The 57671-nt window shown below is 71.1% G+C and carries 41 protein-coding genes (1 of these 41 running past the window's edge); 25 read left to right on the top strand and 16 right to left on the bottom strand.

The genetic code is table 11. From position 1 onward, the window contains the following. Both ADK64_RS28545 and ADK64_RS28540 read left to right on the top strand, forming a co-directional pair. Window positions 1–172, top strand: partial view of an amino acid ABC transporter permease gene (locus tag ADK64_RS28545; protein WP_053663486.1) — the end only. It extends 473 nt beyond the left edge of the window; the window shows 172 of its 645 coding nt (coding positions 474–645); its start codon lies off the left edge, out of view; it ends in the stop codon at window positions 170–172. Next, on the top strand, window positions 169–1047 hold the full coding sequence (locus ADK64_RS28540; RefSeq protein WP_053663484.1) for an amino acid ABC transporter permease: 879 nt from the start codon (window positions 169–171) through the stop codon (window positions 1045–1047). The genes ADK64_RS28545 and ADK64_RS28540 overlap by 4 nt, the downstream gene beginning before the upstream one ends. Window positions 1048–1096: 49 nt before the next feature. Here ADK64_RS28540 and ADK64_RS28535 read toward each other — a convergent pair whose 3' ends face one another. After that, complete coding sequence (locus tag ADK64_RS28535) at window positions 1097–2665, bottom strand: CocE/NonD family hydrolase (RefSeq protein ID WP_053663482.1); 1569 nt, start codon at window positions 2663–2665, stop codon at window positions 1097–1099. Window positions 2666–2773: 108 nt separating this feature from the next. Beyond that, a complete protein-coding gene (locus ADK64_RS28530; RefSeq protein ID WP_053663480.1) occupies window positions 2774–3514 on the bottom strand; it encodes a hypothetical protein in 741 nt (246 codons plus the stop codon). Between the two features lie 102 nt (window positions 3515–3616). Between ADK64_RS28530 and ggt the strand changes: the two genes are divergently transcribed. Further along, window positions 3617–5458 (top strand): gamma-glutamyltransferase, encoded by a 1842-nt coding sequence (ggt, locus tag ADK64_RS28525; protein ID WP_053663478.1) that lies wholly within the window; start codon window positions 3617–3619, stop codon window positions 5456–5458. Between the two features lie 69 nt (window positions 5459–5527). Here the strand turns inward: ggt and ADK64_RS28520 are convergent, their stop codons facing one another. Beyond that, window positions 5528–8062, bottom strand: a complete 2535-nt coding sequence (locus tag ADK64_RS28520) for an ATP-dependent Clp protease ATP-binding subunit (RefSeq protein ID WP_053663476.1) — start codon at window positions 8060–8062, stop codon at window positions 5528–5530. Between the two features lie 91 nt (window positions 8063–8153). Continuing rightward, entirely contained in the window at window positions 8154–8924 is a 771-nt protein-coding gene (map, locus tag ADK64_RS28515; protein ID WP_053663474.1) for a type I methionyl aminopeptidase, read from the bottom strand. A 63-nt stretch (window positions 8925–8987) separates the two neighbouring features. On the opposite strand from map, the gene ADK64_RS28510 reads away from it, so the two are divergent. The 9 genes from ADK64_RS28510 to ADK64_RS28470 all read left to right on the top strand — a co-directional run bounded on the left by ADK64_RS28510 (window position 8988) and on the right by ADK64_RS28470 (window position 19834). Further along, window positions 8988–9239, top strand: coding sequence for a helix-turn-helix domain-containing protein (locus tag ADK64_RS28510; protein WP_053663546.1), 252 nt, complete (start codon window positions 8988–8990; stop codon window positions 9237–9239). A gap of 104 nt (window positions 9240–9343) precedes the next feature. After that, window positions 9344–10819 carry a hypothetical protein gene (locus ADK64_RS28505; protein ID WP_053663472.1) on the top strand — a complete coding sequence of 492 codons (1476 nt, stop codon included), beginning with the start codon at window positions 9344–9346 and terminating at the stop codon, window positions 10817–10819. A gap of 206 nt (window positions 10820–11025) precedes the next feature. Beyond that, window positions 11026–11868, top strand: a complete 843-nt coding sequence (locus ADK64_RS28500; protein ID WP_053663470.1) for a nitrilase-related carbon-nitrogen hydrolase — start codon at window positions 11026–11028, stop codon at window positions 11866–11868. Beyond that, window positions 11865–13148 carry an aspartate aminotransferase family protein gene (locus ADK64_RS28495; RefSeq protein WP_053663468.1) on the top strand — a complete coding sequence of 428 codons (1284 nt, stop codon included), beginning with the start codon at window positions 11865–11867 and terminating at the stop codon, window positions 13146–13148. Before ADK64_RS28500 ends, ADK64_RS28495 begins: the two co-directional genes overlap by 4 nt. Window positions 13149–13189: 41 nt before the next feature. Beyond that, window positions 13190–14755 carry a PucR family transcriptional regulator gene (locus tag ADK64_RS28490; RefSeq protein WP_053663466.1) on the top strand — a complete coding sequence of 522 codons (1566 nt, stop codon included), beginning with the start codon at window positions 13190–13192 and terminating at the stop codon, window positions 14753–14755. Between the two features lie 155 nt (window positions 14756–14910). After that, the gene (locus ADK64_RS28485) at window positions 14911–15753 is read left to right on the top strand and encodes a nitrilase-related carbon-nitrogen hydrolase (protein WP_053663465.1); all 843 of its coding nucleotides are present in this window, start codon (window positions 14911–14913) and stop codon (window positions 15751–15753) included. Window positions 15754–15780: 27 nt separating this feature from the next. Further along, complete coding sequence (hydA, locus tag ADK64_RS28480) at window positions 15781–17184, top strand: dihydropyrimidinase (RefSeq protein WP_053663462.1); 1404 nt, start codon at window positions 15781–15783, stop codon at window positions 17182–17184. An 11-nt stretch (window positions 17185–17195) separates the two neighbouring features. Beyond that, on the top strand, window positions 17196–18215 hold the full coding sequence (locus ADK64_RS28475) for a TIGR03842 family LLM class F420-dependent oxidoreductase (RefSeq protein ID WP_053663460.1): 1020 nt from the start codon (window positions 17196–17198) through the stop codon (window positions 18213–18215). 98 nt (window positions 18216–18313) lie between these two features. Next, window positions 18314–19834 carry an NCS1 family nucleobase:cation symporter-1 gene (locus ADK64_RS28470; protein ID WP_053663458.1) on the top strand — a complete coding sequence of 507 codons (1521 nt, stop codon included), beginning with the start codon at window positions 18314–18316 and terminating at the stop codon, window positions 19832–19834. 48 nt (window positions 19835–19882) lie between these two features. Here ADK64_RS28470 and ADK64_RS28465 read toward each other — a convergent pair whose 3' ends face one another. From ADK64_RS28465 to ADK64_RS28440, 6 genes are all read right to left on the bottom strand, one after another. Next, window positions 19883–20563 carry a hypothetical protein gene (locus ADK64_RS28465; protein ID WP_053663456.1) on the bottom strand — a complete coding sequence of 227 codons (681 nt, stop codon included), beginning with the start codon at window positions 20561–20563 and terminating at the stop codon, window positions 19883–19885. Window positions 20564–20692: 129 nt separating this feature from the next. Beyond that, on the bottom strand, window positions 20693–21238 hold the full coding sequence (locus ADK64_RS28460; RefSeq protein ID WP_053663454.1) for a hypothetical protein: 546 nt from the start codon (window positions 21236–21238) through the stop codon (window positions 20693–20695). After that, window positions 21216–22502 (bottom strand): WXG100 family type VII secretion target, encoded by a 1287-nt coding sequence (locus ADK64_RS28455; protein WP_053663452.1) that lies wholly within the window; start codon window positions 22500–22502, stop codon window positions 21216–21218. The genes ADK64_RS28460 and ADK64_RS28455 overlap by 23 nt, the downstream gene beginning before the upstream one ends. Continuing rightward, window positions 22502–22804: a DUF6317 family protein gene (locus ADK64_RS28450; RefSeq protein ID WP_053663450.1), complete on the bottom strand. Its 303-nt coding sequence runs from the start codon at window positions 22802–22804 to the stop codon at window positions 22502–22504. Before ADK64_RS28450 ends, ADK64_RS28455 begins: the two co-directional genes overlap by 1 nt. Then, the gene (locus tag ADK64_RS47590) at window positions 22801–23307 is read right to left on the bottom strand and encodes an SAV_915 family protein (RefSeq protein ID WP_234384729.1); all 507 of its coding nucleotides are present in this window, start codon (window positions 23305–23307) and stop codon (window positions 22801–22803) included. The genes ADK64_RS28450 and ADK64_RS47590 overlap by 4 nt, the downstream gene beginning before the upstream one ends. Before the next feature lie 188 nt (window positions 23308–23495). After that, window positions 23496–24560 carry a lipoate--protein ligase family protein gene (locus ADK64_RS28440; protein WP_053663448.1) on the bottom strand — a complete coding sequence of 355 codons (1065 nt, stop codon included), beginning with the start codon at window positions 24558–24560 and terminating at the stop codon, window positions 23496–23498. A 324-nt stretch (window positions 24561–24884) separates the two neighbouring features. Here ADK64_RS28440 and ADK64_RS28435 point away from each other — a divergent pair, with 324 nt between their 5' ends. From ADK64_RS28435 to ADK64_RS28420, 4 genes are all read left to right on the top strand, one after another. Next, window positions 24885–26765: a gamma-glutamyltransferase family protein gene (locus ADK64_RS28435; RefSeq protein ID WP_053663446.1), complete on the top strand. Its 1881-nt coding sequence runs from the start codon at window positions 24885–24887 to the stop codon at window positions 26763–26765. 133 nt (window positions 26766–26898) lie between these two features. Continuing rightward, a complete protein-coding gene (locus ADK64_RS28430) occupies window positions 26899–27744 on the top strand; it encodes an inositol monophosphatase family protein (RefSeq protein ID WP_053663444.1) in 846 nt (281 codons plus the stop codon). Window positions 27745–28272: 528 nt separating this feature from the next. Then, a complete protein-coding gene (locus ADK64_RS28425; RefSeq protein ID WP_199829729.1) occupies window positions 28273–29691 on the top strand; it encodes a phytoene desaturase family protein in 1419 nt (472 codons plus the stop codon). Continuing rightward, entirely contained in the window at window positions 29688–30206 is a 519-nt protein-coding gene (locus ADK64_RS28420; RefSeq protein WP_053663440.1) for an O-acetyl-ADP-ribose deacetylase, read from the top strand. The genes ADK64_RS28425 and ADK64_RS28420 overlap by 4 nt, the downstream gene beginning before the upstream one ends. 245 nt (window positions 30207–30451) lie before the next feature. Here ADK64_RS28420 and ADK64_RS28415 read toward each other — a convergent pair whose 3' ends face one another. Both ADK64_RS28415 and ADK64_RS28410 read right to left on the bottom strand, forming a co-directional pair. Then, complete coding sequence (locus ADK64_RS28415; protein WP_267888572.1) at window positions 30452–33343, bottom strand: helix-turn-helix transcriptional regulator; 2892 nt, start codon at window positions 33341–33343, stop codon at window positions 30452–30454. A gap of 967 nt (window positions 33344–34310) precedes the next feature. Continuing rightward, entirely contained in the window at window positions 34311–35954 is a 1644-nt protein-coding gene (locus ADK64_RS28410; RefSeq protein WP_234384728.1) for an FAD-dependent monooxygenase, read from the bottom strand. A gap of 706 nt (window positions 35955–36660) precedes the next feature. Between ADK64_RS28410 and ADK64_RS28405 the strand changes: the two genes are divergently transcribed. Beyond that, the gene (locus ADK64_RS28405; protein WP_053663435.1) at window positions 36661–37608 is read left to right on the top strand and encodes a phytanoyl-CoA dioxygenase family protein; all 948 of its coding nucleotides are present in this window, start codon (window positions 36661–36663) and stop codon (window positions 37606–37608) included. Window positions 37609–37744: 136 nt separating this feature from the next. On the opposite strand, the gene ADK64_RS28400 is transcribed toward ADK64_RS28405, so the two are convergent. After that, the gene (locus ADK64_RS28400; protein ID WP_053663433.1) at window positions 37745–39217 is read right to left on the bottom strand and encodes a DHA2 family efflux MFS transporter permease subunit; all 1473 of its coding nucleotides are present in this window, start codon (window positions 39215–39217) and stop codon (window positions 37745–37747) included. Window positions 39218–39294: 77 nt separating this feature from the next. Here ADK64_RS28400 and ADK64_RS28395 point away from each other — a divergent pair, with 77 nt between their 5' ends. Further along, entirely contained in the window at window positions 39295–39972 is a 678-nt protein-coding gene (locus ADK64_RS28395) for a TetR/AcrR family transcriptional regulator (RefSeq protein WP_199829728.1), read from the top strand. 16 nt (window positions 39973–39988) lie between these two features. Here ADK64_RS28395 and ADK64_RS28390 read toward each other — a convergent pair whose 3' ends face one another. After that, window positions 39989–42814 carry a helix-turn-helix transcriptional regulator gene (locus ADK64_RS28390; RefSeq protein WP_063789965.1) on the bottom strand — a complete coding sequence of 942 codons (2826 nt, stop codon included), beginning with the start codon at window positions 42812–42814 and terminating at the stop codon, window positions 39989–39991. A 1170-nt stretch (window positions 42815–43984) separates the two neighbouring features. On the opposite strand from ADK64_RS28390, the gene ADK64_RS28385 reads away from it, so the two are divergent. After that, a complete protein-coding gene (locus ADK64_RS28385) occupies window positions 43985–44842 on the top strand; it encodes an FG-GAP repeat domain-containing protein (protein ID WP_053663429.1) in 858 nt (285 codons plus the stop codon). 186 nt (window positions 44843–45028) lie between these two features. On the opposite strand, the gene ADK64_RS28380 is transcribed toward ADK64_RS28385, so the two are convergent. Continuing rightward, entirely contained in the window at window positions 45029–46609 is a 1581-nt protein-coding gene (locus ADK64_RS28380) for an FAD-dependent monooxygenase (RefSeq protein WP_053663427.1), read from the bottom strand. A 284-nt stretch (window positions 46610–46893) separates the two neighbouring features. Between ADK64_RS28380 and ADK64_RS28375 the strand changes: the two genes are divergently transcribed. The 5 genes from ADK64_RS28375 to ADK64_RS28355 all read left to right on the top strand — a co-directional run bounded on the left by ADK64_RS28375 (window position 46894) and on the right by ADK64_RS28355 (window position 54714). Further along, the gene (locus ADK64_RS28375; RefSeq protein WP_053663425.1) at window positions 46894–48453 is read left to right on the top strand and encodes an FAD-dependent monooxygenase; all 1560 of its coding nucleotides are present in this window, start codon (window positions 46894–46896) and stop codon (window positions 48451–48453) included. 174 nt (window positions 48454–48627) lie between these two features. Next, on the top strand, window positions 48628–49221 hold the full coding sequence (locus ADK64_RS28370) for a hypothetical protein (protein ID WP_053663423.1): 594 nt from the start codon (window positions 48628–48630) through the stop codon (window positions 49219–49221). 139 nt (window positions 49222–49360) lie between these two features. After that, window positions 49361–50173, top strand: coding sequence for a hypothetical protein (locus ADK64_RS28365; protein ID WP_159046348.1), 813 nt, complete (start codon window positions 49361–49363; stop codon window positions 50171–50173). 58 nt (window positions 50174–50231) lie between these two features. Next, on the top strand, window positions 50232–53399 hold the full coding sequence (locus ADK64_RS28360) for a non-ribosomal peptide synthetase (protein ID WP_053663419.1): 3168 nt from the start codon (window positions 50232–50234) through the stop codon (window positions 53397–53399). Window positions 53400–53499: 100 nt separating this feature from the next. Beyond that, on the top strand, window positions 53500–54714 hold the full coding sequence (locus tag ADK64_RS28355) for a cytochrome P450 (protein WP_053663417.1): 1215 nt from the start codon (window positions 53500–53502) through the stop codon (window positions 54712–54714). A gap of 115 nt (window positions 54715–54829) precedes the next feature. Here ADK64_RS28355 and ADK64_RS28350 read toward each other — a convergent pair whose 3' ends face one another. Beyond that, a complete protein-coding gene (locus ADK64_RS28350; protein WP_053663415.1) occupies window positions 54830–55711 on the bottom strand; it encodes an LLM class F420-dependent oxidoreductase in 882 nt (293 codons plus the stop codon). Between the two features lie 238 nt (window positions 55712–55949). Between ADK64_RS28350 and ADK64_RS28345 the strand changes: the two genes are divergently transcribed. After that, window positions 55950–57671: type I polyketide synthase (locus ADK64_RS28345; protein ID WP_267888568.1), on the top strand; the 1722-nt coding region annotated here is incomplete at its 3' end.

Genomic DNA, 57671 nt, shown 5'->3' with positions numbered 1-57671 from the left:
CGCGGGCGCGTTCAGCGTCACGGAACTGCTCGGCACGTACAAGACGCTGAGCGAACTCGGCTACAACATCGTCTGGACCTTCGTCTGGATCGCCCTTGGCTACCTGATCATCACGCTCGCCATCAGCGCGCTGTTCAACGTGCTGGAGCGGACCCGGGGAGTCGCCCGATGACCGGCACCACCGCCCTCTACGACGTCCCGGGCCCGCGCACCCGGCAACGGCATCGCCTCTACGGCGTGGTGTCCACCGCCGTGATCCTCGGCCTCATCGCCTGGATCCTGTATCTGCTGTTCGACACCGGCCAGTTCACGTACACCAAGTGGATGCCCTTCGAGTACAAGGGCATCCAGGAACTGCTGCTGCGCGGTCTCGGCAACACCCTGAGGGCCTTCGTGATCGCGGTCGTCCTCTCCCTCGCCCTCGGAGGGGTGCTCGCCACCGGGCGGCTCTCCGACCACCGGCCGGTGCGCCTGCTGGCCACGCTCGTCGTGGAGTTCTTCCGCGCCATGCCCGTCCTGGTGATGATCTTCTTCATCTTCGTGGCGCTCAAGGTGCAGCCGCTGCCCGCGCTGGTCGCCGGCCTCACCCTCTACAACGGCTCGGTCCTCGCCGAGGTCTTCCGTTCCGGCGTGAACGCGGTCGAACGCGGCCAGCGGGAGGCCGCGTTCGCGCTCGGCATGCGCAAGACGCTCGTCATGACGCATGTCCTGGTGCCCCAGGCCGTCCGGGCCATGCTGCCCGCCATCATCAGCCAGTTGGTGGTCGCCCTGAAGGACACCTCCCTCGGCTATCTCATCACCTACGAGGAGTTCCTCCATGCCGGGAAACTGATCGCCTCCAACCTCGACTACGATTTGCCGTTCATCCCCGTGGTGATGGTGATCTCGCCGATCTACATCGGGATGTGCATGCTGCTCTCGTGGTTCGCCGGCTGGGTGTCCCGCCGTGAGCAGCGCAGTCCCAAGACCGAGGCCGTGGCGGTAGCCGCGGCCGAGCCTGGGACGCTGCTGCCGGGTGGGGAGCCCCCCACGGCCCCGAGACCGTAAGGGGGGTGGCAGTTCATACGGGCCAGGCTCGTCCGGCGGCAGCCGGAGATCACTGCTCGCGCACGGGGACGGACACGTACGACGGGTCGTCCGGGGGCGAGGAGAAGGTCAGCTGCGCGCCGGACGGGTTGTGCTCGATGTACAGCGGGTCGACCGTGTCGACCACCAGGGCGAGACGGTGTCCGGCGGGGACGTCGTAGGCCGTGGAGAACAGATCCAGGTTGACGTCGAACGGCTTGCCGGGCGTTTGCCCGTGCCAGGTGTACGGCGCGTGCGTGACCAGCTTGCCGAGACCGAGCGGCCCCACGTCGTAGAGATAGGCGACGAGGGTGCCGCTCTCCGCGGTCGGGGTGAGGGTGGTGTGCAGGGTGGCCGTACCGCGCACCTGCTGAGTGGCGCCGTACCGCTGCGACTGCCACACGGCCGCCCAGCGGCGCGGCAGCAGCGGCATGGAGGCCATGGGCGGCAGCCGGGCGATCTGGTCGAGGATGCTGGAGAGGAAGACGATCCCGCCGTCGGCGCCGGAGTCGACGTTGGCATGGATGGTGGTGGAGCCCGCGAGTGCGATCTTCCTCCTGGTCGCGCCGACCGCCTTCCAGTCCGGGTAGCCCTCGTATCCCCCCGCGCTACGGGACTCGATCTGGACCGGCTGCTCACGGTCGATGCCGTTGTCGGCGCCCTTGAGGTAGTGGTCCAACCAGCGCTCGGTGTCCGTCCAGACGTCGTTGGGCAGCCCGAACAGGCCGGTCAGCTCGGCGGTCGCGTGGTCGCCGGGGCGCAGCTCCAGCCGCTTGGGCACGGTCAGCTTCTGGTAGAAGTCGGCGTACTGGTTGGGCGAGAAGACGGTGTCGCCCCAGGCGTTGGCGAGCATGACCGCGGCGCCGTTCCTGTTCAGCTGGTCGACATAGGTCGCGGGGGAGCGCTTGCGCCCCCAGGCGATCATCTCCTGTTCCTTCGCCAGGTTGGAGGAGTACAGGTTGTCGAACATCTCGCGCAGCTCGGGGCTCTCGCGGCCGGTGAGGGTGGCCGAGCCGTCCAGCACGCCGAGTGCCTGGACGTGCTGGGTGCGGCCCGAGTAGATCGAGGCGACCAGGTCCGCCCAGCCGCTGAGCGCCGCCACCGCCTTGACGCGCCTGTCGTGGGCGGCGGCGAGCAGGCTGATCCCGGCGCCGTACGACACCCCCGCCATGCCGACGTGCGCCGGATCGGACGGGGTGTGGGCGAGGGCCCAGTCGATGACCTTGGAGGCGTCCGCGACGTCGGGCGGACCGGCCACTTCTATCTGCCCGCCGGACTGCCAGAACCCGCGCACGTTGTAGGTGAGGACCACATAGCCGGCGTCGGCGAGCTTCTGCGCCTGCGCCAGATACTCCACCTGGGGCAGGGACCAGCTCGTGGGCAGCACGACGAGCGGGTAGCGGTGCGAGCCGTTCGCGTTCGCGGGCGTGACGACGTTGGCCTTCAGTACGGTGCCGCCGTCGCCGGCGATGTCGACGAAGCGGATGGCGGGGGCGGCGGCCTGGGCGGCCGGGGCCAGCCCGACGACGCCACCGGCGACGAGCGCCGCCGAGACGGCTCCGGCGGCGGCGGTGCGCACAGCGGTGCGACCGTGTCCCATGGGTCACTCCTTCACTCGTGTCAGTGCAAAGTGACCCGACGGTAACCGGCGCCCCTTACCGCAAGTAACCCGCTGGTAAGTTACGTGCCGGTAAAGATTGTTGAACCCTCACGTGGTCCCGGGCGGCGCCGTCTCCGGCAGCGGCGTGCGCGCCGCCCGGGTGACGTCCGCGACCAGTTCGACCACGTCGGGGCCGTACGCCTGCGAGTTGAGCACCTTCAGGAGCAGCACGAACGAGCCGGCGCCGTGCTTGCGGTGCAGCCGCTCGTGGTGGCGGGCCAGATAGCGGGTCGCCGCCTGGTTGGTGATCGCGCTCTGGCCGCAGAAGAGGAACACCGGCCGGGCCTGGCCGCCCGCGGTGACCCGGGCGAGCAGCACGTACTCGGCGACGCCCCGCTCCATCGGGTAGTGCTCGCCGCCGATCCGGAAGGCGCCCCGCTCGGGCCCCGGCTCCGGATCGGTGTTGACCCACAGGCCGGGCAGCATCGCCGTCATATGGGCGGCCATCCGTCGGTTGGAGGACGGCCCGCCCACACAGAACTCGGTCCGCTCGCCGAAGCCCTGCTGGACCGCGTCCTGGGTGACCACCTGGGCGTTCGCACCACAGTCCTTGATGAGGGCGGAGAGCTCCAGCAGCGCGAACACGTCGAAGCGGTGCACCGCCGGTTCGGCGGCCGCCGGGTCGCGGTTGACGACGAGCAGCGACTCCGCGTTCTCCGGCAGTCCGAAGAACGCCTGCTTGCGCCGCAGCTTGCGCCGCCACAGGGAGGTCCGGGCGATCCAGCCCAGCGAGGCGGACATGCCGGTCGCCACCAGGCCCAGGACGATGTTGCGCAGGTCGTCGTTCATGGCCGCGCATGCTAGCGGCCCCGAGCGTCCGATTGCGTACCGGTGTTCGATGTGTGACGTTCGTGTGGCGGCCGGAAGAGGCCCCCTGTCGGTGCCCCGGCAATCTGGCTACGCTGCGCGGACCGGTCCCGACGGGGGGGTCGCTGGGGGGGACGGAAGCGGGGGGTCCGGGCGGTTTCGGGCGCGGGGGGGGGGGGGGGGGGGGCGGCGCCGCCCGCCGCGACCGGCGCGAAGGTCACCAGGGTCACCAAGGTTCCGGTGGCCGTCGGTTACGGCGGCGCCGTCGCGAGTGTCGACGCGGACGCCTCCGCCGCCGGCATCGAGGTCCTCAGGCGCGGCGGCAACGCGGTCGACGCGGCCGTCGCCACCGCCGCCGCGCTCGGCGTCACCGAGCCCTACTCCTCCGGCGTCGGGGGAGGCGGCTACTTCGTGTACTACGACGCCAAGTCCCGTACGGTGCACACCATCGACGGCCGCGAGACCGCGCCGCTGACCGCCGACTCCCACCTCTTCGTGGAGAACGGCAAGCCGCTCGCCTTCGCCGACGCCGTCACCAGCGGCCTGAGCGTCGGCACCCCGGGCACTCCCGCCACCTGGCAGACGGCGCTGGACGAGTGGGGCACCAGGGGGCTCGGCACGGTCCTGAAGCCCGCCGAGCGGATCGCCCGTGACGGCTTCACCGTCGACGACACCTTCCGCTCGCAGACGGCGGACAACGAGACCCGGTTCCGCTACTTCCCCGACACCGCCAAGCTGTTCCTGCCGAACGGCAGGCTCCCGGTCGTCGGATCCACCTTCAAGAACCCCGACCTGGCCCGCACCTACGAGGAGCTGGCGCGCAAGGGCGTCGGCGCGATCTACCACGGCGACCTCGGCCGGGACATCGTCAAGACGGTGAACAAGCCGCCGGTGGCCGCCGGTTCGGGCTACGACGCCCGCCCGGGCAAGCTGTCCGCGAAGGACCTCGCCCACTACGGGGCCAAGCTGCAGAAGCCGACGCACACCACGTACCGGGGCCTGAAGGTGTACTCCATCGCACCTTCCTCCTCGGGCGGCACCACGGTCGGCGAGGCGCTCAACATCCTGGAGAAGACGGACCTTTCGAAGGCGAGCGAGGTGCAGTACCTGCACCACTTCATCGAGGCCAGCCGGATCGCCTTCGCGGACCGGGGGCGCTGGGTCGGCGACCCCGCCTTCGAGGACGTCCCGACCAAGCAGCTGCTGTCCCAGAAGTTCGCCGACTCGCGCGCCTGCCTGATCACGGACGACGCGGTCCTCACCAGCCCGCTCGCCCCGGGCGACCCGCGCCATCCGGCGGCCTGCGGCAAGGGCGGTACGGCCGCGCCGACGACGTACGAGGGCGAGAACACCACGCACCTGACCGTGGCCGACAAGTGGGGCAACGTCGTCTCCTACACGCTCACCATCGAGCAGACCGGCGGCAGCGCCATCACCGTGCCGGGCCGGGGCTTCCTGCTCAACAACGAGCTGACCGACTTCTCCTTCACCCCGGCCAACCCGGCGGTGCACGACCCGAACCTGCCGGGCCCGGGCAAGCGGCCCCGCTCGTCGATCTCCCCGACGATCGTGCTGGACCGGTACGACAGGCCCGTGGTGGCGCTCGGTTCGCCCGGCGGCGCGACCATCATCACGACCGTGCTGCAGACCCTGACCGAGTTCCTCGACCGCCACCTCCCGCTGGTCGACGCCATCGCCGCACCCCGCGCCAGCCAGCGCAACGCGGCCCGGACCGAACTCGAACCAGCCCTCTACAACAGCGACTTGAGGGGCAAGCTGCAGGCGATCGGCCACTCCTTCTCGCTCAACCCCGAGATCGGCGCGGCGACCGGCGTGCAGCGCCTGCCGGACGGCAAGTGGCTGGCCGCCGCCGAGAAGGTACGCCGGGGAGGCGGCTCGGCGATGGTGGTGGACCCGACACCGTAGCGGACGTGACGCGCACGGCGCCGGCCCTTCACCGGGGGGCGGCGCCGAGTGCCGTACCACGCGAGGGCCTCACGGTTCCGGCGGGGACCCGTGGGCGGGGTGGAACGTCAAGCGGTCGTCCTGCGCGTCCACCGTCACCCGGCCGCCCTCGGAGATCGTGCCCTTCAGCAGGAGCCGGGACAGCTGGTTGTCCACCTCCCGCTGAATGGTGCGGCGCAGCGGGCGGGCGCCGTACTCGGGCTGGTAGCCGTGCTCGGCGAGCCAGTCGACGGCCGCGTCGGTGAACCGGACCGTGACGCCCTGGCCGTCCAGCAGCCTGCGGGTGCCCTCCAGCAACAGGTCGGTGATCTGCCGCAGTTGCGCGCCGGTCAGCTGCCGGAAGACGACGATCTCGTCGATGCGGTTGAGGAACTCCGGCCGGAAGTGCTCCCGCAGTGGCCTGAGGATCTGCTCGCGCCGCGCCTCCTCGGCCGCGTCCGCCCCGCCCGGCCCGAACCCGATTCCGGCACCGCGCCGGGTGATCGCGTCGGAGCCGAGGTTGCTGGTCATCACGATGACTGTGTTGGTGAAGTCCACCGTCCGGCCCTGGGAGTCGGTCAGCCGGCCGTCGTCCAGAACCTGGAGCAGGATGTTGAACACGTCCGGGTGGGCCTTCTCCACCTCGTCCAGCAGGAGCAGCGAGTACGGGTGCCGCCGGACCACCTCGGTGAGCTGCCCGGCCTCCTCGTGGCCGACGTACCCGGGCGGTGCGCCGACCAGCCGGGAGACGGTGTGCCGCTCCTGGTACTCGCTCATGTCGAGGCGGACCATGCGGTCCTCGCTGCCGAACAGCGCCTCGGCGAGTGCCCGGGCCAGCTCGGTCTTGCCGACGCCGGTCGGACCGAGGAACAGGAAGCTGCCGATCGGCCGGTGCGGGCTCGCGAGGCCCGCGCGGGAGCGCAGCACGGCCTCCGAGACCACGGCGACGGCCTCCTCCTGGCCGACGACCCGCTGGTGCAGGTGCTCCTCCAGGCCGAGCAGCCGCTCCTTCTCCTCCTCGGTGAGCCGGCTGACCGGGATGCCGGTCTGCCGGGACACCACCTCGGCGATGGCCTCCGCCGTCACCTCCAGGTCCAGCCCCTCGTCGGCCTTGTCGCCGCCGCTCGCCTCCTCGATGTGCCGCTTCAGCTCGCCGATCCGGTCCCGAAGTTCCTTCGCCTTGTCGTAGTCCTCGTCCGCGACCGCCTGGTCCTTGTCCCGTACCAGTTGCTCGACCTCGCGCTCCTTCGCGCGCACGTCCGTCCCCTTGGTGCGGGCGCCGAGCCGTACCCGCGCGCCCGCCTGGTCGATCAGATCGATGGCCTTGTCCGGCAGCCGCCGGTCGGTGAGGTACCGGTCCGACAGCTGTACGGCGGCCACCAGCGCCTCGTCGGTGTAGCGGATCTGGTGGTGTGCCTCGTACCGGTCGCGCAGCCCGCGCAGGATCTCGATGGTGTCCGCGACCGTCGGTTCGGGTACCAGGACCGGCTGGAACCGGCGGGCCAGCGCCGCGTCCTTCTCGATCCGCCGGAACTCCTCCAGCGTGGTCGCGCCGACGATGTGCAGCTCGCCCCGGGCGAGCGCGGGTTTGAGGATGTTCCCGGCGTCCATGGTGCCGCCCTCGCCGCCGGAGCCCGCGCCCACGACGGTGTGCAGCTCGTCGATGAACACGACCAGCTGGTCGGAGTGCGCGCGGATCTCCTCCACGATGTTGTTCAGGCGCTCCTCGAAGTCGCCCCGGTAGCGGGTGCCTGCCACCACCCCGGTCAGGTCCAGGGCGACCACCCGCCGCCCGGCCAGCCCGTCCGGTACGTCCCCGTCGGCGATGCGCTCCGCGAGCCCCTCCACGATGGCCGTCTTGCCGACACCGGCGTCCCCGATCAGGACGGGGTTGTTCTTGCCGCGCCGGGAGAGCACCTCGATGGTCTGCTCGATCTCCGTGTCCCGGCCGATGACCGGGTCGATGCGGCCCCGCCGGGCCAGGTCGGTCAGATCGCGGCCGTACTTGTCCAGGGTCGGCGTGCCGGTGGGCCGCTGCCGCTCCGGGCGGATCTGGGTGCTCTCCGGGGCCTCGGGCGGCAGGGCACCGCCCGGGAACCGGGCCGCGTTCAGGATGTGCCCGGCCGCCGAGTCCGGGTTCGAGGCCAGCGCGCTCAGCACGTGCTCCGGGCCGATGTACCCGGCGCCGCTCGCCCGGGCCATGTCGTGCGCGTCCAGCAGGGCACGTTTGACGGCCGGGGTCAGCGCCAGCGAGGTCGGCGGCGGCACCTCGCCCGGCGGGTGCTGCACCGGGCCCGCACGGTCGTCGATCTCCGTCGCGAGCGAGTCGGGGTCCGTGCCCGCCCGGCTCAGCAGGCTCCGGGTGGGCTCGGCCGACACGGCCGCGCGCAGCAGGTGCTGGGTGTCCAGGTCCCGGCTGCCGTGCTCGGCGGCGTACTGGGCGGCCCCTCTGACCAGCTCCCGGGCCGGCTGGCTGAGCAGGCGGCCGATGTCGATGTGGCGCGGGCCCTGCGCACCGCCGGTGGCTCCGCTGAAGAAGCGGCCCAGGAAATCACCGAAGGGGTCGGGAGGGTAGCCGTTGGTCATGACGGTCCGTTCCTTTGGTGCCTGTTCATAACACCTTGGCACGGATGGCCTGCGACGGCATGGCGGGGCGCCCAGGGGGGAGGGCCGCCCCCTATCGCCTCTCGGTGAGCACCCGGGGACCAGCCTCCGTGATCGCCACCGTGTGTTCCGCGTGGGCTGCTCGGGAGCCGTCGGAGGTGCGCAGGGTCCAGCCGTCGTCGGCCTCGTAGTAGGTGTCCTGGCCGCTCGCGATCAGCATGGGTTCGATGGCGAGGACCATGCCGGGGCGCAACGGAAGACCCCGGCCGGGGCGTCCCTCGTTCGGGACCTCGGGGTCCTCGTGCATCCTGCGTCCCACGCCGTGGCCGCCGAAGCCCTGCGGGATGCCGTATCCGGCCGTACGGCAGACCGTGCCGACGGCGTGGGCGATGTCGCCGATGCGGTTGCCCACGACGGCCGCAGCGACGCCCGCCGCCAGGGCCCGCTCGGCCGCGTCGATCAGCCGCACGTCCGCCGGGCGCGGACGGCCCACCACGAGGCTCAGCGCCGAGTCGCCGGCCCAGCCGTCCAGTACGGCGCCGCAGTCGACCGAGAGCAGGTCGCCGTCGCGCAGCCGGTAGCGGGTCGGGATGCCGTGCACGATCGCGTCGTTCACGGAGGCGCAGATCACCGCCGGGAAGGGGGTCGGGGCGAAGGAGGGGCGGTAACCGAGGAACGGCGAGGACGCCCCGGCCTCGCGGAGCACCTCCCGCGCCACCTCGTCCAGTTCCAGCAGCGAGACGCCGACGTCCGCGGTCTGCCGTACGGCCGTCAGGGCCCGCGCGACGACCTGGCCCGCCGCGTGCATCGCGTCGATCGACGTGTTCGTCTTCAGTTCCATCATGCCAATTACTATACCGGTATTTAAATGGGCCTCATGGAGGTGGCCGGTATTAGAATGGGTGACATGGTGCGCACCCCCCTCACCCCCGAAGAGCGCGAACGCGGCGAACGGCTCGGCCGGATGCTGCGTGAGGCGCGCGGCGACCGGAGCATGCCCGAGGTCGCTGCCGCGGCGGGTGTCTCGGCCGAGACGCTCCGCAAGATCGAGACGGGTCGGGCGCCGACCCCGGCGTTCTTCACCGTGGCCGCGCTCGCCGGAGTCCTCGGGCTGTCGATGGACGAGTTGGTCGCGCGGTGCGCGCTGGTCGTCGCGTGACGTGAGGGGGCCGCGCACTGCCGGAAAACCGCGCGTAGCAGAGCCGTAACACGACTGGTGTTGCCTGGCGGCCGAAGTGCTGGCGGTCGGGCGGGGGCTGGGCGATGGTGGTGGATCAACTCCCAAGTCGGGTACGGGAGTTTGCGGGCTACCTGGACGGTCTGCTGGCGCGCCTGGATCCGCGGGAGGGCTGGAGCGGAGTCTTCTGGCAGCGCGACCCCGACGGCATGCGGGCCTGCCTCGACGGACGCGAGGTGCCACCGTGGGACGTGGTGGACGCACTGCTGCAGGACCTCGCGGCGGTGTACGGCAGCGCTGCCGCGGACGCCGAGCGGGAGCGCGCCCGAGCCCTGTACCGGGCCGCACTCGACGCGTACGACGCCCGTCCCGGCGCGCGCGAGACCCTGGCCGACCGCCTCGACGTCATGCTCCGCGAACAGCGCTACGCCGCGGACCGCCAGGCCGAACTGGCCCGCCTGCTCTCCGCGGACGCCTCCGGCGCGGACTCCGACGCCCACCGCCTCGACCTCGCCTGGGCCCGCGACGACCACGCCCGCGCTTCGGCCAGGTGCGCCGAACTCCGGGCACGGTTGGCGGAGTTGGACCGGCGGGTGGTGGCGGGCGAGCAGGCGGCGGGTGCGCGGGGGTGGCCGACCGCGGGACGGGGCCACGTGGCCGCCGGGCCCGGTACGGGCGGCGAGTCCGGTCCTGTGCGCGAGCCCGTGCCCGCCGAGCCGGGACCGGCGCGATCCGCCGCACCCCCCACCCTGGACACCCCGCACACCCCACCCGTCCCCACCGCCGCAGTCCCGGCGTCACCTCCCACGTCACCCACTCCGGAACCGTCCCCCGCCCCAGTCACCCCCGCCACCCCCGCCGGCGCCCGCAAACGCCGCCGCGGCAGTGCCCGTTTCGCCGGGATGGCCGAGGACGTCGGCGCGCCCGTCGCCGTACCGCGGGCCGCGGTACGGCCGCCGCGCGGGGCCCGGTTCGCCAGGGGGGCGGACGAGGCCGTCGAGGCGCCGCCGGTGCGGGGCGAGGAGGCGGACGGGGGTGCCGGCGTGGCCGTCGCCGGTGCCGTCGAGCGGCTTGCGCGGCTGCGCGCCGATGGCCGTACCGGCGAGGCGCACGTGCTGCTGGTCGAGGTCGCCCGGTGGGCCCCCGCCCGTTTTCCCCTCCTCGCCGACGCCCTGCGCCGAGCCGGGCTCGGGGCCGACTGGGCGACGCTGCTGTGGGAGGCCGCCTCCCTGCCCGTCGAACGGCTCGTCGGTGTCGCCGATGCGCTGGCCGCCGCCGGACGGGACGCCGACGGGCGGCAACTGCTGCGGCAGGGTGTGGCCCGGCCGGCGGAGCAGGTCGGTGTGGCCGTGCTGCGGCTGGCGGACGAGGGGCGGCGACGGGAGGCCGGGGCGCTGCTGGACGCCTGTGTACGGGTGCGGACGGCGGAGGAGGCCGCCCGGGCCGTCGGGCCCGAGCCGCGCCGCCTCGTGCCCCTGCTGCTGGCGGCCGCCCGCGCCGTCTCCGAGGAGCGCTACTGGGACGTCGTACACGCCCTGCGCGTCGTCGGGCACACCCCGTGACCGATGCCCCTCGTCTTCATCCCGGTCTGCACCGCTTCACCCCGGCCGACCGGCTCAGCGGCTCACCCACCGGAGTGTGAAACATGATCGACTCCGCGGGTTGACGACGATGGTCTTGGCAAGGGCCTCCAGGAGGCTTACTTTCGTCCCTCTACGGTCTGTTCTACGGGCGTAGAGGCTCTGACGTCCCGTCGAAGGAGCAGCTCATGGCCAACGTCGTACGCGCCGCACTGGTCCAGGCCACCTGGACCGGCGACACCGACTCCATGGTGGCGAAGCACGAGGAGCACGCCCGTGCGGCGGCTCGGCAGGGTGCCAAGGTCATCGGGTTCCAGGAAGTCTTCAACGCGCCCTACTTCTGCCAGGTCCAGGAGCCGGAGCACTACCGCTGGGCGGAGCCGGTGCCCGACGGGCCGACGGTGCGTCGTATGCGGGACCTCGCCCGCGAGACCGGCATGGTGATCGTCGTGCCGGTCTTCGAGGTCGAGCAGTCCGGCTTCTACTACAACACCGCCGCCGTGATCGACGCCGACGGCAGCTACCTCGGCAAGTACCGCAAGCACCACATCCCGCAGGTCAAGGGCTTCTGGGAGAAGTACTACTTCAAACCCGGCAATCTCGGGTGGCCCGTCTTCGACACCGCCGTGGGGCGGATCGGCGTCTATATCTGCTACGACCGGCACTTCCCGGAAGGCTGGCGGCAACTCGGGCTCAACGGGGCCCAGTTGGTCTACAACCCGTCGGCCACCCACCGCGGGCTGTCCGCCTACCTGTGGCAGCTGGAGCAGCCCGCCGCGGCCGTCGCCAACGAGTACTTCGTCGCCGCCATCAACCGGGTGGGCCAGGAGGAGTACGGCGACAACGACTTCTACGGGACCAGTTACTTCGTCGATCCACGCGGGCAGTTCGTCGGCGAGGCCGCGAGCGACAAGTCCGAGGAACTCCTCGTCCGCGACCTCGACTTCGGCCTGATCGACGAAGTGCGGCAGCAGTGGGCCTTCTACCGCGACCGCCGCCCCGACGCCTACGAAGGACTGGTGCAGCCGTGAACGACCTCTACTCCCGTCACCGCCAGGTCCTGCCCGACTGGCTCGCCCTCTACTACGACGAGCCGATCGAGATCACCCACGGCGAGGGCCGCCACGTCTGGGACTCCGCCGGCAACAAGTACCTGGACTTCTTCGGCGGCATCCTGACCACGATGACCGCCCACGCGCTGCCCGAGGTCACCAAGGCCGTCAGTGAGCAGGCCGGACGGATCATCCACTCGTCCACGCTCTACCTCAACCGGCCGATGGTCGACCTCGCCGAGCGCATCGCCCAGGTGAGCGGCATCCCGGACGCCCGCGTCTTCTTCACCACCTCCGGCACCGAGGCCAACGACACCGCTCTGCTGCTCGCCACCGCCCACCGGCGCAGCAACACCGTCCTGGCGATGCGCAACAGCTACCACGGACGCTCCTTCAGCGCGGTCGGCATCACCGGCAACCGGAGCTGGTCCCCGACCTCGCTGTCCCCGCTGCAGACCCTGTACGTGCACGGCGGGGTACGCACCCGGGGGCCGTTCGCCGAGCTGGACGACCGCGCGTTCACGGACGCGTGCGTGGCCGACCTGCGCGACCTGCTCGGGCACACCCGGCCGCCCGCCGCCCTGATCGCCGAACCCATCCAGGGCGTCGGCGGTTTCACCTCCCCGCCCGACGGCCTCTACGCCGCCTTCCGCGAGGTCCTGCAGGAACACGGGATCCTGTGGATCGCCGACGAGGTGCAGACCGGCTGGGGCCGCACTGGCGAGCACTTCTGGGGCTGGCAGGCGCACGCCCGCAGCGGTCCGCCGGACATCGTCACCTTCGCCAAGGGCATCGGCAACGGCATGTCCATCGGCGGGGTGATCGCCCGCGCCGAGATCATGAACTGCCTGGACGCCAACAGCATCTCGACGTTCGGCGGCACCCAGATCACCATGGCGGCCGGTCTCGCCAACCTCACCTACCTCCTGGAGCACGACCTGCAGGGCAACGCCCGCCGGGTCGGCGGGCTGCTCATCGAGCGGCTGCGGGCCGTCGCCGCCCAGCTGCCCGGCGTGCGCGAGGTGCGCGGCCGGGGACTGATGATCGGCGTCGAGCTGGTCAGGCCCGGTACGGACGAGGCCGATCCACGGGCGGCCTCGGCCGTCCTGGAGGCGGCCCGCGAAGGCGGCCTGCTCATCGGCAAGGGCGGCGGCCACGACACCAGCGCCCTGCGCATCGCCCCGCCGCTGTCGCTGACCGTCGCGGAGGCCGAGGAGGGCGCGGCGATCCTCGAACGCGCGCTGCGGAGCACGTTCTAGAGCCGCCCGGGGAGTACGGACGAGAGAGCAGGGGTACGGCCATGACCATCACCTCGGAGACCCGGTACGGCTGGGAACCCGTGCTCTCCGTCCGCCAGGTGCTGTCCCTGGAACGGGTCCTGGCCGGGGAGCCCGAGGTGGTGGCCGGTGCCGGCCAGCTCGACCGGCCGGTGCGCTGGGTGCACGTCGCCGAGGCGGCCGACGTCGGGGTGATGCTCAGCGGCGGCGAGATGGTGCTGACCACCGGCGTGCTCCTGGCCGGTGACGAGGCCAAGCAGGCCGAGTACGTCCAGTCGCTGCACCGGGCCGAGGCCGCCGCCGTCGTCCTCGGTCTCGGGCGGGCCTTTCCCGCGCCGCCCGAGGTGATGCGGCGGGCCGCCGAGCGGTGCGGGCTGCCCATGGTGGTTCTGCACCGGCCCTCCCCGTTCGCCGAGCTGACCGAGGAGGTCCAGTCCCGGCTGGTGCGGCGGAAGTTCGCCGCCGTCAGCCTCTCGGAGGCCGTCCGCACCGCGCTGACCGCGCTGATCACCGCAGGCGCACCGCTCGGCCGGCTGCTCGACGAGGTCGCCCGGCACAGCGGCTGCCCGGTCGTCGTCACCAACCTCGCCCATCGCGTCCTCGCCACGGCGGGGGAGCGCTCCGCGGTGGACGACGTGCTGCGCGACTGGGAGCGGATCGCCCGGCAGGCCGGCGGCACGGGCGGCGACGGCTGGATCAGCGCCGAACTGGGCGGGCGCGGGGAGCGCTGGGGCCGGCTGCTGCTGTGCGGCTACCGGGGCGACGCGGCCAGCGGACGGCTGCTCGCCGACCGGGCCGCCGAGGCACTCGTCCTGCACCGCATGCTCGGCGGCGGCTCCGCGCGGACCTGGGAGGAGCAGTCCGCGCAGAGCCTGCTGACCGACCTCGTCTCCGGCGTCGTACCGGCCCGCAACCTGCTGCCCAGGGCCCGCGCGGCCGGACTGCCGGTCAACCGCCGCACCTTCGTGCCGCTCGTCGTCCTCGACCGCACTCCCGGGCAACTCGATCGCGTACTGCGCCTGTTGGGGCTGTCCGGGCTCGTCGCCGAACTCGCCGACGGGGCGGCCGCCGTGCTGCTCAGCCTCGCCCGGGACCAGGACGCCGAGGCCCTCACCGGCCACTTCGCGGCCCGGCTGCGCGTCGGAACGCCGGCCGTGGTGGCCGCCGCCGATGCCCGTACCGCGTGGGACGACGTACCCGCCGGGCTGCGCGAGGCCCGCCATGTCGCCGACGCCGTCGCCGGCTGCGCCCACGCCCTCGACCTGCCGGCCGTGGTCCGGCTCAGGGACGTCCATCTGCGCGGACTGGTCCGGCTGCTGCGCGACGACCCGCAGGTGCAGTCCTTCGCCGAACGCGAGCTGGACGGGCTGCTGTGCGCGGCCGACCCGGAGCTGCTGAACGTGCTGCGGACCTACCTCGCGACCGGCCGCAACAAGTCCCGCACCGCCCAGCTCCACCACGTCTCCCGGCCCGCCCTCTACCGCCGCCTGGAGGCGATACAGGTCCGCCTCGGCGTCGACCTGGACGATTTCGAGGCGGCGGCCTCCGTACACATCGCGCTCCTCGCGCACGATGCGCAACAGCGGTGAAACACTCGACGACCTGGGAAAACGGTGGTGAAACATGGGCCTGCGAACGCGTGACACGGTGGCACGCCCACGGCCCGCAGACGTGACACGCTGCCACTCAAACGCTCCCTCGGGGCTTTCTAGGCTCACGGCACACCGAGCTACCGGAGGTCCCGATGAGCCGAGTGATCCGCGCCGCCCTGTTCCAGACCGCCTGGACCGGCGACAAGGAATCCATGATCCAGGTCCACGAGCAGGCCGCCCGCGACGCCGCCGCACAGGGCGCCCGAGTCCTCTGCTTCCAGGAGCTGTTCTACGGCCCCTACTTCTGCCAGGTCCAGGACAAGGCCTTCTACGAGTACGCCGAGCGGATCCCCGAGGGTCCGACCGTCCAGCGCTTCCAGAGCCTCGCCCGCGAGCTGGGCATCGTCCTCGTCCTGCCGATGTACGAGGAGGAGCAGCCTGGCGTGCTGTACAACACCGCCGCCGTGATCGACGCGGACGGCTCCTACCTCGGCAAGTACCGCAAGACCCACATCCCCCAGGTGCAGGGGTTCTGGGAGAAGTTCTACTTCCGCCCCGGCAACAGCGGCTGGCCCGTCTTCGACACGGCCGTCGGGAGGATCGGCGTCTACATCTGCTACGACCGCCACTTCCCGGAGGGCTGGCGGGCGCTCGGCCTCGCCGGCGCCGAGATCGTCTTCAACCCCTCGGCCACCTCGCGCGGCCTGTCCCGCTACCTCTGGCAGCTGGAACAGCCGGCGGCGGCCGTCGCCAACGAGTACTTCGTCGGCGCGATCAACCGGGTCGGCGTGGAGGACCTCGGCGACAACGACTTCTACGGCACCACGTACTTCGTGGACCCCGAGGCCCGGTTCGTCGGCGAGCCGGCGAGCGACAAGGAGACCGAACTCGTCGTCCGCGACCTGGACCTGGCCACACTCCGCGAGGTCCGCGACCGCTGGCAGTTCTACCGCGACCGGACGCCGGGGGCGTACACACCGCTGACCGCGCCCTGACCGCAGCCGAGTGACCGAGGGAGCAGCATGAGCAGCCGTACCGTCATCCGTGGTGGTCTCGTCATCACCGCGTCGGACGAGATCCACGCCGACGTCCTGATCGAGGACGGCCGCATCGCCGCCCTCGCCGCCTCCGGCACGACCGCCGCCACGGCGTTCACCGCCGAGAGGGTCATCGACGCCACCGGGAAGTACGTCATCCCGGGCGGCGTCGACGCGCACACCCACATGGAGCTGCCGTTCGGCGGGACCTTCGCCTCCGACACCTTCGAGACCGGCACCCGGGCCGCCGCCTGGGGCGGTACGACGACGATCGTCGACTTCGCGGTGCAGAGCGTCGGCCACACCCTGCGCGAGGGCCTGGACACCTGGCACGCCAAGGCCGAGGGCAACTGCGCGATCGACTACGCCTTCCACATGATCGTCTCCGATGTCAACGACGAGACGCTGAAGGAGATGGACCTGCTGGTGGAGGAGGGGGTGACCTCCTTCAAGCAGTTCATGGCGTATCCGGGCGTGTTCTACAGCGACGACGGACAGATCCTGCGCGCCATGCAGCGCTCCGCCGAGAACGGCGGACTGATCATGATGCACGCCGAGAACGGCATCGCGATCGATGTGCTGGTCGCACAGGCGCTGGCCCGGGGCGAGACCGATCCCCGCTACCACGGCGAGGTCCGCAAGGCCCTGCTGGAGGCCGAGGCCACCCACCGGGCCATCCGGCTCGCCCAGGTCGCGGGCGCGCCCCTGTACGTCGTGCACGTCTCGGCGACGGAGGCGGTGGCCGAGCTGGCCCGCGCCCGCGACGAGGGGCTGCCCGTCTTCGGCGAGACGTGTCCGCAGTATTTGTTCCTGTCCACCGACAACCTCGCCGAGCCGGACTTCGAGGGCGCGAAGTACGTGTGCAGCACGCCCCTGCGGCCCAAGGAGCATCAGGCCGCGCTCTGGAAGGGCCTGCGCACCAACGACCTCCAGGTGGTCTCCACCGACCACTGCCCGTTCTGCTTCGTGGGCCAGAAGGAGCTGGGCCGCGGCGACTTCTCGAAGATCCCCAACGGTCTGCCGGGCGTCGAGAACCGTATGGACCTGCTGCACCAGGCCGTCCTCGACGGACACCTCACCCGCCGCCGCTGGATCGAGATCGCCTGCGCCACTCCGGCCCGGATGTTCGGCCTGTACCCGAAGAAGGGCACCATCGCCCCGGGCGCCGACGCCGACGTAGTCATCTACGACCCGCACGCCGAACAGGTCATGTCGGCGGCCACCCACCACATGAACGTCGACTACTCGGCCTACGAGGGCAGGCGGACCACCGGCCGGGTCGAGACCGTGCTCTCGCGCGGTGTGCCCGTCATCACCGAGCGGGAGTACACCGGACACGCCGGCCACGGTGTCTACACCCCGCGCTCCACCTGTCAGTACCTCAACTAGGAGTGGCGCCCATGGACTTCGGACTCGTCCTGCAGACCGACCCGCCGGCCTCCCGCGTCGTCAGTCTGATGAAACGTGCCGAGCGCAACGGCTTCCGGTACGGCTGGACCTTCGACTCCGCCGTGCTGTGGCAGGAACCGTTCGTGATCTACAGCCAGATCCTCGCCAACACGCAGAGACTGACGGTCGGCCCGATGGTCACCAACCCGGGCACCCGCACCTGGGAGGTCACCGCCTCCACCTTCGCCACCCTCAACGACATGTTCGGCAACCGCACCGTGTGCGGCATCGGCCGCGGCGACTCCGCGATGCGCGTCGCGGGCCGCAAACCGAACACCCTGGCCCGCATCAGCGAGGCGATGAAGGTCATCCGCGCCCTCGGCCGGGGCGAGGAGGCCGACCTCGGCGGCACGAAGATCCGTTTCCCGTGGATCAAGCCCGGCGCCCAACTCCCGGTGTGGATGGCCGCGTACGGCCCCAAGGCGCTGCAGATGACCGGTGAGGAGGCCGACGGCTTCATCCTCCAGCTCTCCGACCCGTACCTGACCCAGTACATGGTCAAGGCGGTCAAGGACGCGGCGGTGGCCGTGGGCCGTGACCCGTCCGAGGTGACGATCTGCGTCGCCGCCCCGGCGTACGTCACCGAGGACGACTCGCCCGAGGCGCTCGCCCACGCCCGCGAGCAGTGCCGCTGGTTCGGCGGCATGGTCGGCAACCACGTCGCCGACCTCGTCGCCAAGTACGGCGAGCACTCCACGCAGGTCCCCGACGCGCTCACCGACTACATCAAGGCACGGGAGGGCTACGACTACGCCCACCACGGGCGTGCCGACAACCCCGACACCGCGTTCGTGCCCGACGAGATCGTGGACCGCTTCTGCGTCATCGGCCCCGCCGAGAAGCACATCGAGAAACTGAAGGCACTGCGCGAGCTGGGCGTCGACCAGTTCGCGGTGTACGACATGCACGACGCCCAGGAAGCCACCATCGACGCCTACGGCTCCCGGGTGATCCCCGCAGTCAACTCCTGACCCCCGCCCCCCTGTTGGTCTCCCCTCCCCGCTCGCCCCGGGGAGGGGCCGGTGCCCGCACGGCCTCTTCCGACCCCTCTCCTCTGATTGGCCTGCCCATGACCGACACCGCTCCCACGGCCATACCGTCGTCCACCCAAGTCACCCTCCCCGACGGCCGGGTGGAGATCGCCCCCGACGCCCCGCCGCCCAGCGGACCGTACGCCAACGAGGACCTGCTCCCGGTTCCCACGGCACGGCGCACCTGGACGACGTACAACTTCTCGGCCCTGTGGGTCGGCATGGCCCACAACACCGCGTCCTGGACCCTCGCCTCCGGACTGATCGCCGTCGGGATGGACTGGAAACAGGCGGTGTTCACCATCGCCCTGGCCAACCTGATCGTCCTCGTCCCGATGCTGCTCACCGGGCACGCGGGCCCCAAGTACGGCATTCCCTTCCCGGTCTTCGCCCGCGCCTCCTTCGGGGTGCGCGGCGCCAACCTGCCCGCCGTCGTACGGGCGTTGGTGGCGTGCGGCTGGTTCGGCATCCAGACCTGGATCGGCGGCGAGGCGATCTACTTCCTCGCCGGCAAGCTGATCGGCGACAGCTGGTCGGGCGTCGCGCACATCGGCGGCTACGCCTGGACCATGTGGCTGTCCTTCGCGGTGTTCTGGCTCCTCCAGGTGGCGATCATCTACCGGGGCATGGAGACGATCCGCCGTTTCGAGAACTGGGCGGCGCCGTTCGTGATCGTCGGCGCGCTGGTGATGCTGGGGTGGATGAGCAGCAAGGCCGGTGGCCTCGGCCCGCTCTTCGACCAGCCGTCGAAGCTCGGCTGGGGCGGCGACTTCTGGAAACTGTTCTGGCCGTCCCTGATGGGCATGATCGGCTTCTGGTCCACACTGTCCCTGAACATCCCCGACTTCACGCGCTACGGCAGGAGCCAGAAGGCCCAGACCTGGGGCCAGGCACTCGGCCTGCCCACGACGATGACCCTGTTCGCCTTCCTGTCCGTCCTGGTGACGTCCGGCTCGCAGGCGGTGTACGGCAAACCCGTGTGGGACCCGGTCCAGCTGGCGGCGAAGACGGACAACGCCGTCGGCCTGCTCTACGCACTGGTCACGGTCCTGGTGGCCACGCTCTCGGTGAACATCGCGGCCAACCTGGTCTCCCCGGCCTTCGACTTCTCCAACGTGGCGCCCAGGAGGATAAGTTTCCGCACCGGCGCGCTCATCACGGCGATCCTCGCGGTCCTGATCTTCCCCTGGAAGCTGTATTCCGACCCGCAGGGCTACATCTTCACCTGGCTCGGCCTGGTCGGCGGTCTGCTCGGCACGGTCGCGGGCATCCTCGTCGCCGACTACTGGTTCCTGCGCCGCACCCGCCTGGACCTCGCCGACCTGTACCGCGCGGGCGGCCGCTACTGGTACGCGGGCGGCTGGAACTGGCGGGCGGTCGTCGCCTTCCTCGCCGGTGGCGTCCTCGCGATGGGCGGCGCCAGCTTCAAGCCCCTGATCGACGGCCGCCCCATCCCGGCGCTGTCGTCCCTCGCGGACTACGGCTGGGCGGTGGGCCTCGGCACGTCGATGGTGCTGTACCTGGGCCTGACGCTCCTGACGGGCCGGCGGGCCGTATAGGCGAGAAGCAGGGGGCGGGCGGTCAACAGGACCGTGCCTTCCCGGTGCTCACCCGGACTGCCCGCCCCCGAGCGCGCCGACCGCGGCCCGTGCCGCCTTGATGGCCCCCTGGTTGATCTCGTCCGTACCGGGGGCCTTCTTCGTCTCGAAGTCGCTGCCGTTGTAGGTGACGATCACCAGGGCGTTGGAGACCCGGACCATCACCACGCCCTCGCGGGTCTGCTGCTTGTCCTCGGTGGTGAGGTTGACGACGGAGTAGGCGCTGTCCCCGAGCCCGGGCACCGCCCCGCCGCCGCTCTTCGCGGTGACCCGCTGCTGGTACTCCTGCTCCGCCTCCTGGTTCGACGCGCTGACCTCGAACGACACATCGAGCCAGCGGTAGTCGTACCCCTTCAGGGCGTTCCAGGAGCAAGTGCGACGCAGCTTGGTGTCCGTCGACGGGATCTCCTTTCCCGCCGTCTTCGCGGCGGGCACCAGAGCCGTGATCGTGGCCGTGGGCATGCTCGTACAGGGCGCGGGCGCGGTGCTGTACGTCTTCGCCGAGGCGGCGGACGACGGTTCGGAGGAGTCCGAGGAGGAGGACCGAGTGGGCGTGTTCTGGGCCGCCTGGTGACCGCCGGCGGCGGCCGGCGCGGCGGGCCCGGATGTCAGTGCCCAGCCGGCGCAGGCGAGGACCGCGACCGGCGACAGCCGAGCGGTGAGGGCGAGCGGCAGAGGAAGAGAACGCACGGCGCACTTCTCGTGGGGGAGGGGGTGCGGAAGGGGTCCGCATGGTGGACGGGGACGTCAGTGTCACACGAGTGTCTGTGGGGCGGAAGTGCCAACGCGCTGCGTACCCGACCGGTCACGGCAGCACGTTCACGACGTACTGCTCTGCCCGTTATGCACCTCCAGCCAGCGGCGGGCGCCGACTTCGCTGGGGTACTCGCGCACAGTGGCATACGCGACGAACCAGCCGACGCACCACGCGGCCACGATCGGCATGACGGGAGCGAGGACCAGCACCAGACCGCGTCCGGTCACCGACAGACCCGGGGCACGTGTCTTGTGAGCGCTCATGGCCGCGAGACTGTCCGCAGGACTGGGCGGATCGAGCAGGCCCGCGCGATGATCCCGGCGCTGCTTCAGCCATCCCCAGACCACGGCCACGCACGACCCGGCGGCCTGTACCCAGTTCGACGCCGTACGCGCGGTCGGCGACCACTGGCTGGTGAACCCGCCGTAGAGACTCAACGCGAAGAAGACCAGGAAGGCCGCCGCGACGAGCAGGCCGAAGGCGAGCCTGGCGCGGCGCAGCCAGTAGCGCGTGCCACGCCCGTACCAGGTGGTGCCCAGCCGGGGCAGGGACGGGATCTCGGCGTGACCTCGTGCGGCACCCCTCTCAGAAGATGCTCTTGACGCCATGCCAGATGTCCTTCCCGAGCCGTCCGACGTCTTTTCCGGTGTTCTGCAGGACGTGGCCGGTGCCTACGGCCACCCCGCCGATCACACCGTGGTCGTGAATGTCCTCGCTCCAGTGCTCGTGCAGGGAGTGGTCGATGATGCCGGTCGCGATGACGGCTGCCCCCACGCCCACCGCGGCAACCGCCGCGGCCGGTGCCTCGGCCGGCAGGAGAGCACTCGCCACCACCGCGCCCGCGACCAGACCGCCGACGTTCGCGCCCTCGTCGGTGGCGACGGAGCGCTGCCAGGACCATCCCTTGTCATGGTCGCCGGAAGCCTCCAGCAGTCCACATGTGCCGGCCGCGGCGATGTCCAGGACGGGAAGTTCCCGCAGGACGTCCGGCAGTGCCTCGAGGCCCTTGCCCAGGCGCAGCGCGTCCGCGGCATCGGCCAGCTTGACGTTCAAGGCGCGGTCGTACGGCAGACTGGTGCTGCCGTTGTCGGCGCGGGCGATGTCCTCCTCCAGCGCGTCGACCTTGGTGACCGCGTCGCGGTAGGCGCTCTTGGCGGGGAGATCGTCGGGCATCTTGCGGCCCTGCTGCTGGAACACCTTGCGCTCGGCGCGGAGTTGCTTCTTGGCGGCCTGCTCCTCGGCCTTGGCCGCGTCGATGTGCTTGCGTGCCTCGATGCCGCCCGCGCGGGCGTCCTCGGCGTCATAGGCGTACAGCGTGCGCAGGGCGTCGGCGAGGGTGAGTTTGTCCGACGTGGACACCGGCTCCTTCGCCGTCGCCTGTGCGTACAGGTCCTGCAACTGCTTCGCCGCCGTCAGCCGCGCGTGCTGCGCCGTGTGCAGGATCTCGGTTCGCGCCTTGGTGTATTCGTTCATCGCGGAGGCGGCCTTCTGGTCGTCCGCGCTGGGAGGGTTCGCCGTCATGATCGGCAGCGGTGCACCCTTGGCGTCCGTCGCCACGCCTTTGCCTGCCGCGATGTGCTGCGCGTTGTGCAGCGCCGTCTCGCACGTGGACAGCGCGTTGGCCAGCGTGTCCAGGATCCCGCCCGCCCCGTCCACCAGCTCGGCGAAGCCGGCGGCGGCCACCGCGTCCTCGCTCCACTTGCCGCGAAAGGACTCGGCCGCGTCGCCCTTCCAGCTCGCGTCATCCGCCAGCTTGTCCACGGCGCTGCTGAGCGGCTTGACGATGCCGTCCAGTTTGTCCTTGGCGTTCTTGTACGTGTCGGCCATCGTGTGCAGTCCGCCGATGTCACCGCCGACCCAGCTGTCGCTCATCAGCCCTCATCCGGCATCAGGTCTTCGAACACGCCGTGGACGTCCACGTCGTGCCGGTGGAAGGAGTTGCGCGCGTACACGGCTTTGTCCCCGTGGTCGTCCATCCGGTCCGCGAGAAGGTCATGCAGAGAGATGATGAGATCGGAGACTTCCTTGATCGCCGAGTCGAGACCCGCATCGCCTCCGCTCACCACGGGCGGCGCCACGTCGGGATGCAGCTTCCGGTAGTTGCCGGCCTCGTCGTGGAAGGTCTTCGCCAAGGTGGACAGATCATCGTAGATGACCTTGAAGTCGGCCGTCACCGGCGCACCTCCCGCGCGTAGGCGGCCAGGTCCTGCGGCCGCCAGTTGGATTCTTCGGGCGCGACCCGCGGGTCCAGCAGGACGGTGACGCCCTGCTCGAGGACTCCCTCGGCCAGCGGGCCGAGCGAGCCGGCCACCCACGGCTGTGCATCGCCGAGCGTGTCCACCAGCTTCTCCAGCTCGGTGAAGGCGAAGGCCACCGTGCCGTGCGCCGGATGATCGAAGAGCTCGAAGACGACGAAGGGAACCCGCGCCGGGCGGCCGTCCGTGCCCGTCCCGGCGACGGACCTCGGATGCGCGGGTACGAACACCGGCGTGTGGTACGCGGGCACCCCGGGCTTGGGGCCCGGCCGGTCGTCCGCGGCCGGTCGTGGCGGCGGCGCCGCCTCCACCAGGTCCAGAAGCGCCGAACGACCCGCATCCGGAGCCAGCTGCGGAAGGTCCCGTCCCTGCGGATCCGGTTCTATGAAGTCGTGCAGCCGCGAACGTATCGGCGCCTCCACCCCCGTCACCTCTTCCCCGTGGTTTCGCGTGGCCGTTGGGCTCGACCACGTTAGCCAGCGGTCAACGGGGCAAATCCGGCTTTGTCGGGGTGGAGGAGCCGACGTACACGGAACCCATACGACCGTTTGGTCCGGGGGAGAGCAGCCCTTGACCTGTTGCTGAACCGACGCTTCCGGATCGCGCGGGGCTAGGGCACCCGCGCCGTCCACTCCGGCGACATGAACTTGCTCCGCGCCAGCTCCTCGGCGCGCCCCAGCTCCTCGTCCGTGATCTTGCTTCGCACCAGGCCGTACCGGGCGCGGAAGGACTCGATCATCCGGTCGATGACAGCTTCACGGGGCAGCCCGGTCTGCCGTCTGAGCGGATCGACCCGTTTCTTCGCGCTCGCCGTCCCCTTGTCGGACAGCTTCTCCCGGCCGATGCGCAGCACCTCCAGCATTTTGTCGGCGTCGATGTCGTACGACATGGTCACGTGATGCAGGACGGCTCCCGGGCCGCCGTCCGGTCCCACGATCCGCTTCTGTGCCGCGCCCGCGATCTTGCCCTGCTCGGTCGCGATGTCGTTCAGCGGCTGGTACCAGGCCCGGATCCCCATGTCGCCGAGGGCACCGAGCACCCAGTCGTCCAGATAGGCGTAGCTGTCCTGGAAGGACAGACCCTGGACGAGGGACTCGGGCACCGACAGCGAGTAGGTGATCGTATTGCCCGGCTCCACGAACATCGCGCCGCCGCCAGAGATCCGCCGCACCACCTCGATGCCGTGCCGTGCGGCCCCCTCGGCGTCCACCTCGTTGCGCAGCGACTGGAAGCTGCCGATGATCACCGCCGGGGCGCCCCACTCCCACACCCTGAGCGTCGGCGGGCGCCGGCCCGCCGCGACCTCGGTGGTCAGCACCTCGTCCAGCGCCATGTGCAGCGCGGGCGGCTGCGGGCTCTCGTGGATCAGCTGCCAGTCGTAGTCCGTCCAGTCCGTGGCGAGCGCGAGCGCCCGGCGCACCGCGATGCCGACGCCCTCCGAGGTCAGGCCGTACATCACCGTCCCCTCGGGGAGTGCCGCCTCGATCCGCGCCGCGAGGCCCGCCGCGTCGGTGTCCGCCGGGGTGCCCTCCAGCGCGCTGTTCACGGCGGCCAGCGCCTCGTCGGGTTCCAGGAAGAAATCGCCCGCCACGCGCACGTGCCGCAGTACGCCGTCCTCGGCCTCCACGTCCACGACGACGAGCTTGCCACCGGGCACCTTGTACTCACCGTGCACCGCCTGGACCTCCGTTCTCCCGTACGAGATCAACGGCCCGGCCTGCCGCCCTGTTCCCCGGACGGCGATCACGCTCGTACGATCACCCGTTCGGGGCATACCGGCCGAGGTCGGCGCCGCGGGGCGTCTCGAGAGACGGGTGCGTCTCGGCCGGGTTCCGGGTTCCGGGGTCAACTCCGTTGCGGCATGGCCGGGTTGAGCACTTCTGCCTGGATGTTCGTCATCCATGTGCCCGACGTTCACCCGGGGTGTGTGGGTAGCCTGCTGCCGATCCACCGAACCGCCGGCGGGACCGGTCGACGCGCGCGAACATCGAGGTGAGAGATGCAGTTCACCACCCGACCCACGCTCCAAGGATCCTTCGGAATGGTGTCCTCCACCCACTGGCTGGCCTCCCAGTCGGCGATGGCGGTCCTGGAGGGCGGCGGCAACGCCTTCGACGCCGCCGTGGCCGGAGCGTTCGTGCTGCACGTGGTGGAGCCGCACCTGAACGGACCGGCCGGCGAGGTGCCGATCCTGCTCGCCCCGGCGGGCGGTGACGCGCGCGTGCTCTGCGGGCAGGGCGTGGCCCCGGCCGGCGCCACGGTCGCCCACTACCGGGGGCTGGGTCTGGACCTCGTACCCGGCACCGGGCCGCTCGCCGCCGCCGTGCCCGGCGCCTTCGACGCCTGGCTGCTGCTCCTGCGCGACCACGGCACGAAGAGCCTCGACGACGTCCTGAAGTACGCGATCGGATATGCCGAACACGGGCACGCGCCCGTGGAGAAGCTCGGTGCGACCGTGGAGACCGTACGGGAGCTGTTCGAGACCGAGTGGACGTCGTCGGCGCGGATCTACCTGCCCGGCGGCCGTGCGCCGTGGCCCGGCGAGCACTTCCGCAACCCCGCCCTCGCCGCCACCTGGAAGCGGCTGCTGGCCGAGACCGCCGGTGCCGGCGACCGGGAGGCGCGGATCGACGCCGCGCGCGCGGTGTGGCGCTCGGGTTTCATCGCCGAGGCCCTGCTGCGCCAGTCCCGGCGGCCCACCCTGGACACCAGCGGCGAGCGGCACACCGGCACGCTCACCGAGGCGGACCTCGCGGGGTGGTCGGCGCGTTATGAGGCTCCGGTGACGTACGACTGGAACGGGTGGACCGTCTGCAAGGCCGGCCCCTGGAGCCAGGGCCCGGTCCTCCTCCAGCAACTCGCCCTGTTGCCGGCCGAGTTGCCCCCCTACGGCTCCGCCGAGTACGTCCATCTGCTGATCGAGAACTGCAAGCTCGCCATGGCCGACCGCGAGGCCTGGTACGGGGACGCGGCCGACGTGCCGCTCGCCGAGCTGCTGTCGGGCGACTACAACACCGGCCGACGCGGCCTGGTCGGCACCAAGGCCTCCCACGAGCTGCGGCCGGGCAGCCCCGGCGGACGCACCCCGCGGCTGCCCGCGCAGGCGTACGCGCGCGTGGAGACCGGCGAGCGCGGTTTCGACCCGATGGGCGCGGGCGAGCCGACCGTCGCGGAGTGCCGAGATGCGCCGGCCGTCGCCGAGTTCCCCGGCGCCCCGTACGTACCCGGCCGGCTGCACTCACCCGGCGAGCCGCACGTCGCCGGTGACGGCACGACCCGTGGCGACACCTGTCACCTGGACGTCGTCGACCGCTGGGGCAACATGATCGCGGCCACGCCCAGCGGCGGCTGGCTCCAGTCGAACCCGGTCGTGCCCGAGCTGGGCTTTCCGCTCGGCACGCGCCTGCAGATGGCCTGGCTGGAGGAGGGCCTGCCCAACTCCCTCACCCCGGGCCGTCGCCCGCGCACCACCCTCACCCCGTCCCTCGCGCTGCGCGACGGTGTGCCGGTCCTGGCGTTCGGCACGCCGGGCGGTGACCAGCAGGACCAGTGGCAGCTGCACTTCCTCCTAGCCGCAGCCCTGCGCGCCCCGGTCCGCGGCGGCCTCGACCTCCAAGGCGCCATCGACGCCCCGAACTGGCACAACGACAGCTTCCCGAGCTCTTTCTACCCGCGCGGCCGGCGCCCCGGCAGTGTGACCGTGGAGTCCCGGACGGACGCCGGGGTGATCGAGGAGCTGCGCCGCCGCGGCCACGACGTCACCGTCGGCCCCGCCTGGTCGGAGGGGCGCCTGTGCGCGGTGGCCCGGGATCCGGAGAGCGGCCTGCTGTCGGCGGCGGCGAACCCGCGCGGGATGCAGGGCTACGCCGTCGGCCGCTGACCGTGCGCATCGGAGTGGCGGCGGTGTGTGCCCGTGACGTCGCGGTGTGCGTGGCCCCTGTTCTTCATCCCGATTCCACCCGGTGTGCACCGGGCGGGCGGGGAATGTCAGTGGGGCATGTTCTCATGGACGCATGATCGAAGAGATGGAAACCATCGAGGAGTTTCTCAGTCACTGCTCGGCCGACGTGGAGGAAGCGGTGCGCAAGGCCGCCGCGGCCGAGATATTGCCCCGCTTCCGCTGCCTCACCGAGGACGACGTGGACCAGAAGAGCGGACCCCACGACCTGGTGACGGACGCCGACCGGCTCGCCGAGCTGCGGCTGACCGAGGAGCTTGGCGCGCTGCTGCCCGGCTCGGTCGTGGTCGGTGAGGAGGCGGTGCACGCCGACCCGGCGACGTACCAGGCGCTGCAGGGCGACGCACCGGTCTGGATCGTCGACCCGGTCGACGGCACCCGCCAGTTCGTGCACGGTGACGACGGGTTCTGCACCCTGATCGCGCTCGCCCACCGGGGCGTCGTCCTGGCCTCCTGGACCTATGCCGCGGCTCGCGACCAGATGGCCACCGCGGTCCGTGGCCAAGGCGCCTACCTCGACGGCGAGCGCCTGTTCGCGGGCCCGCCCGCACCCGGCCGGGACCTCGTCGTCGCCACGTCCCACCCGGACTACACCACCGACGAGGAGAAGCGCTCGCTGCGTGCCCTGTGGACCGACGGCGTCGCACCGCGCCCGTGCGGATCGGCGGGCCTGGAGTATCTCGCCATCGCCCGGGGCGAGTTGGACGCCGTCGCGTTCTCCTGGGAGGCCGCCTGGGATCACGCGGCCGGCCTGCTCCTGGTCGAGGAGGCGGGCGGCACGCACCTCACCCGCAGCGGCGAGCCGTTCCGCGTGACGGGCGGCAACACACTGCCGTTCACCGCCGCCCGCGACACCGTGACCGCCCGCCGGGTGGCCGACCTGCTGCGTACCACGGCCTGAAGCTCAGGGGACGCGCCGTGTGACCAACGGGCGTGCCGTACCGGACCTACCTGGCCTGGACCGCGCCCCACCGCGCTGGGGCCGGGTTCGACGTCGCCGGGGCTGTGTCCCGAGCCGCTCGGGCGGTATCCCGTATCCCAAGGACCGCGCCCCACCGGCCCGCCTCGGCTCACCCCCGTCGGCCCGCCGGCCTGCCCGCTCCCATGGGCTTGTCCGCTCCCGCCGGCTCCCCCGGCCTCCCGGCGACTTGGCTTCCCCGGCGACCTGGCCACTCAGCCTCCGGCTCCCGGGCCCCACCCTCCGGCTCCCGGTTCCCGGGCCCGGCCTCTGGATCACGCCTCACGGCCTCCCGGCTCCGGCCTCCCGGCTCCGGCTTCACGGCCCCGGCCTCCCGGCCCCGGTCTCCAACCCTCGGCCCGTCGGTCCCCAGCCTCTAACCCCCAGCCTCCAGCCCCCAGCCCGAAGGACTGTCAGCCCCCCGGCATATCCTGAACCCGAGTGGCCATCGGCTGACGAAGGGGTCCGAAGGTGCCGTCGATGCTCGATGCTGTCGTGGTGGGTGCGGGGCCGAACGGACTGACCGCTGCCGTGGAGCTGGCCCGGCGTGGTTTCTCCGTCGCCCTGTTCGAGGCGAAGCCGACCGTCGGCGGAGGTGCCCGGACCGAGGAGCTGACCCTCCCCGGTTTCCGGCACGACCCGTGCTCGGCCGCCCACCCCCTCGGCGTCAACTCCCCGGCGTTCCGTGCCCTGCCGCTCGAGCGCTACGGCCTTCAGTGGCTGCACTCCGAGCTGCCCATGGCGCATCCCTTCCCCGACGGCAGCGCGGCCGTGCTGTCGCGGTCCGTGGCCGAGACGGCCGCCTCCTTCGGGCCGCGCGACGCGGGCGCGTACCGCAGGCTGGTCCGGCCGTTCCTCGCCCACTGGGACACCCTCGTCAGGGATTTCATGTCCCTGCCCCTGACCGCGCTCCCGCGCGACCCCGTCACCCTGGCCCGCTTCGGTCTGGCCGGGCTGCCCCCGTCCACCTGGCTGATGCGCCGTTTCCAGGACGAGCGGGCCAAGGCCCTCTTCGCGGGTCTGGTCGCGCATGTGATGACACCGCTCGACGGCCTGGCCACCGGCGCCATCGGCCTGGTCTTCGCGCTCGCCGCGCATGCCCGCGGCTGGCCGGTGCCGCGCGGTGGCTCCCAGGCGATCTCCGACGCCCTCGCCGCCTACCTGAAAGATCTCGGCGGCGCGGTGCACACCGACTACGAGGTCAAGCGGCTGGACGACCTGCCGCCCGCGCGCGCGTACGTCTTCGACACCTCGCCCACCGCGCTCGCCCGCATCGCCGGCTTCGGCGACCACTACGCGCGCTACCGCTACGGCCCCAGCGTCTTCAAGATCGACTACGCGCTGGACGGTCCGGTGCCCTGGACCGCGCCCGAAGCGCGGGTCGCCACCACCGTCCAGCTCGGCGCGAGCCAGGCCGAGATCGGCAGCGCCCTGCGCGCCGCCTCCCGCGAGGGCCGCGCCCCGGACCGGCCGTTCATGATCACCGTGCAGCCCAGCATCGTCGACCCCACCCGCGCCCCCGAGGGCAAGCAGGTCTTCTGGGCGTACGGCCATGTGCCCAACGGCTGGTCCGGCGATCTCACCGATGCCCTGGAACGCCAGCTGGAGCGCTTCGCCCCCGGTTTCCGCGACCGCGTGCTCGCCCGTGCCACCGCCGGCCCCGCCGAGATGGCCGCCCACAACGCCAACTACGTCGGCGGTGACATCGCCTGCGGCGCGGCCTCCGGCCTCCAGCTGTTGCTGCGTCCCAAACTGTCCCTGTTCCCCTACCACACGCCCCATCCGGCCGTCTTCATCTGCTCCTCGGCCACCCCGCCGGGACCCGGTGTGCACGGCATGTCGGGGCACAACGCGGCCAAGGCCGTATGGCGGAGACTGAGACGGACATGACCATCCCGACCACCCTCACCCTCGTCCAGGGCGACATCACCCGGCAGAGCGTCGACGCGATCGTCAACGCGGCCAACTCCTCGCTGCTCGGCGGTGGCGGCGTGGACGGCGCGATCCACCGCCGCGGCGGCCCCGCGATCCTGGCGGAGTGCCGCGCCCTGCGTGCCTCCCGGTACGGCAAGGGCCTGCCCACGGGCCGCGCGGTCGCCACCACGGCGGGTGAACTGGACGCTCGCTGGGTGATCCACACGGTCGGCCCGGTGTACCAGGCCTCGGGCAGCGATCCTGCGCTACTTGCCTCCTGCTACCGGGAGTCGCTCCGCGTGGCCGACGAGCTGGGTGCCCGGACGGTCGCGTTCCCGGCGATCTCCACCGGCGTGTACCGGTGGCCGATGGACGACGCGGCTCGTATTGCGGTGGAGACGTTGCGGAACACGCCGACCATCGTCGAGGAGGTGCGGTTCGTCCTCTTCGACGACCGGGCGTACGAGGCGTTCGCCCGGCAACTCGGCTGACGGAGATCGTGTCTGCTGGAAGGGGGGGCGTGTTCGCCCGCCGATGCGGCGTGTTCCGAAAGCACGCGGGGAAAGAGGCCCTGACCGCGGCCTGCTCCGAGCTGAGACCGTCGGGGCCGGACCGTGCTGTCCGCTGTGCCGAGGGGATGCGCGAGCGTCAGACACTCATGCCCGTGCGTGGTTGACGTACGAGTTCCTCGAAGGCTGGGGGAGCCGGGAAGGCCGGGGTGCGAGAGACAGAGCTGTCAGGACGCGGTGGCGATCAGATGCGCCAGTTCGGCTCGGGAACGTATCTCGAGCTTGCGATAGATCCGGTTGAGGTGGACGTCCACGGTCCGCGGACTGAGTTCGAGGGCTTTGGCTATGTCCTTGGTCCGCAGCCCTTTGCCGGCCAGGTCCGCGACCTCGCGTTCGCGGTCGGTGAGTTCGCCCAGGGGGGCGGACCGCCGGTCGGCGGCCGCGTCCTCGGAGGTGCGGGAGCGCAGGTCGCGCTCCAGGTCCACGGCGGTCTTGAACATGCGCCGGGAGCCGTACTTCTGCGCGAGCATCTTGCAGGTGATCAGTACGTCGATCGCCTCTTTGTGGCGGCCCAGTTCGGCGGCACATTCGGCCCGCGCGAGCAGGGTCTTGGCGCGGGCGCCGATCATCCCCGCTCTGGACATCAGCTCGGACGCCTCGTCGTACGCCTTGACGGCCGCGCTCAACTCGCCCTGCGCGCGCAGGGCGTGGGCGCGCGCGGCGAAGGAGTACGGAGACAGCAGCGTCTTGGGGAGCGAGGGGGGCAGGACCTGGGCGCGCGGGTCCCAGGTGTGCTCGATGGTGCCGGCCTCCGCGTCCGCGTCCGCGAGCATCTCCAGGTAGATCGGGCGCAGGATCACGGGCAGCTTGGGGAGCGACTGGCCGCCGCCCAGCGCCACTACGGCAGACGCGGACTGCTGCGCGTCCCCCACCAGGCGCATGGCGTTGGCCAGCGCCCAGCAGGGGGCCATGCTCCATGAGCTCGTACCGGGCGGGAGGGCCGCGATCGCCTCCCAGGCGAGCCTGACCGCGGTCTTCGACCCGTCACGGTCGGTGCAGGCGGCGTACCACGACTCGAGGGCCAGGGCCGCCCCGTAGAGCGGCTTGGCGTCGGTCTTCGCGGCGATCCGGCGCGCCTCCCGTGCCGCCCGCCGCATCTCGTCCAGGGGGCCGATGTGCGCATACACGGTGCCGAGGCCGGTGAGGAAGAGCGGGAGCAGATGGGTGTGCCCCGCCGCGCGCAGGATCGCGATGCCGCGCTCGAAGTGCCGCCGGGCGTCGGCGAACCGGCCGAGCAGCGACTCGCAACGGCCCAGCAGGGCAAGGTACTCGGGGTGCTGCGCGACGAGTGCGTCCGGCATCTCGTCGATGGCGGCGGCGCACGTCGAAGCGGCGCGCTCCGCGGACTCGGGCCCGGGAACGGGGCCGAGCACCCGGCACAGCGCGCGCAGGACGAGCGCCCCGATCTCGGCCAGCCGGTCCTGGTGGCGCGCGGCGATCCGGGCGGCGGCGTCGCCCGCGGTGCGGTCCCAGGGGCGACCGTGGAGCAGCGCGATCAGGCACTGGGTGACGTAGATGCCGACGGTTTCGGGCGGTGGGTCGTGGGCCAGTTCCTCCAGCTCGGCCGTCAGCAGGGCGTTCGCCTCTTCCTGGTGGCCGAGCAGCCCCTCGACGAGGCCGCAAAAGGCCGCCGCGGCCGCTCGGCTGCGGCGCCTGTACCGTGGCGCCGACTGCAGATAGGTGCGCAACAGGCGCTGGCCCTCGACGAGTTGGCCCGACAGGATCAGGGCGCGCGCGAACAGCAGGTTGAGCCGGTCGGTGGCGGGGCCCTGGCCCTCCCGGGCCTTGGTGGACTCGTACGCCGGGCGCAGCCAGTCGGCCGCCGCGCCGGGGGCGGACCACATGGACCGCTCGGCCGCGCGGATCAGCCTGCGGGTTGCCTCGTTGCCCGCGGCGTCCTGGGCGAGGTCGATATGGGTGGCGTGCGCGGCGGGGGAGGCGCTGTGCCGGGCGAGCACGTCGAGGGCGCGCCGGTGGGCGCCCGCGCGCCATTGGGGGTCCGTGTGGTCGTAGAGCAGCGCGGCCAGGTCGGGGCGGTGCAGGTGGTAGCCGTGGCCGGGGGCGGCGGTCCGGGCGAGGCCGCCGGAGACGAGCCGGTTCAGGGACCGGGCGGCCGCTTCCGCGGGTATCCCGGCGACCAGGGCGAGTTCGTGGGCGCCGTAGCCGTCGCCGAGGACGGAGAGGGCGGCCACGACGGCGCGGTCGTCGCCGGGCAGCGCCGAGACCTCGGCCAGTATGTAGTGGGGGGCGGGGGCGGCGCTGATCCGGTCGTGCTGAGGAGGTACCGCGAGCAGCGAAGCGGCTCGCTGGAGCGCGAGCGAGGGCAGTTTCATGCTGGCGACCGTGCCGAGCCTGGTTCCCTTTGTGAGGGCGCCACGCAGTCGGGGCGGGGCCTGCCGGCCGCGGCAGGAGACGACGATGAGGAGCGGGGCGGGAATCGGCCGTCGGATGAGGTGGTCCAGCAGCTCGATCGACTCCGCGTCCGCCCAGTGGAAGTCGTCCAGCGTCAGGACGAGCCCGTCGTGCGCGAGCTCGGCCAGCGAGCCGCGCAGCTCCTCGGTGTCCGCCGACATTTCTTGTTTCAGAGCGATTTGGGACCGGTAGCCGTGCGGGACGACCGTCCCGCACGCCGTGAGTGACGGGCGGCTGCCCGTGGGGGCCGCCGGTTTCCACAGCGGTGGGAGGGGGGCGAACCGGCCCGGCAGGGCGGAGGTGAACGCCCGGAAGGGGGTGTGCTGTTCAGCGGGGGTGCTGCGCCCGTGCGGCGTCTCGAAGCCGCGCTGCCGGGCCTCCTGGCGCAACTCGCCGAGCAGTTGGGTCTTGCCGGCCCCGCGGTCGCCGTCGACCTCGATGACGCGGGAGGGGCCCCGGCCCAGGGAGTCCAGGGCGGCCACCAGACTCCTCAGCTCGGCGCGGCGTATGACGGCGCATTTGGCGGGGCCGAACAATTCAACTCTCCCATCCGAGACCACCCATGAGGGAGGCTTCTGGTCTGCACGCAAGATGAGGATTGTGGAATTTCTGCTACAGTGAGTGCAAATAGGGCAATTCGGCTGCATCCAGTCGATTGACCGGAAAGGCGGTTGGTCTGTCGGATGCATTGTGAAATTGTGAAACCCGGAATTGCCGAGATGGCCGCGACGGGTCAATCAAGAGCAAAAGTGACGCATAAGTTGATAAAATGCGGTAGCTGTGCACCAGGTTCACCCGCCCCCCTCTCGGTCGCATCCCAGAATTCGCCCCACTCATCCTTGGTGGCTGTCCGGGGCGTGTCAAGTGAGCCATTTTTTCGGATGAAGGGGGGAAACGGCAGGTCGCGCGGGCGTCGTGTGCGGGCCGGGTACCGGGCAGGGCGATTGCAAAATCCCGGGGAATCCTGCGAGTGCCCAGGTCACAGCTGTGTGACGATGGCAGCCGGATGCGCGGCCACACGCGTCGAAGCTCCGTCGCGGAGGTGACCTTCCCAAGTCGCCTTCGCGCAACGGAGCTTCGATGTTGCGCCAGTCTGCCACCGTTCTTCCGGTCAAGTCGCCTGCCCGTCAGCACCGCGCGACGGGTTTGTTGGTCGAGCGGCCGAACACGCTGGCCGATCCGCGGCGCCGGCGCGGGAAGCGTCGCCCTTTCGTGGCAGTACTGCTGACTGCCTGTTCCGCCGTGATATGCGGGGCGAAGAGCTTCGCGGCGGTCGACGAGCGGGCGGCTGGTGCGCCGCAGAACGTCCCGGCCCGGCTCGGCGCCCGTATCGCGAGCGCCCTGGCCGTACGGGTCCCGCCCCAGTGGCATGACCATCCGCCGGGTCGGCAACGACACCTGCCCCGGCGGCCGTCACCCCACCCCGAGCCCCGGGGAAGACCCACGACATCAGCTGCTTCGCCATCGACCAGCTCCGCGCGGCCGGCCACGCCGGCGTCGCCGCCGGACTCCGCACCACGGTCCTGCGCTCCTGCGAACGACCGCCGGCCCTCCTCGGCCTCGACCGGCCCGTACCGATGCGTGATCAGAAGACGGTGCGATCACCCTGCCCGCTCAGGCGGAAGCGGGCGCGGCAGGGGCGCCGAACCACCGGGTCAGCGCGGCCGCCAGGCCCCGCCCGTCCGCGTCGTCACCGTCCCGCGCCGCCCAGCAGACATAGCCGTCCGGCCTGACGAGTACGGCCCGGAAGTCCGGGTCCGGGCCGGTGGGGTCGACCGCGGCGACCACATGGTCGATGCGCTCGGGGGTGGGCGCGGGCAGGCGGCGCGTCCCGTCGAGTTCCAGAAGCAACCCCGTGCCGGAGCGGGCCAGTTGGCTCGTACGTACGGGCGCGCCGTCGACGGACAGCGCGAGGTCGGGCATGCGCAGCCCCACCAGCGGATGGCCGGACCCGTTTCCAGGCCCGGACCCGTTCCCAGCTCCGGCTTCGGCCGCGCCCTCCGGCACCATCTCGTAGCGGATGCTGAGCCCCGAAGTGAGCCCGGCCAGATGTTGATTGGCCTCCGGCAGTTCCAGGAGCGTCCCGAGCACTTCGCGCAGCGCCGAGACGTCCCGTTCGCGGTCCAGCAGTGCGGCCTGGGCGCGTGCCGAGCCCAGAATCCGGGCACTCACCGGGTGCCGCTCGTCGTGGTACGTGTCCAGCAGGCCGGCCGGGGCCCGCCCCTGTACCTCGGCGGCCAGCTTCCAGCCGAGGTTGTGCGCGTCCTGGAGGCCGAGGTTCATGCCCTGGCCGCCGATCGGGAAGACGATGTGGGCGGCGTCCCCGGCCAGCAGCACCCGGTCCACCCGGTAGCGGTCGATCTGCCGGCAGGCGTCGGTGAACCGGGACGACCACAGGAGCTTCTTCAGTTCGGCGGCGGGACCTCCGACCGCGTGCAGGACGTCGCGGACCTCCTGTTCGGTGATGGGGGCGTCCCTGGCGATGGGCTGGTCGGGGTTGGAGAACATCAGCCGGTGGATGTCGTCCTCGAGCCCGACCAGGGAGAACTGGGTCTCGCGACCGCCCTTGCCGAGGGTGATCACGCCCGTCAGCCCGACATCGGGGAGGAGGTTGAGGTGACGGCGGTGCTCCTCGGGGACCTCCTCGAACCACTCCTCGGGCGGCCTGGCGAGGATCACATCCGCCGCCACCCGCGAGTGCGGTCCGCCGTCCGTACCGGGGAACGCGAGCCCGAGCAGCTTGCGCACCGTGCTGCGCGAGCCGTCGCAGGCCACGAGGTAGCGGGCACGCAGCCGGGTCTGCCCCTCGCTGGTCTCGACGACAGCGGTCACACCGTCCGCGTCCTGGTCGAGTCCGACCAGCTCGCTGCCGCGGGCCACGGTGACGCCGTGGTCACCCAGGTGCTTCTCCAGCATCGCCTCGACCCGCGACTGCAGGACGCCCACCTGTTGCGGATAGGGCGAGCCGAATGGTCCGCAGTCGAGCGGTACCGGAATTCCGGCGAAGAAGCTGCGGGTCAGAAACCCGAGATGGATGGGGTGTTTCTGAAGTGGTTCCAACAGCCCGCGCGAGTCGAGTATTTCGGCCGTACGCGGGTGGAGGTTGAGGGCTCGGGACTGTCCTGTGGGCTCCAGCAGCGCTTCCACCACCGTCGGCCGGACTCCCGCCAGCACCAGCTCATTGGCCAGCATCAGGCCGGTGGGTCCGGCTCCGACCACGATGACGTCTGTGTCCGGGACCTGCTTCTCGGGTGCCAATTCGTCGCCTCCGACAGATAATTGATCGTCGGGGCCGCGGCCCCGAAAGAATACGGTGTGGCGTGAATACGCCGCCGCACGACAACGTCGTGATCTCTAGCGCCGGGACGGAACACTACGGTTTGGACGGCGACGCTTTCCACCCCTAAGCAGCCCCCTAGTACTTGCGTAGGACCTGCCTGTTTGGACGAGGACTTTGAGGGGTTGATGGAGTGCGTGGCCGGGTGGTTCGGCCGCTTCGAACCCCGGTGTCGGATCGGTGTGTTCGGCCGCGGATTGCCGGCCCGTCCAGCCCGCGGGAACTGCTGGGCGATCGTGGCGTGTGCCGGTGAGAGTGCACCGGCACCGCCGGGCGGATCGAGAACTGCCCGGGTCGCGGTCGACCTGGCCCTCGCCCACTCGGCGGGTGCCCGTGTCCCCGAACGGCCAACCCGGCCCTCGTCCGCGCCGGTCCCCGTGGCGTCGCCGACACCAGGCCCGCGTCCGTGACGGACACCGCCGCCGGCGTGAGGCCACGGGATGAAGATCCACTACCACGGCTGGAGTACTAAGGGCTCAAGTAGGGGTTGGCCCCCAGAAATTGGGTCCGTAGCGTGGCGGCGACAGCCTCGACCGGCAGCGGGCCTGCCGGCATGCCACGCTTCGGTGTACGGCGTGCGGCTGCCCGCCGGTCCGGGACCCGACTTCTCTCGTGACAAGGTGGCACATGACTCTGCAATCTCCCGAAGCCCCTCTGCGGGAACTGACGGACACGGAGGTGGACGCCTATCACCGCGACGGTGCGATCAAGGCCTCCGGTCTGTTCTCCGACGCATGGGTAGGCCGGATATCGGAGGCCGTGGACTTCGTACTCGCCCATCCGTCCTCGCTGGCGCGGGCGTCGGCTGACTTCTCCGGCGGCAGGGCGACCGGTGACGCCTTCATGTGGAAGACGCACGAGGCGTTCCGCGATTTCGTCTACCGCTCGCCCGCGTCCCGGATCGCCCAGCGGCTCTTCAATTCCAGGACCGCCACCGCCTTCTACGACCAGATTTTCGCCAAGCCGCAGGCCACCGCGAAGCCGACGCCGTTCCACGAGGACGCGAGTTCGTTCCCCATCAACGGTGACCAGGTCTGCGCCATGTGGATCGCGCTGGACGAGTGCGGCCCGGATTCCGCGGCCCTGACCGTCGTACGCGGCTCCCACCGCTGGGAGGACCGCGAAGTACCGGTCACCTCCAGCCTGATGCACCGGATGATGAAGGCCGACGAGGCCGACGAGCAGGGACCGCAGGACGCGGCCCGGCCCGCTGTACAGCCCCGCCAGGACGTACTGACCTGGGACGAGGGCGACCTGCTGGCCTGGGACCTGGTCCCCGGAGACGCGGTCATCTTCAACCCGGCCGCGCTGCACGGCGCGACGGGCACCGGACCGGACCGCGGCCGCCGCGCCTTCGTCTCGCGCTGGCTCGGGGACGACGTCACCTTCGAGCCCAAGAACGGTGTCCTGCCCATCCTTTGGGACCCGGGCCTGGAGCCCGGGGAGCCGATGGGCGGGCCCATGTTCCCGCGCGTCCTGCCGACGGCCGACGACCCGGACGCCTGGGCCGCCCAAGAACCGGACCCCGAGCGGCTGGACGAGTTCCTCCGCCGCATCGGCAGGGTCCGGCCATGAGCTGTGGGTGCGGGCCGCGCCCGTAGGGGGCGCGGGGAATCGCGTGAACGGCCACGGACGGCCATGCGAGCCGAACGCCTCCCGGCGGGATCCCCACCGGGAGGCGTTCGGCGTTCCGACCTGCCCTGCTACGACGTCAACTCGCCGTAGCGGGAACCGCCTTCCTGGCTCGCGGCAGCAGCAGCGCCGGCACAAGGGTCAGCGCCGTGAACCCGAGAATCCACCAGAACGTGGCGTCGAACGCCGAGGTCAGGTTCTCCGCGGTCCGCCCCCCGTCCGCGGTGTGGGTAATGATCTCGCGCTGCAGGATCACCGCGAGGATGGCGGTGCCGAACGAGCCGCCGAGCCGCTGGATGACCGAGATCGCGCTGGTCGCCCGGGGGATGGAGGCGGGCGCAAGCCCCCGGTAGGCGGCGCTCATGATCGGCACCATCGAGGCCGCGATACCGATGCCCCAGATCAGCAGCGACGCGCTCAGCAGCCACACGCTGGTGTCGGCCTGGACCTGGGTGTACGCGAGGGTGCCGACCACACCGATCCCGACGCCGGTGAGCACGATGGGCCGGGCGCCGATCTTGTCGGTGAGCTTGCCGACGTACAGCAAGGCGATGATCGTGCCGACCGACTGGGGGGCGAGCAGCATGCCGGCCGAGAACGCGGTCTCGCCCCGCACCTGTTGGTAGTACAGCGGCAGCAGCAGCATCGCTCCGAAGACCGACATCCCGCCGAGGAACATCAGCATGGTGGCGATGGAGAACGACCGGTTCTTGAACAGCCGCAGGTCGATGATCGGCGTGATCTTGGTGCGCAGCGCGTGCCATCCGAAGGCGAGCAGCAGGAGCACGCCCAAGGTGAGGGAGATGACGACCGGGGTCGCCGCGAACCCGTCGGAGGTGCCGGTCTGCGACAGCCCGTAGATGACGGCCGCGAGACCGGGGGAGAGCAGGGTCAGGCCGAGGACGTCCAGGCGGGCCGGTTCGCCCTTGTCCATGGCGTCCTTGGGGACGGTGCGCCAGGCCAGCAGCAGGGCGATCAGGCAGATCGGGACGTTGACGTAGAAGATCCAGCGCCAGCTGATGCTGTCGATGATCAGGCCGCCGACGAGCGGGCCGATGATGGGCGCGAGGTGTCCTGGCACGGCCACGATGCTCATGATCCGGCCGATCCGCTGGGGACCGGCGGCGCGAACCAGGATGGTCTGCATCACCGGGGCGATCATGCCGCCGCCGATGCCCTGGAGCACGCGGAAACCGATGAGGCTGCCCACGGACCAGGCCATGCCGCAGAGCATCGACCCGAGCAGGAACGCGCTCAGGGAGAAGATCCACATCTTCCTGGCGCCGAACCGCTCGACTGCCCAGCCGGTGAGGGGGATGACCATCGACAGGGCGAGGAGATAGCCGGTGGTCGTCCATTGGATCGTGGCGATGTCCGTATGGAACTGACGGGAGAGACGGACGATCGCGACGCTCACGATCGTGGCGTCCAGCATCGACGCGATGGCGCCGATGACGAGGACCACTCCGAGTCGGATCAGTGCGGGGTCCAGCCGTTCTGGGGCTGCGGGCGCTTCCGTGACCGGGGAAGCTCCGGCGGACGGGCTAGTCATGAAAATGATGCTACACGGTGTAGTGTAGTGGTGTACACTCGTTTTCGACGCCGCCGCAAGACCTGAGGAGCCATCCAGTGACGAGCCCGCCCACAACAGGCCCGCGGCGGCGCGAGGCCGACAGTCGGCTGCGCCAGGGGTCTCCGGAGAAGCGGGCGTCGATCATCGAAGCCGCGCTGGAACTCTTCCTGCGCGAAGGGGTCGCACGGACCAGCGTGGACGCCGTGGCCCTCGAGGCCGGCGTCTCCAAGCGGACGGTGTACGACTACTACGGCGACAAGGAAAGGCTGTTCCTCGCGGTCATCGAAGACGCCGAGACCGCGATGATGGAACAGTTCATGGACATCCTGGACCGCACGCTCGGTGACGATGTCACCGACATCGAGGCGGCCATGATCGCCTTCGGCCGTGAACTGGGCTCCACTGTGGCGTGCTCTCAGGGCCGCGCCTCGGCGATCCGCCTGGTGATCGCCGAGGCCGCGCACTTCCCCGCGCTCCTCGACCGCCGGGGCGCCCCGGGCAACGAACAGCTCGCACTGGCCGAGCGGCTGGCCGCCCTGGCCGAACGCGGCCACCTCGACGTGCCCGACCCGATGGAGGCCGCGGCACACTTCGGCGCGCTGGTCACCAGCAGCGTGAACAACCGCTCGCTGTTCGGTGTGCTCCCCGTTGAGGACGCCGATATCGAGCGGATCGTCGTCAGTGGTGTCCGCGTCTTCCTGCGCGCCTACCAGCGGCCGTCGGCCACCTCCTGACTCCGTGCGACGGTTATCAGGCCGGGGCCACGCTGCTCGGCTGGAGCCGGACCGGCAGATCCGCGCGGTTGCGTACGTCCAGCTTCCGGTACGCCCTGGTCAGATGCTGCTCCACGGTGCTGACCGTGATGTAGAGCTTGCGGGCTATCTCCCGGTTGGTGTGTCCCTTGACGGCGAGTGCGGCCACCCGCCGCTCGGCGTCACTCAAGGAGGTCAGGCCCTCGGTGGCGGCCGGTGGCTCCGGCAGGGCCGCCGCCTGGTTCAACGACCACCGTTGGAGCAGCGACCCCGCTTTGCAGTCGGTGGCCACGTGCCAGGCGCGCCGCGCCATCATCCGCGCCCGGTCGGACTCGCCCAGGGCGTGGTGCGCGTCGCTGAGGTCGGCCAGCGCGCCGGCCAACTCGAAGCGGTCGCCGCATTCTTGGAGCTCCTCGGCTGCCTTGCGCAGGATCTGCGGCCGCTGTTTGGGCTCACTGCACGAAGCCAGCGTGCGCAGGGCGATACCGTGGGTGCGCGACCGGCGGGTGCCCGGCCGGGCGAGCTGTTCCTCCGCCAGCCGCCGGGCCTGCGTCACGTCTCCCAACTGCAGGTGCACGCGGGCGGCTTCGGAGCGCCAGGGCACGAGCGCGGGCAGGTCCATGTCCCAGCCGACCATCAGCTCGCCGCAGGTGACGAAGTCGCTGAGCGCTGCCTGCGGCCGCTCGGTGGCGAGGTAGTGGCGCCCGCGCGCGTGCAGATACGACAGCCCCCAGCGGGTCTGGAACACGGCGGGTGGCACCGAGCGGGTCAGTGCCTCGGCCTCGGCGTACTGCCCCATCGCGGTGGTGGCGTGCAGCAGGGTCGCCAGGGGCGCGCCGATGGCCACGCCCCAACTGCGTTCGGACATCGAGTCGAGAGCGGTGCGGGCGTGCACCTCGGCGGCGGTCAGGTCACCCTGGCGCAGCGCGATGTCGGCCCGGATCGCGGTCAGCGTCGCCTGCCAGGTGGGGGAGTGGCGGTGGTCCGCCTCCTTGAGCAGCGCATCGCACCACGGAGTGGCCTTGTCGAGGCGGTCCGCGTAGACGAGGGTCAGCAGCGCGAGGCACATCGGCTCCAGCGTGGTGTGCCCCAAGTGGCAGCTCTGCAGGACGTGTTCGGCCGCCGTGACGGCCTCGGCAGCCGAGTCGTGGCGCAGCACCGCGGTGAAGGCGGTGACGGCCCGCAGCCGCATGTCCATCGTGAGGGATTCGCGCGACTGCTCCTTGCGGTGGGACAGCGGCGGGAGTTCGGGCACGTTGGTCAGCAGTGCCGGGTAGGACGCGGCCATCGACAGCCGGAAGGCGTACAGGTCCGACACCGTCTGCGGCTTCGTGGCGGCGGTCGACTCGTCGAGGAGTCGCAGGGCCCGGGTCGCCTCGTCGATCCGGCCGTCCCAGAGCAAGTAGCTGATCGGGGCCAGGGCATCGGTGTCCTGGAGGTGGCCGTCCTGTATGGCGGAAGTCATCTGGGGGAGTTGACGGACGACGGCCGAGGGGTTGATCCGCCACTCGGCGTCCGCGAGCGCCGCCATGATCATGGCGCGCGAACGGGCGTCGGCGCAGGTCCGGTGCGCCAGCTTCAGGAACGCGACCGCCTCGTCGACCCGGTCCTCGGTCAGCGCCTGGTCGGCCGCCTCCTGGAGCACCGGCACCGCCCAGGGGGCGCCGACCCGGTCCGCGGCGACCAGATGGGCCGCGACGGTCATCGCCGGCGCGCCCTCGGGGTACAGCAGCTCGGCCGCGCGCCGGTGCAGCTCCGCGCGCTCCTCCCCGGCGAAGTTGTCCAGCACCGCCGAGCGGGCCGCAGGATGGCGGAACCCGCCCTGCTCCAGCAGACCGGCGGCGTTCAGGACGTCCATGATCTGGGCGGCCCGGTGCGCCTCGATGCCGAGCAACTGCCCCAGCAGCGCCGGGGTGCCCGGTTCGTCCAGCACCGCGAGACCGCGAGCGCCGTCCAGCACCCCGGGACCGCAGCGGTGCACACAGACCAGGACCGCTTCGCGGAAGGCCTCGCCCACGGGCGGCTGCACCATGCGCTGGCCGGGCACCCGTCGACTGGCAGCCTGGTGATCATCGATCAAAGCGCGGACGAGCAAAGGGTTTCCGCCGCTGATCGCCGCGCAGACGGAGGGCAGGCCGGCGTCCCAGGTGTCGAGGTGGTCGGCGAGCAGCTCCGCTATCCCCTCCGTGGTCAGCGGCTCCAGGCGGATGCGCAGGCAGTGCGTCTGGCCCAGGAGCTCGGTGTGGAAGGAGGGGTGGCCGGGCTCGAGCACGGCGCGCTCGGTGAGCACGATGAGTACCGGCGCCGAGGTCAGCCGGCGGGCCAGGTACGACAGGAACTGCAGGGAGAGCCGGTCGGCGTACTCGACGTCGTCGATCCCGATCACGACCGGGCCGTGCGTGGCCAGTTCGAGCAGCAGGGTGCACAGGTCGTGGATCACGCGGACGTGGTCCTGCCGGATGGTCTCGTATGCGACGTCGGGCAGCTCCGCCGCCTCGGCGTACTCGTCGACGAGCTCGGTGCTGCGCCGGGACTGACGGGCCGACAGGGGGGCGGTGTGCAGCAGCTGCCCGACGACTCCGAGGGGCAGGCCCTGCTCGGCCTTGGACGCGCTGGCGTGGAGGAACAGAGCACCCGACTCCGCGACGTGCTGGGCGAACGTGCCCATCAGACTGGTCTTTCCAGAGGCGACCGCTCCGGTGACCAGGGCGACACCACCCGTGCCCCGGAGGCAGGTGGCCAGCAAGTCACGCAGTTGCGTGAGCTCATTTCCCCGTTCGACTAGCCTCACAGATCTCCTCAGTCTCGCGATCCCGTTGATCATGGCGTGAGTTCGATGTCCGCACCGGCTGCCGTGAATGCCATTTCGTGAAATGGGCCGCCCGGTTCACATGGGTGCGTTATCCGGCGCGGGCCTCTAGGCGTGCCGGTTTATCGCACATGGGAACGACAGCAACGCACGGCGACACCGACGGATTCACGGCGTGGCCGTGCGAGCGGTCGGTGGGTGGTTGCTAATGGGAATACACGGGGCCCGTGCGGGAGTTGTCCTCGCCGTGGCGGGAGGATTGGTCAGAACCCTGTTGACGCACACTCCGTGCGAAACGACCCGGGAGCTTCGACCGGTCGGGACACTCGCCTCGCGCCGGCGGACAGGGTGCTCTGCCCGCTTATCGGCGCGGGTCTGCCCAGGACCTCGTACCGCATATACAGTCCCCCTAGGGTCGGGTGATGCCGACAACTGTGCCGCTAAATGTGCCACATGAGATGGCGAAGTACATCAGTAAAAACACCTACGCATCTGCTCCGGTCGAGGTCAGCGGGCCTGTGAACCGCAGGAAGCGGACCGCCTCGGGTACGCGTCGCCGCGCGGGGCGCGATGAGCCCGGCGGACGGGGGCCGACGGCCGGACGCGGTCACCGGGCAGCGCGACTGCTCCCGGGGACCCTGTGAGTGCTCGGCGGTCGGCCGGCGTCCGGTCCTGGCCATGTTCATCGGCTCCGGTGCCCGGCGAAGGCGGCGATCGCGTGCAGTTCACAGCCCATCCGGGCCGGATCCGTCGGACACGGACGCCGGCGTTTGGGAGGCCTCGGGCATCGGTGATCACAGCCTGCCCCGCGCGAACGGACCGCCCCTGCGTGTCGGCCTCTCCGCGCCCGACACGCACGGCAGCCCCGCACTGAAGCCGGTGGTGGCCCATGTGCACAGGGGACATGAGTCCCACGCGGAACGGAAACCCGGCAACCCCCTGGCCTTCCCCGGACGTGCAGCCGCCCTCTGCCGCTGCGAACGCCTCCGCAAACCCACCACGTAGAACACGGTATAAGGGGTGCTAGGGGGCTGCTAGGGGTTTATCGCGGAGGTGGCCGCAATAAGGTGGAAGGTGGTCTGCGGCGGTGGTCCGCGGCGGATTCACCCGGCATGGTGGCCCTCGGCCTCGCGGTGTGGGTGAATTTTCATCGCAATTCGAGCCCACGCGAATACGGGAGAGCGGATGCTGACTTACACCGGCCATTCCGGGTCGTTCAACGGAGACGGCAGGCTGGACCTGCTGGTCCGTAATGCCGAGACCAGCGAATTGCTGGTCTATCCGAACAGCGGCACCCTCAACGGGCTGGACACCTACGGTGAGCCGGTGACGATCGCGACCGGTTTTCGGTCCGACCACTATGTGTGGGTAGGAGCCGGGGACTTCACGGGAAACGGCAAGGCCGACATCTTCGCGCTCACCGCGGAGGAGCAGGCGTACATCTGCCTCAACGAGAACGGACTCCAGGGGCTGGACACCCTCACCGAGCCCATCCACGTCGGCGGGCGGCTGCCCGAAGTCGCCTACGACACCATCGCGCTCGCCGACATCGACGGCGACGGGATCACCGACATCCTCGGCAGGCAGATCGACACCAGCAAGATCGACATCATTCCCTCCGGCGGCGACGTCGACGGCACCGACAGCTTCGCCGCGCCCACCCGGCTGGCCACCATCGGCGCGACCGACATCCCGATCGGTGCCGCCGACATCACCGGGTCCGGCGCGGTCGACCTCCTGGTCCTGCACGACAACGGCGAACTCGCCCTGTACCGGCCACCGGCCGAGGGCTTCGACGCGGACGGTGAACCGCTCGGCGATGCAAGCTATGTGACGATCAGTCACGGCTGGGACGCGATGGACATCATCTCCGTCACGGACATCAACGGCGATGGTCGACCGGACCTGCTGGGCCTGCGGTCCGACGGCACGCTGTTGGCCTATGTCCACACCGGCACCTTCGACCCGGCGAACCCCACCGCGGTCTTCCGCGCCCCGGTCGTGGTGGCGAAGGGGTGGCACGACGTGGACGCCATCAGCTGAGGCGATCGTGGCCCTGAGGGGTCGGCGCGGACTGTGACGGGTCCTGAAGTGCAGGTGGCCGCACTCGAGTCGAGTGCGGCCACGCTGTCGTCAGGTCACGCGCCGGAGGGCGGCGACCACCCCGCCGCCGCATCGGAGCCCGTGCGGGCGAAGGGTGCGACGGCGGCGGGGTGCGGACGCGGGTCGTCAGCGGGAGACGGCGGCTTCCGGTGCGGGGCCCGTCCCGGCGGCGGCCGGGCGGGCCGTCCCGTACCAGGTCCACAGCGCCTCCTCGAGCCGCTGCCGGGCGGCGGCCTCCGCGCCGGTCGCCGCCCAGCAGACATAGCCGTCGGGGCGGATGAGTACCGCGTCGGCGTCGTAGTCCGGCAGGGCGTCCACGGTGACGATGTCGACGCGGTCCGACCACGGGCCGGCGAGCGTGCCGAAGCGCGGGGCGGCCGCGGTGGTGAGCAGGACGCCCCGTCCGGAGCGGAGCAGCGCACTGACCGTGGATTCGCCGCCGTCGACCCGGAGGTCGAGGTCCGGCATGCGGGCACCGACGAGTTCGTCCTGCTCGCTCCCGGCGATCGGGTAGCGGATGTCCAGTCCGGACACCATGCCGGCCAGGTGGTGGTTGACGTCATCGATCTTCAGCAGCCGGACGAATATCGCCCGCAGCCCGTCGTACTCCTCGGCGGGGTTGGTCAGCACCGCCTGGGCGCGGGTGTTCTCCACGACGCTCGCGCCGATCGGGTGCCGCTCGCCGTGGTAGCTGTCCAGCAGGCCTTCAGGAGCCCAGCCGTTGACCTCGGCGGCGAGCTTCCATCCCAGGTTCATCGCGTCCTGCACGCCCAGGTTGAGGCCCTGGCCGGCCGCGGGCAGATGGACATGGGCGGCGTCCCCGGCCAGCAGGACCCGTCCCTGGCGGTACCGCTCGGCCTGATAGGCGGAGTCGGTGAAGCGGGACAGCCAGCGGACCTCGTCGATCTCCACCGCGTCGCCGTAGCGCATCGCCACCGACTGGCGGACCTCGGCCTCCGTCGCCGGGGCGTTCGCCTCGGCCTCGCTCTGTCCGTAGATGCCCCACACCACGCGGTACAGCCCGTGCTGCAGCGGCACCAGCGGCCAAGTCATCCTGTTCTGCTGGGACTTGTCGGAGCCGAGGAGATCACGGATGGACTTGGGGCGGGCGGACACCGCCTCGGCGCCCTTCTTGAGGGTGACGTCGGCCACCACTCCGGCGAACGCGGTCCGGGTGCCCGGGAAGGCGACGCCCAGCCGCTTGCGGACGGCGCTGCGCCCTCCGTCGCAGCCGACCAGGTAGCGGGCGCGGATGCGGATGTCCCCGCCCGGCGTGGTCACCGTGGCGGTCACCCCGGCCGAGTCCTGCTCGATGTCGACCAGTTCGTGCGAGCGCTGTACGGTCACGCCGTACCGGTCGGCCAGTGCCTCCTCCAGCACCCCCTCCACCCGGTTCTGCGGGATGATCACGCCGTAGGGGTGGCGGCTGCCCCAGCCCTGATAGCTCATCACGGCCGGCAGCCCCGCGAAGTGCGCGTCCGGCACCTGGGTCAACGACCGCTCCAGCACGGTGGCGAGCAGACCGCGCATGTCGAGCACCTCGACCGTCCGCGGCTGCAGGCCCAGCGCCTTGGAGTGCTCGTTGGGGTCGGCCAGCTTGTCCAGCACGATGACCCGGACCCCGGCGAGGGCGAGCTCGTTGGCCAGTGTGAGCCCGGTCGGGCCGCTGCCGACCACCAGGACGTCTGTGGTCTGTGCTGTGGTCATCGTTGGCTCCTCGACGCGTTCCGTGTGAATGTTCGCCAATACTGCCGAGCACAATATTTCCCAACCGCTGTGCGTCGGCAAGGAAAAGGAGTGCAGGCTGGCGTCCGGCGCCGACAAATAGGGGCGATAAGGGGAGGGGTAAGGGTTGATGGTGGCTCGCGCGGTTCCCTAGCGTGCAGAAGGCTCGAAGCCCCCGCGAATTGCCGGCATGAAATTCCGGCCGTGCACCCGTGCTCGTACCGAGGCGCCGATTCGCGTAGCGACCCACAACCGCAAGGAATCGTATGGACACCGATGTGATCGTGGTGGGCGCCGGCGCCACCGGGTTGATGGTGGCGGCCGAACTCGCGCTGGCCGGCCTGCGCCCCGTGGTGCTGGAGTCCCTGACGGAGCGCAGCGAGCAGTCCAGGGCGCTCAACCTGCACCCCCGCACCGCCGAGATCCTGGACGCCCGCGACCTGTTGGAACCGCTGCTCGAGCACCAGATCGTGCTCGGCACCCCGGCCCACAGCTTCTTCGGGGCACTGCCCGTACCGCTGGACTGCCACCCCTGGCAGACCCGCTACCCCTACCAGATAGGAGTGGTGCAGACCCGAGTGGAGCAGCGCCTGGAGCGACGCCTGGCGGAGCTGGGCGTGGCGGTGTCCCGTGGGCATGAAGTGACCGGACTGGCGCAGGATGCGCAAGGTGTCACCGTGACGGTGGCCACGCGCGACGGCGAGCGGGAACTCCGCGCCCGCTACCTGGTCGGGTGCGACGGCGGCCGCAGCGGCGTACGCAAGGCGCTCGGCGCGGACTTCCCCGGTACGGACGGCACCCAGCTGTTCGTGGCCGCCGACGTGGTCCTCGCGCGCACCCCCGAGCAGTGGCACGGCGAACTCGACCCCGACCGGCAGCGCAGTCTGCGCCTGCTGCCGGGCAACAGCCTGGCCGGTCTGGTCCCCGTCGAAGGCGGCCAACTGCTGTTCTCGCTACGGGCCTTGGAGGACGGCGTCCACCGGCTCAGCTTCTCCGGGCCCCAGACGCAGCGCGCCGGGCGCGCGGAGGCGGTCACCGAGACCGAGATCCGCGACGCCATCCGGGCGGCCTGCGGCCTGGACGTCGAACTCAAGGAGATCCGCTGGGCCTCCCGCTTCAGCAACGCCTGCCGCCAGGTCGACAGCTACCGGAGCGACCGGGTGCTGCTGGCCGGGGACGCGGCCCACATCATCGTGCCCCTGGGCGGCCAGGGCCTCAACCTCGGTCTCCAGGACGCCTTCAACCTGGGCTGGAAGCTGGCCGCGCAGGTCCAGGGCCGGGCCGCCCCCGGCCTGCTCGACAGCTACCACGCCGAGCGGCACCCCGCCGCGGCCGCGCTGCTGCGCGAGGCCCGTGCCCAGTTCTCGCTGCTCGACGGCGGACCGGAGCTGGCGCCGCTGCGGGACGTCCTCGTCGAACTGCTCCGCCTGCCGGAGACCAACCGCCACCTGGCCGGGGTCGTGTCCGGGCTCGGCCTGCGCTACCCCATGCCCGGCGACGAGCATCCGCTCGTCGGCCGCCGACTGCCCGACCTGGACCTGACGACTGCCGACGGTCCGCTGCGCTTCCACGCGCTGCTGCGCGCAGGGCGGGGCGTCCTCCTCGACCTGGCCGGGGCCGCATCGGCCGCTCGTACCGCCGACGCGTGCCCGCCCCATGTGGATGCGCGGTCTGCGACGGCGGCCGAGGACCTGGGGGCGCGTCAGGTACTGGTGCGACCGGACGGCTACGTGTGCTGGGCCGGTGACCTGGACGGTGCCGGGGACCGACGTGCCCTGGAGGCCGCGCTGCACCGCTGGTTCGGTGCGCCCGTGCCGTCGGCCTGAGGGTCCGCGATCGGCCCCGAGTGTCCCCGGGCGTCAGCTCGGCGATCGTCCGCCCGGCACGGCCGGGCGTGGCTAGGGGCGGATAGGGGAGCCATCAGGGGTGATCCCTTTCCGGTTGTGTCCGTACTTTATCCGCAGGAAAAGAAACTCTCGCCAGACCTCGAAGGGAAAAACATGTCTTCTCCGGCTGCCACGGAAGCCCCGACGTACCGTCATTACAAGGGTTTCCGGGTCAACGACGAAATCGAAGCGAACTTCATTGGCGTGCCGGCGGTCATCACGCCGGGGGAGACCATCGAGTTTTCCGTCTTCTACACGAACCGGGGCCGCTTCACCTACCCGGACACCGCACTCAATCTCGTCATCTGGTTCTCGGACCGCGAGGATCTGCGCCGCGAGGACTTCAAGCTCTTCTACAAGGTCAGCCGCGCGGACTGGCAGGAGCAGGACCCCAAGAGCTGCTGGGACCCGCAGTTCCCCGCCGAGGGCGGCGTGCACATCGCCTGCCAGCTGAGCGGCCCCGACGGTGAGATCCTCAGCAAGCCCGACGGCACCGTGCCGCTGCCGGAGGTCGAGTCGGTCACCATGCACGTACGGCTGGCGTTCCGCGAGGGCATCACCTCTGAGCACGCCGGTATCTTCGCACTGCCGGGCATGCTCGAGACGCCCGAGAGCAAGTCGATCATCCCCGGCCTCTTCGGCAACGTCTTCGGCCGCCTCCAGCAGGCCAGCTTCCGCCTGGGCGACGGCCCGTCCTCGCTCTACTGATCCCAACAGCCCCTGGACCCAACGCCCTGACCGCCGGGCCGAAGACCCACCACAGTCCTCGGTCCGGCGGGCCGGGCGCACCGAACCCCGCGGACGCGGCTGTCGTCGCATCCCCATGCGCGCTTGGGAGTGCCTCATCGTGGCAACCATCTCGTGGCTCACGCTCAAAGAAGGCGTGGACGACGGCGTCGTACTCGCCGTCGACTACCCGTTCACCGGTCGGCCGGAAGCCGGATTCTCCGAACTCGCCGGCCAACTCGACCTGCCGTACGCCCTCTTGGAGACCGTGCCGCCCGGCAACGGCACCGAGGCGGGCATGACCGCGGGCGACTACCTCGAGTGGTGGCTGACGGACGTCCGGGCCGCGGGCCGGCCGGTCCGCGCCGTACTCGGCTTCTGCGCGGGCAGCGTCTACGCCGCCGCACTGGCCGACCGCATCGCCGCCGAGCAGAAAGTCGCCCCAAAGGTCGTCCTGTTCGACCCCGAGTCGCCCAACGCCATCACCGTCTACTGGCAGTTCCACAAGGTCATCGACGGACTCGGAGTGGTGCTGCGGCCCGAGGAGGTCACGGCGGCCCAGCAGGCCGGGCAGCGCATCAGCGAGGAGGTCACCGACCTCACGCTGCTGGGCGAGCGGCTGCTCGACGTGTACCGCGAAGCGGCCGAGACCGCCTTCGACCGCGCGGGCCTGGACGCCGTGCGCCGCGAGGAGTTCACCGCCACTGTCACCGCCTTCATGTCGTACCTGGTGGCTGCGGCGGGAATCGACGCGCGGGACGGGTGGCGCACGGCGACGGCGATCAGCTCCGGCACGGCCACCAACGGGCTGAACCTGGTGGCCGCCGAGGAGCGGCCGGGGATGGTGGCCGAGGAGATCAGGTTCGACCTCGAGCACGCGGACCTGCTGCGCACCGCCGAGGTCGCCAAGGCCGTGACGGCCCTGATCGGTTGACAGGCCCGTAACGGCCATTCGACAAGCTGAACCCGCTCGGGTGGGAGAGGAAGCAGTCATGCAGGCTCAGGTAGGCCTCGGCCAGGGAGGCGCGGGCGACCTGCCGCGGCCGGAACCGGTCACACGCAAGGAGGAGGCGCTGTGGCTGCTGGAACGGCTGGTGCCGGGCGCCGCCGTGAACAACCTCTCCTTCACCTTCCAAGTGCGCGGACGGCTGGACCGGTCCGCGCTCCAGGAGGCGATGACGCTTCTCGTGCGGCGGCACGAGGTGCTGCGCACGGTGTTCCATGCCGCTGGGGCGGGACTGGCCAAGCAGGTGCGGCCGGCCGCCGAGTCGTCGGTCGAGGTGCTGTCGATTCCCCAAGGCGCGGACGGCGCACCGCAGTTGACCGAGTTCGTCGCCGCGCCCTTCGCCTTCGACGGCCGGCCGCTGGTGCGCCTCGGGCATCTGGCGGGCGACGACGCGGACGTGGTGTGTCTGGTCGTCCACCATCTCGTCTTCGACACCATCTCGGCCGGCACCTTGCTCGCCGAGCTGGTCGCCGCGTACACCGCACTTGCCGAAGGCCGCGCGCCGGACCCGGAACTCCTCAAGAGCGTACCGGCGTTGACAGAAAGCCCCCCGCGTGCGGACAGCCTCGCCTACTGGCAGCGCCAGCTGAGCGGCTTCGACCCCGGTGGGCTGGCGCTGGCCTACGGCAAGCAGGAGGCCGCAGGCGCCACGCTCGCCGGGGACCAGATCACCGTGCCGCTGTCCGACGCGGCGAGGGCCGTGGTCCAGGAACTGCGGAAGCGGCTGAACACCTCCGAAGCGGTCGTCCTCCTCGCCACCTACTACCTGCTGCTCGCCCAGCACGGGGGCGGACCCGACCTCGCTGTCGGGACCATGGTCAACGTGCGCAGTCGGACGGCGCCGAACGCCGTCGGCTACCACGTCAACGTGGTGCCCCTGCGGCTGCCGGTCGACCTCACCAAGGGCTTCGCCGACCTGGTCGAACGGACCGGGACGGTGTTCTTCGACGGCATCGCCCACGCCGACGTACCCGTGGACAGCCTCTACAACGAGGTCGCGCGCGACGGCGCGGCCTGGCGCAACAGCCTCTTCCGCCACGTCTTCAACTACGTGCCGGGACTGGGCCTACCGGACTTCGAGATCGCCGGACTCGGCGCGAGCCCGCTCGTCGTCGAGGTGCCGTTCAGCAAGTTCGACCTCGAGTTCTTCGTCATGTCCACGGCCGAGGAGCTGCGCCTGCGGGCCGTGTACAGCACCGATGTCTTCACCCGCGACGACGTGGACGCCCTGCTGGGGCGCTACGAGGCGCTGCTGCTGTCGCTGGGCAGCGACCTCGACCGCCCCCTGAGCGCGATCACGGGGTGGAGCGAGCGGGACCGCGCGGTGATTGCCACCGCCAACCGGACCGCGCCCGAACGGCAGCACGACCCCGTACCGGACGCGGTCCCGGACAGCGTCCTGGAAGCAGTACGGGCCACCGTGGACCGCACCCCGGAGGCGGTGGCGGTCGACGGCGCGGACGGCCCGGTCACCTATCGGCAGCTGTGGGACGAGGCGCGGACCGTGGCCAACGCGCTGCGCGGGCGGGGCACCGTGCCCGGCGACGTGGTCGCGCTCCTCGTCCCGCGCGGCGCCGCGCTCGCCTCGGCCGTACTCGGGGTATGGCTGGCCGGTGCCGGCTACCTCCCCTTGGACCCGGACCACCCGGCGCACCGGATCGCCTACCAACTGGCGGACTCCGGCGCGCGGGCGGTGCTCGCGCAGGACGGGTTGAAAGTGCCCGCGCCGGAGGGGGTTCCGGTGCTGCGGATCGGTGAACTGGGCGGTGCACCGACGCCGGATGCCGTGGACGGAACGGACCCCGGCGTCCCTCCGGACCCCGCCGACAGCGCGTATCTCATCTACACCTCGGGTTCCACCGGCCGCCCGAAGGGGACCCTGGTCAGCCATGGCAGCCTCGCCAATCTCGTAGGCCACTTCGCGGACGAACTCAAGGCCCGCGCGGGGGAGTCCACGCTGTGGCTGACGACCTTCAGCTTCGACATCTCCGCCCTGGAGCTGTTCCTCCCGCTGGCGACCGGCGGCCGTCTGGTGATCGCACCCGACGCCGCCAGGTCCGACGGGCGTGTGCTGGCCCGACTGCTCGGTGCGTACGACGTCGACATCGTCCAGGCCACCCCCACCACCTGGCGCCTGGTGGTGGAGGACTGCGGGTCCGCCCTGTCCGGGCGCCGCGTCCTGTGCGGGGGCGAGCCGCTGCCGTCCGTCCTGGCGCACCGGCTGGCGGACACCGGCTGTGAGCTGCGCAATGTCTACGGGCCCACCGAGACCACGATCTGGTCGACCTCCGGCGTCGTGCGCCGGGACACCGTGGGCCAGGTGGACGTCGGCCGGCCGATCCGCGACACCCGGGTGTTCATCGCCGCCGCCGACGGCCGCGAGCTCCCGGTGGGAGTACGGGGCGAACTGTGCATCGCCGGAGGAGGAGTGGCCCTCGGATACCACAACCGTCCGGAGCTGACCGCGGACCGGTTCCGTGTACACCCCGTACACGGCCGGTACTACCGCACCGGAGACCTGGCCGCCTGGCGCGCGGACGGGACGCTGGAAGTTCTCGGACGGGTCGACCGGCAGGTCAAACTCCGGGGAAACCGGATCGAGTTGGGGGAGGTGGAGAGCGTACTGCTCGACCACCCCGAGGTGCGCGCGGCCGCCGCCGTGGTGGTCGGCGACGGCGGCGCCGACGCGTCGCTGGTGGCCTTCCTCGTGGCGACGGACGCGCCGGGACTGGTCAACCGGCTCTGGGAGCACGCCCGTACGAAGCTGCCCGCCCCCGCCGTGCCCGGCGAGTTCGTCGTCGTGGACGCCCTGCCGACCACCGGCAATCACAAGGTCGACTATCTGGCGCTGGCCCGCCAGGTACGGGACCGGATCGCCGAGCGCGAGGAGCGGGCGGGGCAGGAGGAGGGCGAGGCAGCGGTGCCCGACGACGAGCTGGTCGCGACACTGGTCGAGCTGTGGCAGACGGTCCTCGACCGCACCGATCTGCTGCCGGACTCCAACTTCTTCACCAGCGGCGGCCATTCGCTGCTCGCCGCGCAGCTGACGCAACGCATCGAGGAGCGCCTCGGCGTACGCCTGCAACTCGCCGAGGTCTTCACCCGGCCCACCCCGGTGCAGCTGGCCGGCTTCCTCCGCTCGGGCGGCGAGTGAGCCCGCCCTGCCCGGAGCACCGGGCCGCCCCGAAACTGCCGACCGCATCGAAACAGCACCGTGGAACGCGGGTTCGTTCCACCGACGTCAGGACACCACGATGACCGAGACCGCTCCGGTATCCGACGAGGCGGGAACCTTCACCTTTCCGCAGCCTCGCACCTGCCCGTACCAGCCGCCCGCCGGATACGAACCGCTACGCGAGCAGGGCCCGTTGACCAAGGTCACGCTGTACGACGGCCAACAGGCATGGCTCGTCACCCGGCATGCGGACGCACGCGAGCTGATGACCGACACCCGGCTCTCGTCCGAGCGCAGCAGCGACGGATTCCCGATCATCACGCCCCGGCTGCTCGACGCCCGTGGGTTCCGCACCCTGGTCACGATGGACGGCGCGGAACACAGCATGTACCGGCGGATGCTCATCCCCGACTTCACCATCAAACGGACCCGGGCCATGCGGCCGGACGTGGAGCGGATCGTCGACGAGTGCGTCGACCGCCTGCTCGCGAGCACCCCGCCGGTGGACCTCATCCAGGGCTTCGCCTCCGAGCTGTCCTCCCGCGTCGTCTTCGAACTCCTGGGCGTACCGCAGGAGGACCAGGCGTTCTTCTTCGCGCGCAGCGCCCAGCTGCTGCAGGCCACGGACACCAAGCAGTCCGAGGGCCCGCTCGCCGATCTCGTCGACTACCTGGACCGGCTGGTCGCCTCCCGAGGCGAAGCGGAGGGCACCTGGCTGCTCGACCGGCTGGCCGGCGAGGAGGTCGAGAAGGGCGAGCTGGACCGTGGCGACCTCGTACGGATGGCCATTCAGCTGCTGGTGACCGGGCAGGGCACCACCGCACAGATGATCGCCCTGGGTACGGCGACCTTGCTCGAACACCCCGACCAGATGGAGGTGTTGAGGAAGGACCCGAGCGGCGTGCCCGCCGCGGTCGAGGAACTGCTGCGCTATCTCACCATCGCCGACATGGCGGGCCTGCGGGTCGTCACCGAGGACATCGAGCTGCACGGGCAGGTGATCCCCGCGGGCAGCGGGATCATCCTGCCCTTCGCCCTGCTCAACCACGACCCCGAGGTGTACCCGGACCCGCACCGCTTCGACGTGACGCGCGCGCCGGGCCAGCACTTCGCCTTCGGCTTCGGGCCGCACAACTGCATCGCGCAGGGCCTGGCCCGCCTGGAGCTGGAGGTGACGTTCCGGAGCCTGCTGGAGCGGATCCCGACCCTGCGCCTGGACGTGCCGCTGAGCGAGCTGCGGGTGCGCGAGGCCGCCGACATGCAGGGGGTGTACGAGCTCCCGGTGCGCTGGTAAGGGCTCACTCCGATAGCCGGGAAATGCCTCTGGGGTCCGGCGGAGTTCACTACGACGAAGAACCGGTGCCGTCGACATACTCGGGTAGTCGGCACCGGTTCTTCCGTGCTGTCCGCTATTCGCCCTCGAGAGCCTCGACCACAGGCGCGAACGTCTCCATCCACGGCTCGTGCACCGTGAGATAGGTGTAGCCGAACCGGTCCCGCCAGGCCCTTACCTGATCGGCGATTTCGTCCACGGTACCGATCAGCACGGCGGGCGCCTCAAGGAATTCGTCGAGCGTCAGATCCGGCGTCTGCTCGTGCCAGCGCCGGGCCTGCGCATTCCGGTCGTCGGTGATGACGACATCCCGGACCAGAATATTCAGCTCCACCTCGTCCGCGCGATTTCCGGCCTGCGTACGGAAGTAGGCGACCCGCTCCGCCATGGCCTCGGCGGTCAGAATGCGGAACCCGCGCGGCCCCGGCGCCTTCGCCAGCGCCGTGAACCCCATGATGTCCGCGTGCGCCGCCCCCAGTTGGAGCATGCGGTCGCTGTTGCCCCCGAGGAAGAGCGGCGGGCGGGGCCGCTGCACCAGCGAGGCCGCCTGCGTCTCGTCCGCCAGCATCGTGGCCAGCGTCTCCATCGTCCGCTCGAGGTGGTCGATCCGCTCGGCGAGCGGCCGCCACGCAATGCCCGTCGCCTCGAACTCCTCCTTGCGGTGCCCCGCTCCGAGACCGAGCTCGAGCCGGCCGTCCGTGAGCTGGTCGGCCGTGATGACGTCCCGGCCGAGCAGCGTCGGATTCCAGAACGACGTGTTGAGGACGAAAGAGCCGACCCGCGGCCGCTCCGTCGCCTCGGCCGCCGCCACCATCGCGGAAAACGGTGCGGGAAAGCCGAGATGATCCGGGACCAGGATCACGTCGTAACCAAAGCGCTCCGCCCGTCGGCATTTCTTGGCCCATTCCTCGCGACCGCCGACCGAGTGCATCGCGACACCGAACCGAAAAGATCCCATACATTCCTCCCATGCTGGTCGACGGCCAGCGTGATGCAAAGACCGGCCGCTCCGGAACCTCGGGAAAAACATCTAGGGGTGGCTAGGGGGCGGGCCTGGGGTTGGATCATTCCCCGTTGTTTACTAATTTTCGATCGGCCACATAAGACGAACCGGCGCCTCGTCGGCTCTGCGCCACCAGGCCCGAACCACGGGACAACGGGACAGCAGGACAGCGGGACAAAGGGGGTTGTGAGGCGTGAACGGTGAACGCGGGGACGAGAAAGGTCTTCCGGCCGGGGAAGCCATCGCCGTAGTGGGGCTCTCCTGCCGACTCCCGCAGGCCGCCGACCCCGAGTCCTTCTGGCGGCTGCTGCGCGCGGGCACGGATGCGATCACCGAGGTCCCCGAGGGCCGCTGGTCGTCCGCGACGCCCACTGGCCGTACCCGTAGGGGCGGCTTCCTCGACCACGTCGACCGGTTCGACGCGGGCTTCTTCCGCATCTCCCCTCGAGAAGCCACCGCGATGGACCCCCAGCAGCGGCTGACCCTCGAACTCGGCTGGGAGGCCCTCGAGGACGCCGGCATCGTGCCCACGGACCTGGCTGCCGGCGGCCGGGTCGGCGTCTTCATGGGCGCCATCTGGGACGACTACGTGACGCTCTTCCACCGGAGCGCCACCGAGGCCGGGGAGCACACCCTGACCGGGCTGAGCCGCAGCATCATCGCCAACCGGCTCTCGTACGCACTCGGCCTGCGCGGCCCCAGCATGGTCGTCGACACCGGTCAGTCCTCGTCCCTGGTCGCCGTCCACCTGGCCTGCCAGAGCCTGCGCCGCGGCGAGGCGGAGCTGGCGCTCGTCGGCGGCGTGAACCTGAACCTCGTCGCGGAGAGCACCGTCACCACCGAGGAGTTCGGCGCGCTCTCGCCGGACGGCCGTTGCTTCACCTTCGACGCACGCGCCAACGGCTACGTACGCGGCGAGGGCGGCGGCATGGTGATCCTCAAGCCTCTGGCCGCCGCCCTCGCCGACGGCGACCGGGTCTACTGCGTCGTACGCGGCAGCGCGCTCAACAACGACGGCCCGAGCACGGCAATGACGGTCCCGACGACGGCCGGGCAGGAGGACGTCCTGCGCCGGGCCTGCGCCGACGCCGCCGTGCACCCCTCGGACGTGCAGTACGTGGAACTGCACGGTACCGGAACCAAGGTGGGCGACCCCGTCGAGGCCGCCGCCCTGGGCGCGGTCCTCGGCGCCGCCCGGGAACCCGGCTCGCCGCTGCCGGTCGGCTCCGCCAAGACGAACGTCGGGCACCTCGAAGCGGGTGCCGGCATCGTCGGCCTCATCAAGACCGCGCTCGCCATCGAGCACCGCGAGCTGCCGCCCAGCCTCAACTTCGAGCGCCCGAACCCCGACATCCCGTTGGACGCACTCAATCTGCGCGTACAGAGCGACTTGGGTCCGTGGCCGGACGACCTGCGCCCGCTGATAGCGGGAGTCAGCTCCTTCGGCATGGGCGGCACCAACTGCCATGTCGTACTGGGCGAATCACCTGTCAGGGCGGGGACCGCGGGCGAGTCGGAGTCGGAGTCGGAGTCGGACCAGGGAAGCACCCCCGTGCTGCCATGGCTGGTGTCCGGCCGTACCGAAGCGGGGCTGCGCGCGCAGGCGGAACGGTTGCGGTCGTTCCTGGAGGCCGAACCAGGACTTCGACCGGTCGATGTGGCCTACTCCTTGGCCACGACGCGGGCCGCGCTCGAGTACCGCGCGGTGGTGGCCTCCGACGGAGCCGAGAGCGCGAGGGCCGCACTGGCGGCGGTGTCCGCCGGACAGCCGTCCGCATCGGTGGCCCGGGGAACGGTCGCGCGGGGTGGGCTGAGCGCCTTCTTGTTCTCGGGGCAGGGGTCGCAGCGGTTGGGGATGGGCCGGGAGTTGGCCGGGGTGTTTCCGGTGTTCGCTGCTGCTTTGGATGCGGTGTGC

It is taken from the genome of Streptomyces sp. MMG1121, from assembly GCF_001280015.1.
Lineage (GTDB): Bacteria > Actinomycetota > Actinomycetes > Streptomycetales > Streptomycetaceae > Streptomyces.
The sequence above is the reverse complement of the archived record's forward strand: the minus strand, read 5'-3'. Positions and strand labels throughout refer to the sequence as shown.

Coding starts and splice junctions, on each gene's coding strand:
- ADK64_RS28390 (WP_063789965.1), bottom strand. CDS start 42,814: ATGATCAACGGGATCGCGAGACTGAGGAGATCTGTGAGGCTAGTCGAA.
- ADK64_RS28490 (WP_053663466.1), top strand. CDS start 13,190: ATGACCATCACCTCGGAGACCCGGTACGGCTGGGAACCCGTGCTCTCC.
- ADK64_RS28470 (WP_053663458.1), top strand. CDS start 18,314: ATGACCGACACCGCTCCCACGGCCATACCGTCGTCCACCCAAGTCACC.
- ADK64_RS28400 (WP_053663433.1), bottom strand. CDS start 39,217: ATGACTAGCCCGTCCGCCGGAGCTTCCCCGGTCACGGAAGCGCCCGCA.
- ADK64_RS28435 (WP_053663446.1), top strand. CDS start 24,885: ATGCAGTTCACCACCCGACCCACGCTCCAAGGATCCTTCGGAATGGTG.
- ADK64_RS28430 (WP_053663444.1), top strand. CDS start 26,899: ATGATCGAAGAGATGGAAACCATCGAGGAGTTTCTCAGTCACTGCTCG.
- ADK64_RS28530 (WP_053663480.1), bottom strand. CDS start 3,514: ATGAACGACGACCTGCGCAACATCGTCCTGGGCCTGGTGGCGACCGGC.
- ADK64_RS28360 (WP_053663419.1), top strand. CDS start 50,232: ATGCAGGCTCAGGTAGGCCTCGGCCAGGGAGGCGCGGGCGACCTGCCG.
- hydA (WP_053663462.1), top strand. CDS start 15,781: ATGAGCAGCCGTACCGTCATCCGTGGTGGTCTCGTCATCACCGCGTCG.
- ADK64_RS28370 (WP_053663423.1), top strand. CDS start 48,628: ATGTCTTCTCCGGCTGCCACGGAAGCCCCGACGTACCGTCATTACAAG.
- map (WP_053663474.1), bottom strand. CDS start 8,924: ATGATGGAACTGAAGACGAACACGTCGATCGACGCGATGCACGCGGCG.
- ADK64_RS28350 (WP_053663415.1), bottom strand. CDS start 55,711: ATGGGATCTTTTCGGTTCGGTGTCGCGATGCACTCGGTCGGCGGTCGC.
- ADK64_RS28535 (WP_053663482.1), bottom strand. CDS start 2,665: ATGGGACACGGTCGCACCGCTGTGCGCACCGCCGCCGCCGGAGCCGTC.
- ADK64_RS28355 (WP_053663417.1), top strand. CDS start 53,500: ATGACCGAGACCGCTCCGGTATCCGACGAGGCGGGAACCTTCACCTTT.
- ADK64_RS28460 (WP_053663454.1), bottom strand. CDS start 21,238: ATGGCGTCAAGAGCATCTTCTGAGAGGGGTGCCGCACGAGGTCACGCC.
- ADK64_RS28415 (WP_267888572.1), bottom strand. CDS start 33,343: ATGCAGCCGAATTGCCCTATTTGCACTCACTGTAGCAGAAATTCCACA.
- ADK64_RS28485 (WP_053663465.1), top strand. CDS start 14,911: ATGAGCCGAGTGATCCGCGCCGCCCTGTTCCAGACCGCCTGGACCGGC.
- ADK64_RS28375 (WP_053663425.1), top strand. CDS start 46,894: ATGGACACCGATGTGATCGTGGTGGGCGCCGGCGCCACCGGGTTGATG.
- ADK64_RS28540 (WP_053663484.1), top strand. CDS start 169: ATGACCGGCACCACCGCCCTCTACGACGTCCCGGGCCCGCGCACCCGG.
- ADK64_RS28475 (WP_053663460.1), top strand. CDS start 17,196: ATGGACTTCGGACTCGTCCTGCAGACCGACCCGCCGGCCTCCCGCGTC.
- ADK64_RS28505 (WP_053663472.1), top strand. CDS start 9,344: ATGGTGGTGGATCAACTCCCAAGTCGGGTACGGGAGTTTGCGGGCTAC.
- ADK64_RS28385 (WP_053663429.1), top strand. CDS start 43,985: ATGCTGACTTACACCGGCCATTCCGGGTCGTTCAACGGAGACGGCAGG.
- ADK64_RS28455 (WP_053663452.1), bottom strand. CDS start 22,502: ATGAGCGACAGCTGGGTCGGCGGTGACATCGGCGGACTGCACACGATG.
- ADK64_RS28420 (WP_053663440.1), top strand. CDS start 29,688: ATGACCATCCCGACCACCCTCACCCTCGTCCAGGGCGACATCACCCGG.
- ADK64_RS28500 (WP_053663470.1), top strand. CDS start 11,026: ATGGCCAACGTCGTACGCGCCGCACTGGTCCAGGCCACCTGGACCGGC.
- ADK64_RS28510 (WP_053663546.1), top strand. CDS start 8,988: ATGGTGCGCACCCCCCTCACCCCCGAAGAGCGCGAACGCGGCGAACGG.
- ADK64_RS28380 (WP_053663427.1), bottom strand. CDS start 46,609: ATGACCACAGCACAGACCACAGACGTCCTGGTGGTCGGCAGCGGCCCG.
- ADK64_RS28520 (WP_053663476.1), bottom strand. CDS start 8,062: ATGACCAACGGCTACCCTCCCGACCCCTTCGGTGATTTCCTGGGCCGC.
- ADK64_RS28405 (WP_053663435.1), top strand. CDS start 36,661: ATGACTCTGCAATCTCCCGAAGCCCCTCTGCGGGAACTGACGGACACG.